Source organism: Vibrio anguillarum, assembly GCF_003390515.1.
Classification (GTDB): domain Bacteria; phylum Pseudomonadota; class Gammaproteobacteria; order Enterobacterales; family Vibrionaceae; genus Vibrio; species Vibrio anguillarum.
The window spans coordinates 364,405-422,075 of sequence record NZ_CP031478.1 but is presented as its reverse complement, the minus strand read 5'-3'; the positions used below and the strand labels follow the sequence as shown (position 1 = coordinate 422,075).

The window sequence follows — 57,671 nt, the reverse complement described above, 5'->3', positions numbered from 1 at the left end:
CAATCGGTGAAATCGCACCCAGAGTTTCGCTATTCCAGCGAGTGAGAATCTCAAAATAGTTCCACTGTTCTTGGTGACGACTGACGATCGGTTGCGCCACCACAAATAGCTCACTATTTTTACTGGTTAACTTATTGAGTTCACGGCGTAGAGCTTCTGTGATTTGGGTTTGACGATGGTATTGGTCACTCAGATGGGTATCATAGCAACGGATATTACTGCCGCGAGTTTGCTTACACTCTTTGAGTGCTAAACAGGCATTGAGTATCAGTTGATCGGCCGTGATTGTCTCTTGAGTTTTCCTTGAAATGCCAATGCTTAAGCTAATTTTAATGCGATGTGATGCATCGACATAACCTGTATTTAGCTTATCCAATATACAGCGGCAGATTTGCAACGGATCATTAGAGAAGGTGATAAACGCATATTCATCCCCAGCGATTCGAAATGCCAAATTCTCTTCCGGAACGCTTTGAATGATGGCATTAGCCACAAACTTAATGATTTGGTCGCCAATATAGTGCCCATATAAGTCATTGATCGATTTAAAATTATCGATGTCTAAATAAGCAAGAGTAAACGGTTCATTGGTTGTTTCAACTAAGCGTTCTAATTTGTCAGCTAGATAACTGCGGTTCATTAAATCGGTCAGGTTGTCGTGAGAAACTTCGTAACTAAGTTGATTAACCAAGCTGTCAGAGCGTTCGCTCAACCACTTATTGCGCAGACTGTGAACGACTATGTTCGCAATGATTCGGTGGTAGCCAATCACGAATTCCTCATCTTCGATGGGAGAATAGAAGGTAGACACGAGCATTCCGAGTATTTCGCCATTCTTGGCACGTAGGGGAATACCGATATAGGCATCAATCTTATTTTCAATTAGAAACTTGTCATCAGGAAAAATTTTGGTCACTTGTGATGGAAACAGACAGTATTCCTGTTTTGATTTCCACACTTGCTCACACGGTGTTCCCCTGAGCGGATAACCCGTGTCGTTGTTGTCTGGCGTCTCACCAGCATGAGATAAGGTGTGAGCTCTGTAATGCCATTTGTCTAACTCGACGATGCATGTACAGCAGGTTTGAAAATGTGTATGCAGCACCAATGTGGCTCGATCATGTAACTCAGAGCCATCGAGCAGCATGAGCTCGTTAATGGTGTTTAGACTAACTGCATCCCTAGCCAATGATGTTTTAGTCATATGTCGTACTCTGTTTTTTTAGAATATGCACTTAGTGACTATGGTCGACATTGCGCAGTTTTGCCACTCGCAATGATGGGTACTTGAGACGCAAAAAATAAAATATTGGTTATTCAGCGGCTTAGTTGCAGAGTTTTATGAGTACTTTTTTGTCTAGGATAAATTTGCTCTGGTGGACAATTGTGTGATGGAAATAGACGTAACCCCAATTTAGTTACCTAGCTTCATTCGTTAATTTTTCTTTTAAGTAGTTGAGAAATAAATGAGTTCGAGTGTGTTGATAATCAAGTTTAGGGTAATAAGCGTAAACCGTTGCTTGATCAACGGTGATATCGGGTAGCAAACGTACCAGATTGCCCAAACGTAGCTCTTCTTTGACCATCACGTCGTTGGTGACAATCACTCCCATGCCATTTTTGCCTGCATAGAAAAGTGCTTCTGGATTGGTTGTCGCGAAATTACCCGATAACGATAGGCGTTTGCCCGTTGAGGTTTTTAATTCGCGCGTTGTGTGTTCTCCCCAAATCAAGACATTGTGCTGTTGAAGCTGTTCGGCAGATTTGGGCATACCATATTTTTCAATATAGTTAGGAGAAGCATAAAAGCCGGCCCTATGTTCAAATAGGGGTGAGGCTTTAAAACTGAGGGAATTGAGTTGGTCAATTTCTCGGCTGATGAATAAATCAAGGTGAAGTTCGGGCAATTGCCCCGGAGTTGTTGTGGTCAGTTGGATTCGAATGTCAGGGTAGCGCTGTAGAAATTCATCTAAATACTGCACCAAAAATTTTGAGCCCACAGAGAGTGTCGCCCCAATTTTTAGCAGGCCAGCGGGAGTTTGGCTGACAGATCGTGTTTCATCAACCACTGATTGCCAACTTTCAAGTTGTGCTTTTGCTCGCTCATAAAAGAGAGCACCCGCTTCGGTTTGTGTCACCGTTCGTGTGGTGCGCTTAAGTAACTGCACGCCAATTTTCTCTTCCAGCCAATGTACTCGTTTACTGATGGCTGAGCTGGTGGTATTGAGCTTACGTGCCGCGCCGTTAAAGCTGCCTTCTTCAACCACTCGCATGTATGTTTTAACATTTTGTATCCAATCCATCGTTACCCTACTCATTCCTCATTGGAACTAATTCATTTCCTGAGTGCTTTATTATCAAATCTGAGTTGCCAATATATACTGAAAACGTATTTTGACACCACATCTACCGACGATAAGAGCTCACTTAGCAACCCATGAAAACTCTCGCTAGCACACCATTTAAAAAGACGCCGATGTTATTGGCGATGATGATCATTGCCACGGGCCAAGTTGGGGTGAGCATCTATTTACCTGCACTGCCGTTGATCAGCCGAGACTTAATGGTTGACCAAGCCAGTATTCAATGGCTCGTCACGCTCTTTTTAGTGGCGTTTGGAATGTCACAGCTTTTTTACGGGCCATTGTCTGATGCGGTTGGTAGACGCCCGACATTTTTACTCGGGCAGGGGATCTACTTGGCCGGTACAGTATTGTGTGTCTGTTTTTCGGATAATTTTCATGCGTTGGCTGCTGGTCGCCTACTGCAAGGGCTTGGCGCGGGAAGTGCTTCTGTTCTTGGCCGCAGTGTGCTGCGTGACAGTTATGATGGTCTGCAATTAACAAAGGCGCTTTCTTACATCGCCATCACTGCCTCAATTATGCCAATTATTGCCCCTGTGCTCGGTGGGTGGCTTGCCTTTCATTTAAGTTGGCAGTCCGTGTTTGTGTTCGTATTAGTGTATATCTGTACCATTTTTATTTTAGGTTGGTGGATATTGCCAGAAACGTTGCCATACGCGAAACATCGGTTTCAACCGAAGGCCGTATTGCATAACTACTTGCTACTCTTGAAAAATTCCCAAGTGCTGACCAGCGCCAGTTACAACTGGATCAGCTATTTATCTAGCTTAGTGACTCTGTCGGTGCTGCCTTTTCTTTTGCAAAACAAGTTGGGGTTAACGGCCGCCGATTATGGAACCGTAATGATCGTCCCTTCCGCGGGTTTGATGATAGGCAGTGTTGCCGTTAACTTACTCAATGATCGTTTTTCATCCCAACGTTTACTTGCTTTGGCGATTGTCATTATGGCTTTTGCCGGTGTTTGGTTACTGATAACACCGATGAGCGTGTTCAATTTAGTGTGGGGATTTACTTGGTTAACGATTGCGCAAGGTATCTCATTTCCATTATCCACCAGCATGCTGCTCGGGCCACACAAAACTCAAGCGGGCTCCGTTGCGGCTCTATCTGGCTCCATTCAAATGTGTTTAGCTGGATTTTTAGGGGGATACTTGGTGGAAAGATGGATCACGAGTCAGATGTCGCTAGGCTGGTTCTATTTAGCAACCAGTTGCGCTATGTTTTTGGTGTTGTGTTCTTCCTATCGCTTACGTCAAACCAAATTCGCTTAATGCTATTTATACCCTTCCGGTTTGAAGCGGTTTAGGTCTAGTGGTGCATTTACATCGTACATGTCGGCACAAGAGAAATAATTTGAGGTATAATCTCGGCGACATTAATTCGACGGAAAAATCAATGCAACAAGATGAATTTCAAGCATTAGTCAAAAGCTTGTGCGAGCAAAAAACACTTCCTCAAGCGTTAGATATGCTGAAAGTATTTGAAGATCAAGATATTGCTGAAGCAGCCTTATCGTTAGTGGGTCAGTTTGCTTTAGCCGAAGTGGATGGGGAGCAACGCATTTACCACGTCGTGTTGCAAGAAAATGAGCAAGGTGAAGAAGAAGAGTTTGTCGAACACATTATGAATGAAGGCGATGATGTTATTAAGTTTGTTGCTTGGTTTTTTGAAACCATGTTTGAAGTTAAGCAGAAAGAAACTTACTTGGCTGCTGGTAAAACCTATAAGCAGCCTAAACGCGGTTAACTGAAAATTAATTACTTTATTTTGTGACTCAAGTCTTGTTTTTGTTCTTTTTTGGACTAATATACACCTCGTTAGGTAAATAAATTACATGTTGAGGTGATTCATGGGTTATGAATTAGGTGGTGCTTACGTTGGTCAACTGATCGCAAAAAAAGCGATGTATGATGCAATGCATGGCAAACCACAAGCAAAGAAAAAGTCTTTCATTAAAACGCTAGTGAAGAAATTCAGCAAATAGTGAATGCCTAAGAATTAAAAAGCCCTAGCTTGGTAACAAGCTGGGGCTTTGCTTTATTTACTGGGGTAAAAATGACTGTGCAAATTCGTCCACCATTCGTCCACAAAGAGCCCGTATACCATTACTGACTAAAGAGTCGGCGGTTTCTGAGGCGTCAGTACTTTTTCTTCTAAAGTAACCAGATGCTCTGGGGCACTACTGACTTTTTTTGGTTAGCCAATCTTCCAATTTATCACACCCGCCGATATAGCGGCTTTCTAGCCAAATTTGTGGCACGGTGACGGGCGTTTTTTGACCAATGATGGCTTTAACTTCTGGGATCATCCGGTACAGCGCCGCACTTTCTTTGACGACATCATGATAGGTGTATTGAATTCCCGCTTCATCCAGCAATTTCTTTGCTTTGACGCAGTACGGGCAAGTGGCTTTTCCATACACAATATTGCCAGTTAACTCGTCACGTTGTGCCCACTCTTTGATCACCGATTGAACCAAAACACCTCGATTTAACGCTTCTCCTTGGCTGATCACTTTACCTTCAACGACCAATATTGGGGCGTGCCATGCGCCAAGTTTCAAGGGTTCCCACCAGTACGATAGCCAGTCTTTGACTTCTAACTCGATGGGAATGCCCTCCAGTTCATTATTGAAGGTGTCAGTCAAAATGTCCTTGGTGAGCGTACACTCGCCGCAAGGGATGGTGACTTTAAATGGACCCCAACTTCCAGCCCATCGGTATAGTGTGATTTTTATCGGTTTTGCCATCGTGTTTTCCTCAAGAAGCATTGCTTAGAGAATAGGAAAGAGTTGAGTGACTTTTTATTTCAACGCGAAGATTTTTTTGTTTCCCAATGAGTAATAAAGGCCACTGAAGCGATAATGATGGCAGCGCCAAGCCATAATCGCCCGGGTGGTGCCCAGCCAAACACTAACCAACCCGCCAAAACATTCAGTGGCAGCTTCGCGTGATCAAAAGGTTGCACAAAAGACGCATCTGCCACCGCATAGGCTTTAACGATCGCCCATTGAGCCAGTGCTGTCATCGCACCCGCAAAAAGCAATATGAGCCATAGAGTGCTCCCTTGAGGTGTTTGCCAATCTGGTAAAGCGAGCAGTAGATTGAACGGTGTGATCAGTACCAAAAGGTAGACCACCATAGTAGACGGTGAGTCATGGGCAGACAGTTTTTTCACCATCAAAGAGTAACAAGCCCAAAAAAATGCCGCGCCAACAGGCAGCAACGATGCCCAGTTGAAATCGTCAGCCCAAGGTTCAAGGATGATCATCGCTCCGACAAAGCCAGTTAATGTTGCTCCCCAGCGTGCTGTACCCACTTTCTCTTTTAAAAAAAGGCCTGAGCCAATCGTGGCAAACAGAGGAGAGATCATCAGCAGTGCAATACCTTGCCAAATGGGTACGGGATAGGCGAGTGCCCATAACCAGAGTTGTATGCCAATCACAGATAAAAACACACGGAAAATATGCATGCTTAAATGCTCGGTGCGCAGCGAGTAGCGGATCCCTAACGTTGATAAATACGGCAAAATAACGACTAACGCGATGGCATATTGAACCAGCGCCACCGTGGTAGATGACAGGCCATAATTGATACTGGCGACTTGAGCAAGGCTATTGACTATCGCAAAGGCGAGGCCTGCGATTAGCATCCAACTTGCCCCTTGGATTGGGTGGTGAAGTATTTTGGTCATAGAGAAGAGGGCTATAGAAAAAGTCGTTGAATCATACTGACTTATCAGCGTTAAACCAATCTCTGAAATGAATGGAGTGGTTCAATAAATTTGAGCAAGTGTTATCCCTGCTGATTTCCACTTGTCTGAAACGCCAAACATTTTGCGTATGGGCTGTGGTGATGGGATAAAAAAAGCCCCCTAAAAAGAGGGCGAAAGAACATGAACGGCCAGTGCTCTGCCTTAGCACTGAAAAGAAGCACAAACGCTGCCATGCATTTGTACTTATTACATAGCAGGTTGTGTGCCAAATTTAACTTATTGAAAAATAATGAAATTATATTATTTGCTCTATGAGGGATGGTCTAGCCTAGTGCAATGTGTTTCATTGTGGTGCAATGCCGTCAAATAAAAAAGCCAAGCGAGTGCTTGGCCAAAAGGATGATATCCTTAGGGAGTATATGCGTTCGTATGATTGAAATTAGAAGTTGTAACGTAGGCCTAGGCGAATAGAGTCTTTTGCATCATACGCAGTGCCGAGGTCTTTTTTATCTAGGTTGTTCATTTTGTAGGCAACGTAAGTGTAGATTGATTTATTGAAATCATAACGCCCTGTCAACTCAGCAAAATCACTTTTCGTCGTTGTGACGTTTGCAGTTTCATTTTCCGTTTTTTGATACACCCCAATCAAGCGGAAGTTACTTGTGATTTTGTATTGCGCAGCAAATTCAATCCCGTTGAATTCGCTCTTCGCTTTATCGTCCAAATCCCCTTGTGTATAGGTCAGGCCTAAGTACAAATCGTCCAACGTGTAATTTACACCGGCAATAATTTGATTCGCCGCACCTTGGCCTGTGCCATTATCGTTGCTTGCGTAGCCCAAGCCTAAACCAAGGCCGATAGGTAAGTTATAAATTGCAGAAAGACCAATGCCATCGGTGTCTTTTTCTTCGCCTGCAATAAAGCTTGCTTTCACATTGAGGGCATCAAATGTAGCTGCGTAGAGGAAGGTGTTGTTGATTTGCTCATTACCTGCGTTGATGAACTCTTTTTGAGCGCCAGTATAAGTACCGATGTCTGACATTTGAGAAATTTGCACGCCAGCCGTATCTTGGCGGCCGACAGAAATAGCACCAAAATCAGCTTGTAAACCTGCAAATAGGTAACGTTGGTTGAAATCAGAATTCTTATCGTTGCTGGCGGAGGAATTAACCGTTTGCTCTGCTTCATAGGTTGCAAAACCTTTCAAAGAGTCAGAGATTTCTGTTGAGCCTGTAATGTTCAAACGCGCCCGGCTTTTGTTTTTCATCGTGCCTTCAATTTCTTTGCCTTTGTCATCACCACCGAAATCGCCACGAAATTCTGCACGTCCACCAACTTTAAGCTCATTTCCATCCGCTTTGTAAACGGTCGCAGCAAAAGAAGAACCTGATACCAATGCTGTAAGAATTGCGGTTGCGATTGTTGCTTTTTTCATTTTATTTACCTTATCCATAATCAATGAGCTTCAGTGCTCGAACGGTTTGATGTGAGTAAAGTAGATGTTTTAAATGAATGTTTAATTACTGATTCATGATGTTTACATGTTGTTTTTATTGATGATTTATTAAAGAGAATGTTATGTAGTGATGTTCAAAATAGTCAAGGTGCCATGAATTTTGAGTCGAAGATCTTACTTTTATCTAATGAAGATGCAAATCCATTCACTCGCGCTGTAGATGAGGTAAACTCGACGATCTTAGTCATCTCAAGGAAGAGTATATGTATTCGGTTCGTTTGGATAAACAGAAGATAACCCCGTCTAAAGTGTTGTGTGTTGGACGGAACTATATTGAACATATTCAAGAGCTTAATAACACAATGCCAGAACAAATGGTGGTGTTTAATAAACCCAATACGAGCATCACAACCACTCTATCCTCGTTTCACCAAGAGACGCTTCACTATGAAGCTGAAATTTGTTTTTTGATCAAAAAAGGTCAATATAGCGCGGTTGGTTTGGGGTTAGATCTGACTAAGCGGGTACTGCAATCTCAGCTTAAAGCAAAAGGTTTACCTTGGGAGAGGGCGAAAGCATTTGATGGTTCGGCTGTACTTAGCCGATTTGTGCCACTGCATGGTATCGATATCAATAAGTTGCAGTTAGAGCTATTCATCAACTGTGTTCGGGTTCAGTGCGGCGGTGTAAACCAAATGATCTATTCACCCGCCATCATTTTAGAAGAGCTGAAATCTTACACATCACTGCGTGATGGTGACGTTGTGATGACCGGAACGCCACAAGGAGTTGGAGAAGTTCATTGTGGCGATCTCTTTTTAGGGCGTCTTAAATGTGGAGAGCAGACCTTAATCGAGATTGAATGGCTAGCGCAATAAAACTGATTTGCGCTATTCGGGCTGCGGTTATTATCAGTATTCACCGCAGCCTCTGTCTTTAATGGGCTAAGAGCGTTAAATTTAGCAAAAAGAAAGTCGCCATGCTGATGATCGTGGTCAGCAGGACATTCTTGGTTTTCCATGCAATCAGCCCCGCTAATGCTGCGGCCCACAAGTAGGGATTATGGCGATCAAGCCAAAGTGTTTGCTCTGGCAGGAACACAATCGGAGCCCAAATAGCAGTTAATACGGCAGGGCTAGAATAAGTGAGTAAGCGCTGGATAACTGGGTTGAGACGCAGCGGTAATTTAGGCTCTAAGAACAGATAACGGCTCATAAAGACCAAAGCGGTCATGGCGAGGATAGAAAGCAGAATCATCGTTGGTTCCTCCTGCTCGAACAGAGTAAAACTTCAGAAACATAACCTGCACACATTGCGCCAATGCTTGCTAGCATTAAGCTACCTTCAACTTGCCAAAGAGTCAGGCTTACCGATAACACTAGGGCAGTGATGACAGCAACGAGTATCGGTATGTTTTTAATGTTCGGAATGACAATGGCGATAAAAGTAGCCGCGACTGCAAATTCCAACCCCAACTCGTTTAAAGCGGGGATGTAGCTGCCTGCAATAATGCCGACCAGTGTGGCCAAATTCCAAACTAAATAGAAGCTTAAACCTGCACCAAGCGCGTACCAACGGTTAAACTGTTTTTCATTTTGTTGTCCGCAGACCGCAAACAGCTCATCAGTGAGCAGAAAACCCAGAATTAAACGCCAACGTGTCGGGAGTGGGCTGATTTTGCTGCGCATGGAAACGCTGTAGAGAAAATGGCGAGAAGTGATGAAAAATGTGGTGATCAGCAGAGTCAACAGCCCTGCACCTGTTTTAAACATCCCCGTGGCGACGAGTTGCGCTGAGCCTGCAAATAAAACCGCAGAGAGTGCTTGGCTCTCTAATACGGTCAGGCCACTTTCAATCGCAAATGATCCTGCCAATAAGCCCCATGGTAAAACGGCAATACTCAGCGGTAGCATGGCCAGTGCGCCTTGCCCAAAGAGGCGACCTCGAGGTTCTAAATGTATGTGGTTCAATAGTGTGCTATCCATAGTAATTCCTTTGCTGGAAGTGATGAATCTATCAAGCCACAAGGTTGGGTCAAGCGATTGTACAAAATTGCGCATACAACTGTCATCCACTGGAGGGAAAAGATCGTTGTAGTCGCAGGCATTGTTCACCTAAACAGATGAAATAAAAATGCCGCCAACAATGAATTGAAGACGGCCTGTTATTTCGTTGTGCTTGTCTGGCAATGAGCGCTACAAGCTGTGTTGGTGTTCTGCTATGAGCATCGCCATTTGCTCGTCGGCTTTTTTCTCGGCGCTGGCGAAATCTTCTTCTGCTTCGAAGGCTCCGATGACCTCGTAATAGCATTTCAATTTAGGCTCAGTGCCCGACGGGCGCACAATCACTCTCGCTCCGCCTTCCAAGTGATAGGTCAATACATCGCTAGCAGGAAGTTGAATCGCTTGCGTTGTTCCATCGGCAATATAACGTGTTAGTGATTTGAGATCGTCGGTCATGAGCACTTTTCTACCGGCGATTTCCGTTGGCGGTGTGGCGCGAAGCTTGTCACCGATCGGCGGTGAGTTAGGGTCTAACTTAATGCTGCGTTGTGCATTAATGTAAAAACCGTGCTGGCGGTAAATGGTTTCGAGTTGATCCCAAATAGTCTTACCTTGGCTGTATAATTCGGCCGCTAGTTGTGCAAATGCCACCATGGCCGAAAGGCCATCTTTATCCCAAACGGTTTGCCCTATGGTGTAACCCAATGCTTCTTCATAGGCGAATAAGAACTGCTGTTCATCGCTTTGTTGTTGCATCGCCACGTTGGTCAACCATTTAAAGCCAGTCAAGGTTTGGTAGTATTTTGCACCTTTTGCCTGCGCAATATTACCGAGTAAACTGGATGAGACGATGGTATTGCCAACCAACTGCTTTGAGGCATCGGTTTTGGAGAGCAAATAGTCCCCAAATAGTGTGCCAACTTGATCGCCAGTCAGCATTTGGTATTGACCATCCGCGCGTTGTACGGCAACGGCAAATCGGTCGGCATCTGGGTCATTGGCGCAGGCCAACTGGGCATTTTGGGCATGGGCTAGCGCGATGACCATATCCATCGCCCCAGGCTCTTCAGGGTTCGGGAAGTTGACGGTCGGGAAACGGCCATCTGGTTCGCGTTGTTCTTTCACACTGATGACATGGGTAAACCCAGCGTCATGCAGCAAAGTTTCAGCCATCTCAGCGCCGACACCATGCATCGCGGTATACGCAATGGTAAGGCATTGCGGAGCAGTGTTGTGGTTCAACAATGGGCTTTGATTGAGGGTACGACGGTAAGTTTGGTAATACTCTTCTGTTAGCCATTGCAAAAGGCCTTGTTGGTGCGCGTTGTCTAACGGCATCAGAGAAATAGCTCGCGTTGCCGCTAAGTCGATTTCTGCTGCAATACCTGAATCGTGAGGAGGAATAATTTGTGCGCCATTTTCCCAGTACACCTTAAAGCCATTGTATTCGGGTGGGTTGTGACTGGCGGTGACTACGACTGCGGCGGCGGCATTAAAGTGTTTTACCCCAAAAGCGACTACTGGGGTCGGTGCCACTTTATGCGTGAGATACACTTTGATCCCCAGCGCGGCGAGTACGGAGGCGGTATCATGTGCAAATTGCTGAGAATCTGGCCGGCCATCATAGCCAATCACCACCCCACGTGTTTTGGCATTGCTGACTTGTTGAATGAGGTAGTGCCCTAAACCCGTCGCCGTTTCTTGAATTACCAGGCGGTTCATACGATTAGGGCCGCATCCCACCATGCCGCGTAAACCTGCGGTGCCGAACTCAAGGCGTGATTGAAAGCGAGCTTTTATCTCATCTAACTGATGCTGATCGACTAGTGCTTGTAGTTCTTGGCGAGTTTTAGGATCGGGATCTTTTTCTAACCATTCGGAAACGTGTTGCATCATGGTTTCACCTTCTTACATTCATGTTAAATTGATTCTAACTGATATTCATTCTCAATAATGGGGGCGCAATCGCTAAACATCGTTCTTATTTTGTTTCTCATCACGTGTTGCTTCTCTTTGATTGGTTGCGCAACTGACGCTGACAAATTCCGTGTTATCTAGTTAGAGTGATGAAGCGAGAGATGACGTAAACTGCGTAGCTCGAGCCGCCTAAACAGTAAAGATAGGCTTAAACATAAACCTAAGTATGCAGCGCCCACTAACAACCATATTTCAAAAATAAGCCCAGAAGAGTTAGCGATTTCTGTGCCAACAAACGTCATTTCTTGAATTGAAATTAACGATACAATCGAAGAATCTTTGACCAAAGAAATCGCTTGCCCAGCTAAAGCCGGCGTGATCGCCGTCAATACTTGAGGGGCAATGATGTATCGGTATTTTACCCATCGAGACAGCCCTAAAGAGTGCGCTGCTTCCCATTGACCTTGAGCGATTCCGGCCAAACCTGAACGAACAACTTCAGCGATGTAGGCCGATGAAAGCATCCCAATACACACAATTCCAGAGAACAAATTTTCCCATAGATGAGAAGGACCAAACAGCCAATGCTGAATGACATTGGTTGGCTCATGGTGTTCCCGTAGTAGGTTTTCTAGGCCCAACAACGGGATCAGTTGATTGGAGACAAAAAAATAAAAAATGAACACGAAAACCAGCGGCGGAATGTTCCTAACTAATTGCACAAAAGCGTTAGCCGGAATTCTGAACCACGAAAAATGAGAGTGGCGTGCTACGCCAAGCAGTGTGCCTAACACAAGGGCCAGCACCATCGCCCAGACACTTAAGCGCAAAGTAGCAACTAACCCCTGAAAGAAATAAGGGATAGCACCATGGCTCGTTGGGGTGAAAATCAGAGCAAAAGCTTCTTGCCAACGCCAATTATAATTCACCCCAAGCTCGGCTCGGTGCGTTAACCAAATAACGAAGCCTAACAGTGCTACGAGTAACGCATAATCGAGCTTATTGAGCGATAATTGTAGCCATGGTTTAAGGCTCCGTTTTTCATACAGCACGTTTTTTGTTCTATTCACATCCGCCCCTCAGGCTATTGCCCTGAGACGATTTGGTTTTGCCAATCTAGCGTTGAGAACCAATATTCGTAGCGTTCACTTAACCAGCCGTCATTGGTTCGTTCAATAATCCATTGATCAAAAAAGGCTTTTTTGTCCTCTTCACCTAAGCGAACGGCAAACGCTTCGTTTCCTTTGGACAACCGTTCATTGAAAGGAATGAACAGTTTGTCACTGTGTTTCACTGTTTCATGTTCAGGTTTAGGGCTTGACGCAATCACGGCGTGTGCTTGGCCGTTTAATACTTCTTGAAAGGCTTGTGCATCGTCATCAAATTGCAGAATTTTGGCTTTGGGGAAGGTTTCACGAGCGACTTGAACGGTAAATGCTCCGCGTCGCGCAGCGATAGTCACTCGACGAGAGTTGAAGTCTTCAATGGTGGAGAATCCTTTAGCGAGTGACTGATTAGCGGCAAGTTGTACTCCTGAATGTGAATAGGGGGTGGTAAAGAGTACGCTTTTCGAGCGCTCAGGAGTGATGGACATGCCACCGATAATGACATCAAATTTCTGTGCTAAGAGTGCTGGAATAATGCCATCCCACGCGGTAGGTACAAATTCCACTTTCCAACCTGAATCTTCAGCAAGACGTTTGGCAACATCAATTTCAAAGCCAATTAGGTCGCCTTGCTTGTCGCGCATTGCCCAAGGCACAAACGTAGACATACCCACACGCAATGTGCCTCGTTCAGTTATTTTATCAAGGCTAGGCGTTTCACTGGCAAAGGCGGGTATGGAAATGGTTATCCCTAGTAACATGGTCAACCCGAGCGATAGAGCGGCGATAGCCTTCAACCCAGCGCGTTGCCACGCTTTTGGTGCAGATTGCTGCATGATGTTCTCCTTTTAAGGATGATTATTGAGCGCGCCATTGCGCCCCGAGTTTGTGTTCTAACCATGCTGAAAACCCTGATAAAGACAGAGTTAACAGTAAATAAATTGCAGCGACGGTAAACCATATTTCAAATGGCATCGCCGTTTCTGAGACAATATTTCTACCTTGAGTGGTTAAGTCAAAAATAGCCATCACACTGACGATAGACGAGTTTTTAATTAATGACACGACTTCATTGGTCAGTGGAGGTAATGTACGTTGGATAAGTTGCGGTAAGATCACATCAACATAGGTATAAAAACGAGAAAGCCCTAATGTTCGTGCCGCTTCAAACTGTCCCTTCGGAATGCTGTTTAAACCACCACGAAACACTTCGGCAGTATAAGCGCCTTGAAACAGTGCCAAAGCTAAAATGGCAGTAGAGAAGCGATCTAAGCCCAGCACTGGACCAAACACAAAATAGAGCAGGTATATCTGCACCAGTAGCGGCGTGTTGCGGATAAGCTCAATATAAATATTGGCCAACCAACGCCCTACCACAGAATTGGAAAGCTTCAACAAAGCGGTTGTTAAGCCAATGACCAGCGTAAAAAATAGGCTGACCGTTGAGATTTGCACCGTGACGGCTAACCCTTCGAGCAGTTCCGCGGGCCACCATTCCCCCTCGTCGTAAAAAGCGATGAAATCAGGCACACGATGCCATTGCCACTGGTAACCCATAGCATGTGCGCCAGAATCAAGTAGCCATATCATCCCCGCAAGCAATAGAACTATCTGTACTAGAGCGGAGAAGATCGGTTTTATCAGTACTTTTATCATCAATGGCTCAATATTTGGTTGAGAAACTGTTGAGTTCTTGGGTGTTTTGGCTGACGAAATATCTCTTCCGGCGTAGCGATCTCGAGAATTCTTCCTTCATCCATAAAAATGACGCGATCCGCTACTTTTCGGGCAAAACCCATTTCATGAGTGACGCACATCATGGTGATGCCATCTTGAGCAAGATCTACCATGACATCCAGTACCTCCTGGATGGTTTCAGGATCGAGAGCTGAAGTGGGTTCATCAAACAATAAAATTTCTGGTTGCATACAGAGTGAGCGTGCAATGGCAACACGCTGTTGCTGACCGCCAGATAATTGCACCGGATATTTGTCAGCTTGGTCAAGAATATTCACTCGCTGTAAAAAATGGCTCGCTCTTTGTCTTGCGGCTTGCTTACTCAATTTCAGTGTACGAATTGGAGCTAAAATAAGGTTTTCAATCACCGTCAAGTGAGGGAAAAGGTTGAAATGCTGGAAAACCATACCGATTTTTCCCGCAGGCTGTGTGATGTCGGAATGGTTAGAGTTCAGGGTGATCTTGCCCGCGGTGATAGCTTCTAACCCATTGACCGTTCGGATTAATGTTGATTTTCCTGAGCCTGAAGGGCCACAAACGACTAAGATTTCCCCTCGACGAACCTGAAGAGTAATGTCTTTCAAAGCGTGAAAATTATTGTACCACTTGTTTACTTTTTCAAACTCTATCGCATTCATGGTTGAATATCTTGTTGCTATTTTGTTATCACCTACCTTAGCAATATCAACGAGATAATGCACCTACGAAGCTCATATTAGCGTTAATTTTTGGGTTCCAGCACAAGAGTGTAACTATTTTTTTACGCAATGATTGTTTTGTAAAAAAGTAGCTAATATTGCCTTTTGTTGAAAATAATGATTGAAGTTGTGTTTTTTAGTAGATAAGTTACAGGGGAGAGCCGAAAGCAAGGCTGCGTATAGATCCAACCTGTCCGTTGTTCGGTAGGCAGTAGAAAAGAATAAGGAAGAAGTAAGCAATGTTTCAGACTGATGATGTAAAAATTAAACGAGTTAAAGAGTTATTACCCCCTGTTGCGGTTCTAGAGAAGTTTCCAGCAACAGAAGTTGCTTCTTCAACCACATTTCAGGCTCGTGAAGCCATTCACAATATTCTACAAGATAAAGATGACCGTTTGTTGGTGATCATTGGCCCATGTTCAATTCATGATCCTCAAGCGGCTGTTGAATATGGAAAACGTCTTAAAGTGTTACGTGATGAACTAGGTGATCGCCTTGAAATTGTCATGCGTGTCTATTTTGAAAAACCTCGTACGACCGTCGGATGGAAAGGGCTCATTAACGACCCTTATTTAAATGATACCTATAAAATTAACGATGGTTTACGCATGGCGCGTAAGTTACTGCTTGATTTGACCGATATGGGGATGCCAACAGCGAGCGAATTTTTGGATATGATCACACCGCAGTATGTGGCTGACCTTATCAGTTGGGGTGCTATTGGTGCTCGTACAACAGAATCTCAAGTTCACCGTGAGCTCGCATCGGGTCTATCTTGTCCGGTTGGGTTTAAAAATGGGACAGATGGCAATATCAAAATCGCTTCTGATGCGATTCGCTCTGCCAGTGCATCGCACCATTTCTTGTCGGTCACTAAGTATGGTCATTCGGCCATCATTCAAACGGCAGGCAACCCTGATTGCCATATCATTCTACGAGGTGGTAAAGAGCCAAACTACAACGCTCAACATGTCGCGGCTATCAAGCAGGAACTAGAAATCTCCGGTTTACCACAAAAAGTGATGATTGACTTTAGCCACGCAAACAGCTCTAAACAGTACCAGCGTCAACTTGTGGTATCACAAGATGTGAGCGAGCAGATTGCATCGGGTGAACATGCTATTTTTGGTGTGATGATTGAGTCTCATCTCGTTGAAGGACGTCAGGATCTCGTGGATGGTTGTGCGGCCACTTATGGTCAATCGATTACGGATGCATGTATTGGCTGGGATGACACTGAAGTGGTATTGCGTCAGTTGGCTGGTGCCGTAGAGGCGCGTCGCGCACGCTAAATATGGCGTCACTCTATAATATAAAGTATCAACAGAGCTCCCGATTTGGGGGCTTTTCTATTTAGGCTTAGACTCAGCTCTGATCGCGTCACTTTAAGCGCTATGGTTGTGCAAAATGCTCAGATAATGCTGAACGACGATTTTTACTTGGGTCGCCGTTTTCATCGTTTTCTACCGTGCTTTCATAGCCTTGTTTAATAAAGCGTTGTAAAGGCATGACAGGTTCAATACGCTTGAGTTGAGGGGAGTTTGTTGTCCCAGCAAGTTGGTAAATGGTCACGCCACTACCAGTGTTAATCACAATTTTATCCCCATCATATTCAAACTGAGTGCTGACTAAGCGATTATTTCGAAACACGCCATTTGAATTGAGAGTTAGAACCTCAGTGCTATAGCTGGGTGTACCGATTTCGATCCATGAACCATAGACATTTTTGGGGCTTGTATACTCTTGATAGCTCACTAAAAGTAAAGTGGCAAAACTAGCTGCGATAGTGAACAGCACTATCCAAAAAAGACTTTTTAATACCCACTTTTTTTTCATAGGGTGACCTGAAGAGGCTTTATTTGCATGCGTGAAACCCTTAACTGCCATTCCCACTCCATAACGTAAGCAATCAGCGACTAGTACCAGTAAGGCTAACCAATTAAAACAAGGTTAGAGAGTGGAATATGTCGTGTGGTTTAGCAAATGTCACACTGGAAAATATGATCTTTTTTCCAAAACTAGTACTAATGGATGACAAGATGAACATTGCATCATGAATTTTGTTGACTTACTGATCAGTATAGGTCGCGTTTCACTATTTGTTTAATCCCAATTGCCACTTGTGTATTTTTACGATTTCAGATAAAACGGCTTACAAACGTGTTATTCACCATATTTTGGTGGTTTATTTTACAAGGAAGAGAAATGATCAAAGAAAACACATACTTCGATGGGGCTGTTAAATCTTTAGGTTTTGCTCACCAAAGTGGTGACAGTTCGGTGGGCGTAATGGCTGCTGGCGAATACACCTTTGGCACGGCCGCTCCTGAGCGTATGACAGTCATCAAAGGTTCGTTAACGATAAAGCGTTTAGGGGATGAACATTGGTCTACATTTAAAGCGAATGAATCTTTTGAAGTCGCTGAGAATTCGTCCTTTGATTTGAAAGTTGCCGAAGCAACAGCTTATTTGTGCGAATATTTGTAGTTGAAATAGGGCTTAAAAGCCCTATTTCTTATCGAGCTGTTAAGCCAAATTTTGCATAGATAGCTTCGATCCTTCCACTTTTTACCATTTCAGACAGAGCGTTTTGTAATGCATCCGCTTGTGGATGGTTTTTAGGCATACCGTAATAGTTGCCGATAGTGTTTGGATAGTAGTAGGTTGCTACTTGGTAGTTACTAAAATTGATTGTTTTTAATTCCACTTCTAGCGCAGGTAAATCCAATACGATAACGGTATCTATTCTCTTTGCCTCTAGCATTCTTGCTAGGTTGAAGTCATCATTAACAACCGTTCTATTTATCTCTTTGTCTTGATCAAACGCTTCGAAATAAGCGGTACCTCTTTTCACACCGACATTTAGCTCTCGTAAATCTTGATAATTGTTGATTGCTGGCCCATCACTGCGAGTGACAAAAACAATATTCCGTGTTTGCTCACTTATAGGACCGATAAAGCGAACAAATGCTTCTCTGTCTGCTGTTCGTATGACACGTGGAACAATGTCAACAGTACCATTTTCTAAAGTAGCAAGGCTGCGAGGAAATGGAATGTTTCGCCACTCGATATCGAAGCCTATATTTTTTGCTGCTTCTTCAATGATTTCCTTTAATGGGCCGCTGATTTTTTGACCATCTGGACTGATCACCATTTCTGGTGGTCGATGCCTAAAATCAGCTTTAAGGGTGTTAGCAAAAAGCGTTGAGCTGATCAGCACTGCTGCCAATGAAATGAGAATATTTCTAGTCAATACCCACATATTTCGTGCCTCTCGTCAAATTTACTACTTGAGTATAGGCAAACTTTCTGAGAACCCCAAAATGACACTTAAGATCAGCCGGATGGCTACCCTATGATTAATACTGTTCAAACAGACCTGAGTTGTAGTCTTTAATTGCTTGTTCTATCTCAGAAAATGAGTTCATTACAAACGGCCCATAATGCACTACAGGTTCATCAATGGGTTGCCCCATTAGCAACAATACTCCGCTCGTATCATTGGCTTTTAATGTTAAGAACTCACCTTTTGAGAGCAACGCTAGCTCGCCTTGCTTCAACACTTTACTGCCTAGCTGTGCATTGCCTTTGTAGGTAAATGCCATGACATTAAAGTGATTTGGAGTGGCGATCTCTAATTGGCTACCCGGTGTTGCTTGCCAGTCGGCTACACTCAATTTAACGCCCGTTTTTGTTAATGGGCCAGTTACTATCTGGTTGCCACAAGTGACATCACCCGCAAGTACTCTCAGCAGGCCAGCCTCTTGGGAGTGGTATTCGGTAATGGTTTCGGGTTGAAAGTCGTGGTATTGCGCTGGCGCCATTTTTTGGCTAGCAGGCTGATTGATCCAAATCTGAAAACCGTGCAACTGACCTTCAGTCATGATTGGCATCTCGCTATGAATAACACCTCTTCCTGCGGCCATCCATTGGGCACCTCCAGAGCGTAATTCACCGACATTACCCATATGATCTTGATGTTGGAAATGCCCATTTAGCATATAAGTGAGAGTTTCGATTCCTCGGTGTGGATGAGGAGGGAATCCGCCAATATAATCGGCTTTTTGATCAGATTTAAATTCATCGAGCATTAAAAATGGTGAAAAATTAGCGTTATTAAAGCCAGCAACGCGGCTAATTTTTACGCCATCTCCATCCGAAGTGGGTTGTGCGGGGATTATCTGTTTTATTTCACGTTGCGTTAGCATAATGATTCTCCTTGTCGGTATAACATCAGTCTAAGACAATGTGCTGATAAAGAAGAGCGCTGTGTTTTGAAGGTCTTCGTCGAGAAATTCGAACATATCTTGAGGGGGGCTATAATTAGAGTAGGTTGGATCACGAGGAGGATGCCCAATGTCTATGTTGCCCAAACATGAAGATCAGAATCCGCATTATGATCCCAAAGAGGATTTTACGCTTGAGCAGATGCACCGATTTACCAAGGTGGCTAATCAAGCGCAGAAAAATCGCGATACGCTTGAACAGCTCAGTGATAAAGACGTTTCCATTGTTGAAGCAGCAAGGCGTGCGGCAATGAGGCCGGTGATTCACCCTAAACCAAATAAACCTAATACAGCACGCTACGCCGCATGGATGGTGGTGGTATGTGCAGTAGGTTTGTGGATTATGTATATGACTCGCTAGCTTTCTTTATTGGTGTCACTGTTGCTGAATGGGTTGCAGTATATGCGTCAGTATGGTCAAGTGAAATATGTTGGTAATACTGATATTGATTTTTGCCGTTGTGTTTTGCTGCGTACATCGCTTTGTCTGCGCACCGAGTCAGCTCGGCCAAGTTATCAGCATCAGAAGGAAACAAAGCAGCGCCGATGCTGACGGTGAGGTTATTGATCATTTCTGAGCCTTGATATTTATCCTCAAACAGATAACAAATCCGGTTGAGAACGCCATCCAAATCCTTAACCGTTTTGATATCGTAAAGTAGTAGCACGAACTCATCTCCGGCAAATCTCGCGATGGAGTAATCGTGTTTATCGGTCTTCCGGTCTTTATTTCGGACGTTGTTTTTTAAACGATTGGCGAAATATTGCAAGACTCGATCCCCGACCTCATGTCCGTAGCTGTCATTAATGGATTTGAAATTATCAATGTCTAGAAAGACGAGTGCGGTGATGGTCTTTTTATCAGTCTGCTGGGAGAGCTTTTCACGTGCCCAAGTTTCGAAACTCCAACGATTGGCGAGCCCAGTCAGTTGGTCGGTGTAGGCAAGGTCTTCAATTCCCTCTTGATAAAGATGCTGGATATAGCAAACCGCTTTGTTGTAGTAGTAAGAGGAAATATGACACATGCAACAGAGTGCGATGAGACTGAGAAAAAACCGATCTATGGGGAGATATTGAGGAAGAATATCGGCTCCGGAGAGTTGTACTGAGACACCAATCAGCATAAAGAAACTGCAGCTAAAAACTAAGCCTATACGAAAGTCATTAATGAAGATCACCGCCGCAATAATTGGAAACAACCACAGCACATTGCCGACCATATGCTGTCCATATAGTAGTAATATGACCCCTTTTGTTAACAAGATGGCACTGAGGAATAAATCGGCATAGGAGGTGTTATCAGAGTGATGGTAAAAATAAAGGTAATTAGAGGCAATGGCGATCAAGCATAATAAATTAAAAATGCTCAGGTAATATTGCTGTTCAAGAAAATGAAGAATGCCATAAAAGGCGAAAAGTAGCACAGACACAAATGAGCATAAGGCAACGACCCTACGCTTGCGTGACGCTCGCATATTGGCCATCTCTTCTAAATGTCTACCTACCAATTCAGTCATACTCGATCTCGATGCTATCCTAAAGTATTAGATACCGAGTTAAGTCTAGAATAAATAACAGAGTTTTGCGGACGAAGTGCATGGCGTCAGTTAAAAAATACAATGACTAATCATTTGGCGTTTTTGTTAAGTCATTAGGCTATTAATAATCGGTGATCAATGCTCTTATAACTTATTGTATTATCAGCATGTTTTGTCGATTATTTTAACGTTGTTCAAATAAGCCATTATTTAAGCCATTATTTTTTTATAAAAAAATGAATATAAGCAAATGTGGATATAGCAAAAAAATCTAAGCCGTCCTGTAGTTACATTACAAATTTAGTTACATCGCAAATTCTTTTTTGATCCAACTTCTTAACACTAAGATACTCTCTTGTTTCAGTTGCTCTTTGGCACAAACGAAGTAGTAGTCTTGATAGGGATTAGTCACTGCGGAACCGAGTTCTTGTAGTAGGCCTAACTTGATGTCATCTTTTACAAAGAGGCGATGGGTAACGAAAATACCTAATTGGCGGATAGTTGCTTGTACGGCTTGTGCTGAAGAGACAAATGATAGGTTTTTGCGACTTGCTGGCATGGTAAGTTGATAAGCATCGCACCAAATTTGCCAGTCTTTTTTGCGGCGCTCGTTCACAGCGATAATCGCTGGGTGGCATTTAAGTATGGATGAAAGCGTCTGCTTATCACCTTGCTTTATGAGGTCAGGTTTTATGAGTTCAGGGCTGCATACCAGCACCAATTCATCTTCGGCAAGTTTCTCACAATAGTAGTCTTGCCACTCATCTTGTTTACCATGAACAATCGCGATATCAACGTTCTCTGATGTTAGAGAAAAAGTGCCTGTTAAACTCGATATTCTCACGTCTATATGTGGTGCATGCTCTTGAAAGCGGTTAACTCGTGGTATCCACCAGTGCAGCGCTAATGAGTTGACCATGTTGAGTGTCAGTCGGTTATGGCGCTCATCTCTCATAAGCACTTCAGTTGCTTCAACGATTTGCTCCAAAGCAGGCGCAATTCTCCGATAGTATTTTTGACCAGCATTATTGAGTACGACGTGACGCCCAACGCGATTGAATAGCGGCTGGTTTAGCTGGTTCTCTAATGCTTTTATTGATTGACTGACGGCTGAATGACTAACATTAAGGTGCTTTGCTGCATCCGTCATGCTGCCTGTTTCTGCTACGGCAATAAATGAGTAGAGTGACTTGAGCGGAGGTAGTTTTCGCATTGGTAAGTTTCTCTTACAGGTTTGGTTAATATTACTCGTTATTTTTCCTTTCGTCATTGTTCTATGATGGCTGTACTAGAGGAGAGTTGTATGAACCCACGAATTTTGGCTCCATTATTTATGTTGTTCTCCACATTTAGCTTGTCATTGACAGGGCTACTGTCTAAGTTTCTTGCACATGAGATACCGCTACAAAGTCTCAGTTTTCTCCGATTTTTACTCCCCGCGCTTATATTGTTGGGAGTAATGAGCTTAACTCATTTCCGTTTTCCTCCCAAAGGTATGAAACGGGCTCTGTGGGTTCGCTCAGTATGTATTGCAGGCTGTCAGCTCTGTTTTATTTACTCACTTCAGCATCTTTCTTTGGTGGAAAGTGTTGTATTGTTTAGCACTGGTCCACTGTTTATTCCTTTGTTAGAAAAATTAATATTTGGTGTAGTGATGAAAGCAGGCACGGTTGTGAGCTTGGCCATTACATTTATCGGGGTGTTACTGCTGGCTGGCGATGTTTCGGGCATCCATTTACGGATGGAGTTATTGGTCGGTTTACTTGCGGGAGCGCTGAATGCGGGATCGCAGTTAAGCTTATATCGAGCGACGAAAAGTAATATGCGATCTATTGATATCAATGCTTGGACGTTTGTGTGTGCATCAATCTTATTACTACCTTTGTTATTTCTTCCTACCGTAGACGCGAATGTACTTCAACAAACCTGGGGCAGCTTGCAGCAGTTAGCTGTGGTTATTGCCTTGAGCGGAGTCTCTATATTAGTCATTAACACTCAAATTTTTCGAGCCAAAGCCTACCGTCTGGCACACTCTGGCTCGCAGCTCGCTCCGTTAATTTTTACCAATTTGCTTTTTACCGCATTATGGCAACAGTTGTTTTTTAATGTGCAGTACTTGCCAACACAAATGGTAGGATTGGGCTTGATTGTGATGGCAACTTTTACCGGAATTCTTATCCCGAAGCTATTTAAATCCTCAGTATCGTCAAACCAGCTTAAATCAGCTTAACCCGCTTATTGCTACTGTCTGATGAGCCCATAAGGCAGGCTAGAAAATACCTTAGGATTATTTTTCACTGTGGGCGCTTGGTTGGTTTTCTGCCAATCAAGTAACATAATGGCAAGTACATTGCGGTGCTCTCCGTCGGCAAGGTCAAACACACCTGAGGTAGAGGGGATCATCCCTTTCTTTTTATCAATCGCTTGTTGAATTGCGAGGCGAGTTTTTTCTACAACAGGATCCTTTTCTAAACCTGCGAGTAGAAAAGTGATCCCAACTTCAGCAACCACATCTTCCTTCGCTCTTAGTAAAATGGTATCGATATTATTGCGAAAGTAGTCGAAGATCCATTGATGCTGCTGCTCTTTAATGGGATTTTGATAGTATTCCGAATCGGCAAAAATAATGTGTGTCATACCATACAGCTTATTGCCATATTGTTGCGCGGAGAGTGCTTTATCAGCAGAATCTGGGTATGTTTTCCTAAAGCTATCAATGAATGGTTGTACGACATCTTGTTCACCTAACTGGCGTAACCAATAGACTTGGTTAGCAAGTTGTGCGGCCCACGCTTTAATCATTTCTTCATCAGTGGCGTACTTAGTAAAATCATAACGGCGGATCACTTGGCGCAAAAGCTGATCTTCTTTATGTTTCAAACCATATTCGTTGGCACGGGCCATAGAGCCTAATAGGTCGACGCCTAAGTAGAGGTATTCTGGCATATGTTTAGTGGCGATATAGCGTAATTGGCTGCGTTCATCTTCGTCATCGAGGTATACAGCCAAACGTTGCTCAGAGTAGAGAAAAACCTGTTCAGCAGTTGAAACTTCTGCGGAAAATTGATTAAGTCGGCTTGCTACGCGAGCAAGATCACTCCACACCGCTGCTGAATATTTAGGATCTAGAGTTTGGCGATACATCCGTAACCCATAGTGCCCCTCTTTGAATGCCGGCAATGTGAAAAGTTGCTCTTCATAGGTTTGACGAATAAGCTCCGCAGATTCAGAAAAAGTGTTATTCGTTGTTGACGCCGGCTCTGCATAGCCAGAGGCAGGCAACCACAATGTAATAGCTAATCCCAGAAATAGGCCACTCTTTTTTAATAACATGATGAAAATACACCTCTAAGCTAATATTCATAATAACATTAGCATTTAATGGATTTATTATTGTTGGTGATGTGTCAAGTGTGCGTAAAATGACCGCTTTGAGCCGTCGTTAGGATAATGCGTTTAGCTGATTGTGCTTTTTACGCTATGCAAATTGATGAATTAAAATCTTACTATATTAGCAAAAAGCTACGAGTTCATTTGGTTATATCAATAAATTTGTAATTAATTTGGGTATTCCCTCATTAATTACGTTAATCTTAAGTAAGAAGCACTATTCTAAATAGAGCAAGTAAAACCATACACATGTAGTGATCGCTACAGGCTAGTGAGGGAGAGTTGCATGAGACATATCTCAGGCAAACAGTGGTCTGTCAATTTGCTTCTCGTTGCCTTCATCATTTTTTGTGGAGGGTTGATCGAAATTATCAACTTCAATCAACGAAGTTTTATCCGAGATAATCTTCAAACCAGAGCAAAGGAAGAGCTTTCGATTATTCGAGCTCAGTTAGAAGCTGCCATTTTGTCTGACATCTATGTAGCAAATGGGCTAACCAGTTTAATTGCGATTAACGCCCATTCTCAGTTCGAAGATTGGGAAAAAATTGCGGCTAATATTTTACATGAAGGTAGACATTTGCGCGTGATTGGGCTGGCGCCTGATGATGTGATTCGTTACACCTATCCATTGAGCGGAAATCACAAAACAATAGGCTTAGATTACCGTACCGTTCCCAAACAATGGGCCACGATCTTAAAAGCAAGGGAGATCCAAGAGATCTTCATTGCAGGCCCTGTGAACCTGGTTCAAGGTGGGCGAGGCCTTGTTGCTCGGATTCCTATATTTACTGACCCTCCTGATAACCAACAATATTGGGGAGTATGCAGTGTCGTGATCGATTTAGATTCGCTATTACTTTCCACTGGCGTTGAACGTTTTACTCACCGCTTTAATTTGGCGATACGTGGGGTAGACAGTACTGGTTCGGAAGGCGAGGTATTTTTTGGTGAACAAGAGGTGTTCACGAAAGCTTTTGCAAAACAAAGTGTTCATTTTCCCTATGGCGGCTGGGAAATTGCTGTTGCACAGAAAAGCGATGTTTTAGGTCAAGTGCCTTGGTACCAGGTCCACATTGTACGGCTGTTAGGCTATCCGATCTTAATCTTGTTGGTTGCGGCGTTTATTACGATATATCGCTTGTACTCTATTGCTAATGAAAGAGCACTTCATGATGAATTAACTCAGCTTCCTAACCGTCGGTACTTCATGTATACGCTTGATCGATATTTTGAGCAGGCTATCAAAATGGACCAATCGGCTGGTTTTGTGATCCTCAACATTGATATTGATAAGTTCAAATCGATCAATGACACCTATGGGCATGCGGCGGGTGACAAGGTGTTGATTGCTTGTGCGGAGCGAGTGAAAAGCGTATTGCGTTCTTCGGATTTAGTTGCACGCATTGGCGGTGATGAGTTTCTGGTTTTGCTGTCTCGAGTATCGGATAACGATGATATTGAGCGGATCAGTCTCAAAATAAAAAGTGCGTTGTGTAATGCGCCAGTCATTTATGAGCAGCACTTAATTAACCTACATGTCAGTGTAGGCGCAGCCGCATTTAGCCCAGAATTTGATAATGTGGATGCGATGTTGAAACTGGCTGATGAGCGGATGTATCAAGAAAAGAGGCAGCAGTACTACTAAATCGTTTATTCAGATTTGCATTTTGAAATTTAATTGCAAAATGCAAATTTATTATGCGACACGTTGTAATGAAACCGCTCATAAAGTAGACAGATAAGGTGTTTTTTGGGAGTTTTAAAGTTGGCATGCATCCTGCTATATAGTAGGTGACCCTTCTAAGCCGAGGGTCACCTAGCCAACTGACGTTGTTAGTGAACCTTATTTTTGTTCACACTTATTAATAGCCAATCATACTTTTTGTGATTGGCTTTTTTTATTTTTACGCTCTGCAACTAGCCAGCGCATTTCTCATAGCAGCTTGGTTTTCTTGGACAGACAGCACCGCGTGAGCAGATTAAGCGCGCATTATTTTCAATTCCGCGTTCAATCCAATTAATATTAAGAATTTTAGCAATAGTCGTGAGATCTTTTTTAATATGTCTTGGAATAAGAGAGCTTCCGCCGTTGCTGACGCATAACGCTTTGAGCTCCTCAGCAATTGAGTGAGCATCCCCACCTTGTGCATTGATGGCTGGATTCAAATCTATTCCAGCGCATAGCACTCGATTATTGCCTGCTGGATCGGTCATATTGACGGATTCACAGCAATATATTCTCGGCTCATCACCTACATTCAAAATCGAAATTTGCGCAGAGCTGCCACTTTGCGGCTCTGAAAGACGTCTAAACACGGCCCAATGCTGGCAAGGGTCATTCACTTTACGCATATTCCCCCACGGTAGAGGGATCCCATTACCACGATAAACCGCTTTTAATTTGCCTTCACCATAAGCATCGAAATAGTGCCAATGCGGATAGGGTGACACGACCGTCATGCGCCTCATCGCAACGGAAGGAGAAACCCCTGCTTTCAAATGTACATCGATTTCGTAGCCGCTGCGATCAAGAAGTTGTCGATAAGGCACTTTGGGGCACAGTAGTGCGCCAGCAAAAAAACTCGATTCAAAATCTCGCCATGCCTGAAGGATATCTTGGGAATTTAATTCGCAGGTGGCGGTGGCATCAGGCGTTTCTTCCCAACTGTTTGTGTGTCCAACCGTTAAGACACTTTTTAGTCCCTCTTTGCTGTGCAGAATATTGTGGCCAATATACACCGCGAGGTCGTACTTTAGGCGAGTTGGGTACTCACGTAGAATTTCATTGAGGTAGATCGTGCATGGTGGTTCAAAAAAAGAGGTAATAAGTTGTTTGGCGCTAACACCAAGCTCATCAACAACATCTTGCGGGGTTCTCGTGACCCAGCGGATAACCAAACCAAGGCTTTTGGCGATGTCGATAAGATCTTCAACAGCTAAGTTTAAGCGTTTTAAACCCACTTCTTCTGCTGCTCGCTCAAGATCTGGGAAGTGGTTTTGTAAACTCTCTTGGTGAGCACGGATCAATAGATGAGCAAACTGTTTGCCAGTGATCCCGGTTTGGGAAAGCATCTCTGGGATCGCGATTTGTAAAATATCATTTGAGAATAAAAAGCTAGGTTCAAGAGCCATACCGCTGATCCCACCTCTGTTACCCTTGTCAGGAGTAATATCCGTTTGACCTGGTTCATCATCTAAAAACCAAGCGGGATCTTTTTGGAAAACTTGGGCAATGACCTCCAACATATCAACACTAGGCACTCGTTTTCCACGCTCAATCATCGAAAGGTATGAAACGGAGGGGGCGTATTCTGGGTTGATACGAATACAGCGTGCCGATAAATCTTCCATCGTTAGGTGATTACGCTTTCTTAAGTTTCTGACTTTTGTCCCTAAGAAATGTGACTGACGAACTAAGCTTTTTGATAAGGCCATTTTGTAAAATTCACACTGTAAAATTTTTGTTGTGAAATTGTAGTAAAAAATTGGTTAATCTACCAAGTAAGCAAGGTCACAAATTTGCACAAAGGCTAAACGCAAGTTTGGAATAATTGCTCTAGAACACAAAATGTTGAGTTACCTATAAGGAAAAGACGATGAATATGCTGACATTCGATAAAACAGAAATCCAAAAACTAGATAAACCCTTTATCGCTGAAGCCGTCTTCGCCGTCGAGACTATCAGTGCTAATCAACAAAATGAAAAGCAGAGTAGAGCGAAGCAACTACTCGATAGATTGTTCCCTTTGGCGACGGGCTCTCATCAAGATGTGACCAGTTATGTGATCGATTACCGCCATGTGTTGGCTTATTTCAAGGATGGGCGTCATAGTGGTTTGAAGCATCCAAAACATTTTGTTGCCTTCAATGGTGAAAAGGAGTCGCCATGTTCGATCTTATTCCGTGATGGAAGTGGTAGCCATGTTGAAGTGATGTTAGGCTGCACTAAAGGGACTGGGCGCGTTGAACTGATAGAGATTAATGATATTCAGTTAGAAACGTGTACCACATTTACCCAATCGGTGGAAGAAATACCCAGCGCCGCAATGCGCCACTGGGTAAGCCTAGTCAAAGGTGATGAAAAGGGTAAGCCTCAAGCTTGTAGCGAAGATAAGGAGTACACCGCAAAAGATGGTGAAGACTATTACTTAAACTACAGTTTTAACCTTGCTTAGGTTATAGATGCGTATTGGGATTAAATGGGGCGTGGCGCCCCTTTTACTTTTCTATCCATAAATTGAGGTTTATGGAACTTGTGATTGCTTTTCAGCTACCCATAAGCCATAAGAGGTTGAAGCGATTAAAGCGGCATAACACGGTTGCGGCCTAATTGTTTTGCTTCATAGAGCAGTTTATCGGTTCTTTCTATCAAAGACTCGGACGTATCACCTAGTTGTAATTCTGTCACACCAAAAGAGGCGGTAATATTACCAACTTGGTTTCCTGAACGGCGATCCTTCACGCTCATTTTTTCTATCGAACGGCGCAGTGATTCTGCAAACTGTCTGGCAATGCGCAGTGTTTTATTTGGAACAATTAAAACGAACTCTTCACCGCCAAATCGGTAGGCGGTAATACCATCTCGACAGCTACTCTGAAGCTTTTTAGCGATGCCTTTGATGACGGTGTCACCAAATAGGTGGCCATAATTGTCATTAAAAGATTTGAAGTGATCGATATCTAATAAGATCAGGCTTATTGGTTGCTGCGCGCTTATTAGGGTAAAGAGATCATCATTGAACGAACGGCGGTTATATAAACCGGACAATCCATCGAATAAAGCCTCTTTTTGCACCTCGGCAAGCTGCTCTTTCAGTCGATGAATTTCTTTACTGGCACTATTAAGTTGACCATTTAGAAACTGAGTTGAATGGCGAATATCTCGCGATTCAGTGACCAATTGGCGAACCACTTTCATCACCTCTTCGATCGATAAATCATCGTTTTCGACTCGTTCTAATTCACTAAAACTTTTATCAATCACTCTGGCAAATTCGCTGGTATCGGTTAGGGTATCTGACATTGAACTTGCGACTTCATTGACTAACACTTCAATGTTGTTGCGTAGCGTGCTTAAACTGGTTTCAGAGCGCGATGCGACATAGCTGTTATAGAGTTGAGAGCTTGCCGCGGGAGGACAAAGGCCAAAGTTTTCCAATACAGAATCGAGTTCTCGATTGAGTTGAGGTATGGCGTTGTCAACATAGGTATACCAAAGTGCATAGTTAGCAGGTGTCGCCGCCACATGATTTTTCATCATCAACGGTACTGCTTTTTTTAAATTGGCTGTAGATCTCTTAAAGTCGTCGCTGGTCATTATCGTAAAATTAATAGACAGTCACAGATATTCATACCGCTAAGATTAGCGGATATCCTAAAGTTATGCGCTAAAAAAATGCAACTAAAGTTTGAAGTTGAATTTTTATTTACGGTGAACAATCGATTCTTGATGTAGATCAAACACAACAGACAGACATAGTAGGGGGTTTTTTATATATTAAATCGCTGAATGATTAAAATAAGTTGGTTACTGAATCAAGGAGTAATAGATGGAGATGTATGATATTGAATCGTTTTTGGATATTTTACCTCAGGTAGAAAGTAGCTATCCGTTTGGTCCTGACGCGTTGGTTTTCAAAATTCGCGGTAAAATGTTTGCCTATACTTCTCAGTCGAGAGAAGAGCCGTTTGTGACATTGAAGTGCACTCCCGAAGATGGTGAAGTTCTGACCAGTGCCTTTTCCGCTATTCGTCCTGGTTATCATATGAATAAAAGACACTGGATCTCCGTTAAGTTAAACGGAGATGTTGACCAGATGATGTTAGAGGAATTATGTGAACGCTCTTATCAGCTTGTAGTGAGTAAACTGAAAAAATCAGATAGAGAAGCGCTTCAGGCTCTGTTTGTGCAAGCAAAACTTGATTAAGCGGTATCCTTACGTTGTTCCAGTTTTTTTGCGCCACGCAGCATCGCTTCTATTAATTCTGTTGCGTTAAATTTTTCCAAAGCTTCGTGGGCTCCGACTTGGTGAGCTCTATCCAAACAGATCTCACTGGAAAGCGAGGTGTGAAGAATACAATAAGCATGGCTCAGCATTGGATCATTTTGAACCTCAAAGGCCAGTTCATATCCATCGAGGCCCGGCATTTCAATATCACTGACCAGCAAATCGATCGCACGTTGATGTTGAGCGTCTTGACGCATCAGCTCAATGGCATCAAGCCCATTTTTACAGATTTGGTAAGGGATGTTGATACTGTCTAAGGCATCTGACAATTGTTTACGTGCAATAGATGAATCATCCACCAGTAAAATACGCAATGCTTTTAATCGCTCACGTTCAATATCAGTCAGCATCGGGATCTTAGTTGATTCATACTGTGGATAAATTTTTGAAAGTAATAATTCGACGTCAAGTAACTGCACAATCTGTTTTTGATAGCGGGTTATGCCAGTGATAAAAACGTCTTTTCCCGCCACTGCAGGTGAAGACTCGATTGTTCGCCAGTCACACTCGATGATTTTCTCAATGCTACGTACCATAAACGCAACTACAGTTCGCAGGCAGTCCGTCACGATTAAGTAGCATTGTTTATATTCGCTAGGTTGAATTGCTCTAAAGCCAATGGCGGCAGCCATATCAATGACAGGTACCGTCAAGTTACGGATAGTCACCGTTCCGATCACATGATGATGAGAATATGGGATTTGTGTCATTGGCATGTAAGGGACAATCTCTCGTACTTTCAGAGTCCCGATAGCAAAAAGCTGTTTCTGAGTGTTCAATGTGAACATCAACATGCCTTGGGATTGGTTTGCCTTACTGGGGGTTTTAGCCATAACACCTTACTCAACGTTGTTTCTTATGCTTAATACTAAACGATCTCTTACTGACGGCAATGCGTTAAATGCAAATAAACAGTATAACCGTATGTTTATTGATCTTTTGCACTCTTACATTGGGGTTGGACTCTTGAAAAGCATCCGTTACACTATTTGCAGTAGCAAATTTATTGAGAAAAATGATGGCAAGAACGGCAGCGGCTCTTCACATTTTAGTGAAGCATAAAGAACAAGCTGAAGATATTATCGCTCAGTTAAAAAAAGGAGCGAAATTTCAAACATTAGCCAGAAAATATTCTACCTGCCCTTCGGGTAAAAAAGGGGGCGATCTGGGTGAGTTTCGTCAGGGGCAGATGGTACCTCAATTTGATAAAATCTGTTTCACTGGAGAGGTACTGACACCCCATTTGGTGAAAACCAAGTTTGGTTGGCATGTTGTAAAAGTTCTATATCGGACCTAGCCTCAATAGGGTGATTTTCTCATCGACGTTGATTTTTAAAGTAATAGCCAATGAGCAGTGAGTGCCACGCTTTTTCTCAAAACCAGAAGTGCGTGGTGCTTTTCATTCGTTAGGAATGACACTCGATTCTTTATCTTTTTATTCCATTACCTTTTATAGAATGGCCTACTACACCAAAACTACTTCAAGTAGTAAGGTATATAAATAAAACAGTCATTTGTTCTCATAAATAAGAATGCACAATAACTTCATGAATTAAATGGATTTATTCATGAGGTTTTTTATTAAAATGAGAGCAGGTTATTTTGAGATATTGACTTATAGTCGCTTAACGTTAGTTTTATCAAGTGAGCGGTATGATCTAGGAGTTTAAAATGAGTGAAGAAAAAAAAATTAACGTTCGATTGCTTTCTGATGTTTGTATGCAGTCTCGCTTACTTAAAGATTCGCTAGAGTCAAAGTTGCCGATTAGTATTGATATCTCTCCGCTTTGCGATACGTGGATGAATGATAACAGTCTATCATCCTATAAAATTCAATTGGTTATCATCGACTATTCTCGCGTTGATGAAAATAATTTTGCTGATTACTCAGCATTTAAACGCTTATCCTGCCCTGATGCAAAAGAAGTGCTTATTAATTGCCCGCTAGATATTGAACCTAAAATGCTCTTTAAATGGCAGAATCTTGTGGGTGTATTTTATACCAATGATCAGCTTGAATCTTTAGTTAAGGGCATGGAAAAAGTGCTTGATGATGAAATGTGGTTTAATCGAAAATTGGCTCAGGAATATATACAGCATTATCGTGCAGGTAATTCATCTATTACCTCTCAAGCTTATGCTAAATTAACGAAAAGAGAGCAGCAAATAATTAAGCTACTTGGCTGCGGTGCATCTAATATGCAAATTGCAGATGAGTTGTTTGTAAGTGAAAATACAGTAAAAACACATTTACATAATGTATTTAAAAAGATAAATGCTAAAAATAGACTTCAGGCATTATTATGGGCAAAAGATAATATTGGTATTGAAGAGTTTAATTAAATTTTATTTATTTTTAAATAAGACAGCCCCTTTGATAGGGGCTGTCTTATTTTCTTAACTGAATTTCTTTTTATTCGGCTTCGATGCCTTTTTCTTTGTAAAGGCGGCGGCATGCACGTCCATCGCTGTGGAAGAGGTGGCAGCGATGCCCAGGAATACCAATTGTCAATGTATCACCTGTTTCAACGCCCAAAGTATCAGGCTGGCGGTAAATTACATCAGAATCAGAGCCTTTCAAGTTCATGTAGACTTGTGTTTCATTGCCGAGTTTCTCAACTATCATCACCTTGCCTTCAATTTTCGCGTCACCATCTTCAGCGCTCAGCAAGTGCTCTGGACGTACACCTAATGACATACGCTCGCCGCGAGTGATCGTGGTGCCATCGACCAAAATCCAAAATGAGGTTCCATTAGAGAGTTGAACTTTCACGCGTTCGGCTTCGACATCTTCGATGAATACGCTCATGAAGTTCATTTTAGGAGAACCGATGAAACCTGCGACGAAACGATTTTCTGGGTAATGATACAACTCAAGTGGTTTGCCTACTTGTGATACGAAACCAGCATCCAAGACCACGATTTTGTCAGCCATTGTCATTGCTTCGACTTGGTCATGGGTAACGTAAATCATAGTGCAGCCCAATTTGCGTTGCAGTTTGGTTATCTCTGAACGCATCTGTACGCGCAGCGCTGCATCTAGGTTAGACAGCGGCTCATCAAGCAAAAAGACATTCGGTTGTGAGACTAAAGTACGCCCAATCGCGACACGCTGACGTTGGCCACCTGAAAGAGACTTAGGTTGACGTTCAAGCAAATGGCTGAGCTGGAGAATATCGGCGGCGTGCTCAACACGTTGCTCGATCTCCTTTTTATCGGCTTTGGCCAACTTTAGGCCAAAAGACATGTTGTCGAAAAGATTAAGGTGCGGGTAGAGCGCATAGGATTGAAATACCATGCCGACGCCACGTTTAGAGGGTTCAACATCATTCATTCGCTTATCGCCAATAAACAAGTCACCCGAGGTGATATCTTCTAGGCCTGCGATGCAACGCAGTAGGGTGGATTTCCCACAACCTGACGGACCGACAAAGACGACAAATTCGCCTTCTTGAATTTCTAAGTCGACATTTTTAGAAATTAATACATCACCGTATGCTTTACATACATTTTTTAACGTGACACTCGCCATAGAGCTCGTCCTCGATCAATATTTTTTATAAATCACTGCCCATCATTATATGAGTTTTCTTGCAGGCAATGACAGCAGGAATTGGGTAAGGTGGTTAATAATGTAAGAAAAAGGGTGATGTCTTCAAATTAAGGGAGTTTGAAGAAAGCATCACCCATCCATGCCAATGATTTAGTTCACTTCCCCTGCACATTGAGCGTCTCCCCCGTTATAAAATCAATTACCACGAACGCTCATTTATGACAGCAAACCAATCTAGCGATGTAAGCCAGTAAACGATGAGTTACTGGAAAAGGCTCTTACTATCCACTCTGGGATGACTGTATTTTGTGTGATGTGTGTGTTTGATACATCCTCCTAATTGAGTTTTTTATAGGGGGGAGTAGCGATGGATGCGATGGAGGAGGGGTTTAAGGGCTGAGTTAGATCCAGTTCAAATAATTAATGGCTGTTAAGTGGAAGCATGTCACAAAAAGGTATTTTTTTGTGATTGAGCTCTCTAACCTTGAGCGATGATGATCACGAAAATAGTCCATAATATCGAGGGCGTAGGGCGTAGGAGGATGAGTCAAGTTAGGTTTTCTCTGATTATATATGACGAAATACGGCGAAACCTGTTGGTGAGCCCTACAACACAAAAATAAAAAGGATATGAACATGAAAAACGCCCTAAGCACAGTCGCGCTAAGTACTCTAGTTGCTCTTGGTTCGTTTGGTGCACATGCTGCTATTGAAGAAGGACAACTCACCATTTGGATTAATGGTGATAAAGGCTATAACGGTTTGGCTGAAGTGGGTAAGAAATTTGAGGCGGACACGGGTATCAAAGTGACCGTGGCTCACCCTGACGCACTTCAAGATAAATTCCCACAAACCGCAGCAACGGGTGATGGACCTGATATTGTGTTCTGGGCTCATGACCGTTTTGGTGGTTATGCAGAAGCTGGCTTGCTGGCTGAAATTAAACCTTCAAAAGCGATTCAAGAGGGTATCGTGGATTTTGCCTGGGATGCGGTGAAATACAACGGTAAAATCATCGGCTACCCAGTCGCGGTAGAATCCTTGTCTCTCATCTATAACAAAGATCTTGTGCCAAACCCACCGAAAAGCTGGGAAGAAGTGGAAGCGTTGAACGCCAAACTTAAGAAAGAGGGCAAAACGGCCATCATGTGGAACTTGAAAGAACCGTATTTCACATGGCCTCTTATGGCAGCTGATGGCGGTTACGCATTCAAATACACGATTGATGGTTATGATGTGAAAGATGCGGGTATCGCGAATAAAGGCGTAAAAGACGCGATGAACTTCGTGAAAGGCTTAGTGGACAAAGGCGTGATCTCTCCGGATATGGACTACTCTGTTTCTGAAGCTGCGTTTAACCAAGGTAAAACGGCAATGACGATCAACGGTCCGTGGGCTTGGGGCAACATTGAAAAATCAGGCATTAACTACGGTGTGACGACATTACCTAAATTTAACGGGCAATCTTCCAAGCCGTTCGTGGGCGTATTGACGGCTGGTATCAGCACCGCTTCTCCAAATAAAGATCTCGCGATTGAGTTTATCGAAAACTACTTACTTACCAATGATGGTCTGCGCATGGTCAATAATGACAAACCTCTTGGCGCGGTGGCTCTTAACTCTTTCCAACGTGAGCTTGATGCAGATACACGCATCGCCGCGACAATGGATAACGCAATGAATGGCGAAATTATGCCGAACATCCCTCAGATGAATGCATTTTGGGGCAGCGCGAAAAGTGCAATTATCAATATTGTAGATGGCCGCCAAACTGTCGATGCCGCACTGGCTGATGCAGAAAAACAAATGACTAAATAATTCGGTTTTGGTCAAGCCCTTAAGGAGAGGGTAACCTCTCCTTCATTTTACGTTTATATCGCTAGCAGGTTCTTCTATGCAGTCAGTTCAAGGTACAGATGTTTTGTCAGCACCCGAAACGGCACTTCCTTCCAGTAAAAATGTGCTCATTAAATGGGCATTATTAGGTACGGTTGGTATCGTTAACGGTTACGCCACTATTCTTATGTATTCTCGCGGTGAGCTCGCCTTTGCGCTGCTTACTCTCATTCTTACCGCTCTGGCCCTTTATATTTTCGGCAGTAAACATACTTACGCACACCGCTATATTTATCCGGGTATCGCGGGAATGATCTTATTCATCCTCTTTCCTTTGGCCTACACCGTTGGTCTGGCTTTTACTAACTACAGTGCTAAAAACCAACTCTCTTTAGAACGTGCACAAACCGTGCTGTTGGATCGAACTTATCAGGGCGGGGAAAGCTATCCTTTCACTCTATACAAAACGGAAAGTGGCTATCGAATTGCAATCGAAGATGGAGAGCAGACGCTCGCTACCGACGTATTTTCCTTAAATGGCTTATCGGTGACCGATATGGACCTTCAACCTATTGAGGGTATTGAGGGCACCAAAGAGCCGATTAAAACCATTATTAATCACCGTGCTACGTTGAGCTCAATTGATCTGCATTTCCCTAGTGGTGAAGATGTACGCATGAGTGGCTTGCGCAAGTTTGCCGCCGTATCGCCGCTTTACACCATGCAAGATGATGGCGAAACGCTGGTCAATAATCAAACAGGCGAAATACTACGGCCGAATATGGATGTTGGCTTTTATCAACCAGTGGACGAAAGTGGTCAATTTATCGGTGCGACAGTATCGCCTGGTTTTGTGGTGAAAATTGGCACACATAACTTTGAGCGTGTATGGAAAGATGACGGTATTAAAGAGCCTTTCATCAATATCTTTATCTGGACGGTCGTTTTCTCAACCTTAACCGTGATTTTCACTCTTATGATAGGGTTAGTGTTGGCTAGTGTTGTGCAATGGGAAGAGCTTAAAGGCCGCGCCGTTTACCGAGTGCTATTAATCCTGCCTTATGCTGTTCCTGCCTTTATTTCTATTTTGATCTTCAAAGGCTTGTTCAACCAAAGCTTTGGTGAGATCAATATGGTGCTCAACAGTATTTTTGGCATTAGTCCTAGCTGGTTCTCAGACCCCTTTCTCGCTAAAAGTATGGTGCTGATCGTCAATACTTGGCTTGGTTTTCCTTACATGATGATTTTGTGTATGGGTCTTTTGAAAGCGATTCCAGAGGATTTATATGAAGCATCGGCGATTGATGGTGCAGGTTTTTTACACAACTTCACCCGTATCACATTGCCGCTCATGATCAAACCAATGACTCCGTTACTTATTGCGAGCTTTGCGTTTAACTTTAACAACTTTGTGATGATTCAACTTCTGACACAAGGTGGCCCTAATATGATTGGTACTTCAGAGCCAGCCGGTTACACCGATTTACTCGTAAGCTATACCTATCGTATTGCGTTTGAAGGAGCTGGTGGTCAAGACTTCGGTTTGGCTAGTGCCATCGCAACCTTGATCTTCTTACTGGTTGGTGGGTTAGCACTACTCAACTTACGTTTTACGAAGCTGTCACAGAATTAAGGAGTAATCGTTATGGCGATGGTACAAGGTCAATCTCTCAAATATCGCTTATGGGCGACTCATGTTGCTCTGTGGGCATTTTTATCGCTGATCATTTTTCCACTATTGATGGTCATTGCGATTTCATTTCGTGAAGGGAACTTTGCCACGGGCAGCTTGATCCCAGATAACCCATCTTTAGAACACTGGAAATTGGCATTAGGTTTTGCTGTCACTAATGCTGATGGCTCTGTTACACCGCCGCCATTTCCGGTTCTGACTTGGTTATGGAATTCAGTGAAAGTAGCAGGCATTACTTCAGTGCTCATTGTGGCTCTATCGACAACGTCTGCTTATGCCTTTGCGCGCATGCGTTTTAAAGGTAAAGACACCATCCTAAAAGCGATGATGATTTTTCAAATGTTCCCAGCGGTACTGGCACTGGTTGCGATGTATGCACTGTTTGACAAATTAGGTCAATACATCCCATTTCTTGGCTTAAATACGCATGGTGGTTTAATTTTCTCCTACCTAGGTGGTATCGCACTGCACGTATGGACGATCAAAGGCTATTTTGAAACGATAGATAACTCATTAGAAGAAGCGGCTGCTTTAGATGGAGCTACACCATGGCAAGCCTTTAGACTGGTGCTGCTACCACTCTCTGTGCCGATTCTTGCGGTTGTGTTTATTCTCTCGTTTATTGGGGTGGTTGGTGAAGTACCAGTGGCATCTTTGCTACTTTCTGATGTAAACTCATATACATTAGCGGTGGGTATGCAGCAGTATCTTTATCCTCAGAACTATTTGTGGGGAGATTTTGCAGCAGCAGCAGTGTTGTCTGCTTTACCTATCACTGTCGTATTTTTGCTTGCACAGCGCTGGTTAGTCGGAGGACTTACGGCCGGTGGTGTGAAAGGATAATAACGATAGGGCGACCGTGAGGTCGCCCATATTGTATTAGCTTAACGTATTTGGTTTGGCCGCCGATCAGTTAAGTAATATGCAAATCTGGCGTTACGCATAGCTGGCTGTTAGCTTTATTCCTTACTATCCAACAAACTAACAGTTTTTGTAACCAAGACCCGAGCATTGCTTGGGTTTTTTTATACCTGTACTAAAGGGTGCTATTGGTAACGCGCATGCAGTATATGATGAATTGAATGTCTCAAAAGTGAAATGGTGTTTGGATGCGACCCACATCTGAAATCTTTGTGTAACGTCGTAAAGGAAGGCTAAAAAATTAGAACTCACGGCTAGAAGGGGCGCAGCCTAAGTATTGCAAAAGGACATACAAACTCTCTTGTTGCAACGCAACGCGGCGAAACAGATCGGCGAAGGTATCATCTCCGCCAAAGCAGGCACGGATATAGTGGTTAATTTCTTGGGGTTGGTAACCTTCAACGTAAAGCGTTCGGACCCAGTGATACTCAATTGATTTTGGGTCGACTAACGTCGATTCGCTCAAGGTAATCTCTCTGAGAGTCAAAGTTTTTTCCTATCATCGATGCAAAATGTCAGAGGGCTCGATTTAAGCAAATAAAGATGAAGAAAAAATGACAACTGAGCGCATCATGGGTGGTTATTTTAAGTACTTAACGTGAGCTTCCATCTCTTCCCCTATCTCTTTACGCATGTTCATTAAGCGTATCGCTGATTGGCGTAGGGCAATATCTTCTGCTGTTTGCGGCACCCATTCGGGTATAGGGGTGGGCTTGCCTTGCCCATCGACAGCCACCATGATGACAATACAATGGGTAGTCAGCTGGTTTTTCAACTCTTTTGGATCGCTCGCTTGCACATCAATGGCAATATGCATTGAGCTCGTTCCCGTATAAATGACTTTTGCGCTGACTTCAACGAGGTTCCCTACGTGGATAGGAGCGACAAAGCGGATCCCTCCAGCATAAGCGGTGATGCAATATTTACCACTCCAGCCTGCTGAGCACGCATAGGCCGCTAGATCTATCCATTTCATGACAGCACCACCGTGGACTTTACCACCAAAATTCACATCACCGGGCTCTGCTAAAAAACGCAAAGTTATTGCACGTTGGCCACTACTCATTGAGGAATCCTTGTTTTTTATTAACGGAATCATAAATAACAAAGCGTTAACCAAACTGCAATATTATTTTGAATGCAGCAGATATAAAAAATCCTCTTAGTTGCCTAAGAGGATTTTTAAAGCCGAGCGGTACGAGTTATTTACTTTATGTTGTACCTTATTGAGCCAACTGAGCGTTAGTTATTCAGTTGCGTTAATAATAGTTTAAACAGTATTTCGACGTAACTGTTCGATCGAACAGGTTCTATCTCTGATGAGATTGTTTAGCGTGATTTCTCCAATAACCTAAGGAGAAGTCACATGACTATTTCAATTTATTCACATACCTTTCAAAGTGTCCCTCAAGCTGATTATGTGTCATTGCTGAAGTTACGCTATAAGGTTTTTTCGCAACGCTTGCAGTGGGAGCTAAAAACAAATCGAGGAATGGAGACTGATGAGTACGACGTTCCAGAAGCACACTATTTGTATGCCAAAGAGGAACAGGGTCATTTAGTGGGGTGTTGGCGAATTTTGCCAACGACGTCGCGTTATATGCTTAAAGATACTTTTTCGGAATTACTCGGTGTGCAGCAAGCACCCAAAGCAAAGGAGATTTATGAGTTGAGTCGTTTTGCGGTCGATAAAGATCATTCGGCGCAATTGGGCGGCGTAAGTAATGTTACGCTGCAGATGTTTCAGTCGCTGTATCATCACGCCCAGCAATATCACATCAATGCTTATGTAACGGTCACATCGGCCAGTGTGGAAAAATTGATTAAGCGGATGGGGATCCCATGCGAAAGACTCGGTGATAAAAAAGTGCATCTTTTGGGAAGTACACGTTCTGTCGCTTTGCATATTCCAATGAATGAAGCATATCGTGCAAGTGTCAATGCATAAGCCTTATAAATAGGGATTGATATAGCCACCTAAAATAGCTTTAGTGATCGCTTGGTAGCGATTCGTCGCGCCAAGCTTTTTACAAGCATTACTGAAATGGAACTTCACGGTACGTTCTGACGTATTAATAATCGTGGCAATTTCCCAAGCGCTTTTGCCTTCGGCCGCCCAAGCTAAGCATTGTACTTCACGTGCGGTGAGCACCGCTCTCGGTTTTGCGTCTTTATGGTAACGGGTGATGTTGCCAATATTATGAGCCAGTAACGGTACAATGAGCTGTGAAGTATGGATACTTTGTTGATTCAAATCGTAAGACTTGGTATCTGAGGTTGCAAAACTTATCATGCCAAATTCCCCCCTAAGTCCATGGATTGGAATGCTAAATCCCGCTTTGAGTCCATTGCAACGCGCCTCTTCGAAAATGACTCGTCCATCATCATTGACCCGCTTAGCGTCATCCCAGCGAATGGGCAAAAAATTGGTAATGCTGTATTTGACAATCGGATCGATATGCATGAAGCCTGATTCATCATATTGCTGTCGCCAGCTATTGGGGTAATTGTCCGTGACAAGCGTTTCACTGGTTTTTAACGTGGGTTGAAAAGAGAGGCCAAAGAGGAAAAATTCATGACCAATTAAGTTATTGAGCCCATTGAGTACATTTTCCAAATCATCGTGGCTAGTGATTTGTTGGTTCTCTTGGATCAGTCTCAGAATTTTGTACATAAGCCGAAAGTTCTAAATTGCGTCGTACTATATTGGCATTTATATCAAAAAAAACCGTAACAGTACGAGCAAATAATGAAATAGTTTATCTATTTGGCGGGAAAATCTAGTTCAAATGTCGGTTTGGCCTCAATCTATCTATACCACCTGAATGGTTACTTCATTTTCACGAGCGAATGCATCAATTTCTTCTGGTGGTTGAGCATTGGTAATGATCAAATCTACGTCGGCAATTGTGCCTAGCTTAACCATGGCATTACGTCCGAATTTGCTGTGGTCGACACCGAGATAAACACAGCGACTATTTTCGATGATCGCCCGTTTGACTCTCACTTCGTGATAATCGAAATCTAAAAGTGAGCCATCATAGTCAATGCCGCTAATCCCTAAAATACCGAAATCGAGACGAAATTGTGAAATGAAATCCAAAGTGGCTTCACCCGTCACGCCACCGTCTTTATTGCGCACTTCACCGCCCGCTAAGATGACATTGAAATCCGGTTTGGCCATTAAAATCGTCGCCACGTTAATGTTGTTGGTGACAATGCGCAGATTTTCGTGATTGAGCATTAATGCCCGAGCGATAGCTTCAGGTGTCGTACCTATGTCGATAAAGAGCGTTGCGCCATCGGGAATGTGTTTGACTAGCTCGGCAGCCACTTTCTCTTTTTCTTGCTGATAAGTTACTTGGCGAGTGTGGTAAGAGGAGTTTTCAGAACTAGACGCGATGGTGGCGCCGCCGTGATTGCGTCGTAACTTATTGGCATCTGCAAGTTCGTTGAGATCTCGGCGGATGGTTTGTGGACTGACATTGAATCGCTCGACTAAATCATCAGTACTCACAAATCCGTGTGTTTGAACTAATTCGATAATTTCTTGATGGCGTTTAACTGCTTTCACCTTAAATATCCTTATTCATTGAAGCTTAAATAGGCCAATACCTTGAATGCTTATTGTGCGTAAGGCACTACGACTTTGTGAGTGTACGGTTTAATCGACCAAATTCAATCATTAGTGAATGGGATACGCGAGTATTTGCTCGTTTTAAGTGATAATTCACATTAAACGAACATTATAGGCCCTTTATGGAACATAGTTATGTTTCTTGGAATGTGGCACATTGATTCCGTCCAGCGAGCTTGGCTTTATAAAGTGCTTTGTCTGAGCGGCGATAAATTTCGAAAAAATCGGCATCGTTGCCCGCAATTTCAGAGATACCGCAACTGATACTAAAGTGTGCGCCGTTGTCAAAAAATGCGTATGCATAAAATTCTTTACGTAAACGATCTGCCACTTGAAAGGCCTCATGCGCATTCGCCTTATGCAGAACAATCAGAAACTCTTCACCACCAATTCTACCGCAGGCATCGCCATGGCGTGTGTGCTTTCTCGCTATCTCTGCTAACTGCCAAATCACATCATCTCCTCGCTGGTGGCCATAGGTATCGTTTACTAACTTGAAGTTGTCGATATCAATCGCGATACAACTTATCGGATAATGATCACGCTGAGCCAACGTAAATTCATTACACGCTTCTCGCCACAACTTGCGGCGATTGTAGAGCTGCGTTAAGTCATCGGTATTGGCTAGAGTGTGAAGCTGTTCTCGCAGTTCGACAATATCGGTAATCTCAGTAGAAACACCGATAAGGCCAATCACTTCACCCGTTTGTGTACTTAGAATAGGTTTCTTTATTGCGCGGTAGACGCGTACTTTGGTATCAAATTTTGCTTGTGCACGTTCTTCACTGATGAAAGGCTGTTTGGTATCAAATACCATTTGATCGCTGTGTAAAATATCGGCGAGTAGGTCATCTTGAAAAAAATCGTGATCAGTTTTGCCTCTGAGTTCTTCCAAAGTTGTGCCAAACAGTTTAAGTGTTAGCTGATTTGCATACAGATACTCACCTTGACGGTTTTTTACGAATACGTATGAACCGAGCTCGTTGAGAACAAGCTCATGCAAGGCAAACAAATTATTGCTATACACATCTTCGATGTTATCAAGAATCATTATCTGGCCACCAAATTTGCTAGGTTGCCTAACGGATCTGACGTAAAGGATCCCTCAATACATTTCATTTTTGTTTATTTTTATTCTTCTTCCATAAACATAGCTCGAATCGATGCTAGATGCTCAATTTTATGGTTGTATTGCGCCCTCGATAGCTGTTGTACGGCTTTTTGTCAGTTTTATTTGGGATAAAATAACCCCGGAAATTACCATCGTTCCACCTAAAAGATGGTAGTTTTGCACTGTTTCACCTAACAGGGTTGTGGCAAGCGAAACCGCCACCACAGGTAACAAATTCATAAACATCGCACTAGAGTCTGCACCAATTAAGTCGATCGCTTTTACCCACATCCATGGAGCCAATAAGGATGCAGCGACAGAAGCGTAAGCGATTAGGGGCAGCGAGCCTTCCGTGGGTAGGAGATGTTCACTGGTCAACCATAATGGTGTCAGCATTAAGACAGCAAACAACCCTTGCATATAAATAAGCGTCCAATTGCTTAGCGGCATTTTCCACCGTTTAAGTAACACACAATAAAGTGCGTAAACGGTTGCAGCCACCACCATTAATGCATCACCATGTGTAATATCTTGATGCAAGAAGAAGCTCATATCGCCTTGACCTAGCATAAAAGCAAGCCCCGCGAGAGAGAGGACTCCTCCGACAACACTCAAAGCTGAAATGCGCTTATGGAGCAGAGGAACGCTGATGAACACACTGAGCAGTGGTACCAGCGAAGTGATCAACGACATATTTGATGCAGTAGTCGTTAGCCCTGCGTAATAGCCAAGAGACTGATTCAGTACCATGCCTAACATGGCTAAAAAAGCCAGTTTAGTTAAATGGGGTTTGATGATTACCCATTGACGGATCACGGTAGGTAAGCAAAAGGGGGTTAGCAACAGCATCGCGACAAACCAGCGATAAAAACTCATCGCACTTGGTTCAATGGTTTCTGCGGCGAGCTTGTTGATGATAGAGTTACCACCCCAAATTAGAACCGTGAATAGTGGAAGAAGATATACCATGTGAGCCTCGTCGCAAATTGTGCTGTGAAGTATAGTGTGGCAGGTCTCTATAATTATATATATCTCCAAAACGACATTGCGAGCGATAGGAAGACAAGTTTGAAAAAAGCGCCCAGAAATCTTCACCCTTCATTATCGATTGACAGTGCGCCATCGGATGTCTTTATGAATTTCGATGCGTTTTTGTCAAACACAGAAACGCGAACTCATAGCCATCCATGGGGACAAGTGCAGCTAATTTCCGGCGGGATTTTGGAAATGGAAGCGCAAGAAACGCGATTTCTCGCACCGCCTCATCTCGCGATTTGGGTTCCTGCGGGGGTGAAACACTGCAGCTATAATCGTAAGCCAATTGAATATTGTTCGCTCAATATTGATCGGGCTCTCACCCATGGTTTTCCCAAGCACACCAGTTTGATAAAAGTGACGCCCATCGTTTCTGCCATCATTGAGGATTTTCGATCGCGTGAAATCAGTGTGGCTCAAAACGCGCAAGATAAACGTTTAGTTCAAGTATTGCTCGATCAATTGGCAACGCAAGAAACGCAGCATCATTTTTTGCCTTCCACTAATCACAAATATTTAGCCCCGATTTTAGCGGCGGTAGAAGAAAACCCGACCGATGATACGACATTGGCTTTGTGGGCTGAAAAAGTACATACCACAGAGCGAACATTAGCGCGTCATTGCCAAACGGAACTCGGGATGAGTTTTACCGAATGGCGATTAAGAGTACGCTATCTCTATTCCATGGATTTACTGCGCACAGGACATTCAGTGAAAGAGGTAGCATTAACTCTTGGCTACAACCAAGCCAGTCCTTTTATTACTATGTTTAAAAAATACTCCGGCCAAACGCCGGAACAGTATAAAAATCGTTTGTTATAATATTGCTTAAGCGTATGTAAGCACTTTGTCGCTGATCAAACCATAAAGAAGAGCCTTAGACTTGATGTGGTGACTTTTTACAACGTTAAGGGAAAAATTATGTGCGTTCGATCTCTTACAGACAATCTTAATTTATCAGTTGGTGAAGTTATTAAAGCAGTATTGCGTTTTATTGGATAGGTTGTACTAATACATCTTTAGATGCGCAGATTAATTAGCACTCATGATTTGATGTGAAAAGTTATGAATATTGTTGAAAGATTGAGTGGCACATGATATATAGCTGATATTTTTTAATATATACAGGTGTTCGTTGAATATGATTGATTGTCGATAAAGTCAGGCTCATGTTATGTATATTAAAGCGTGCTATGTATGCTAAAAAATAGTATTGCCGTATCAAAAAAATCAGAAATAAGTCTTATCAAAATCGTGCGGCTTGAATTAACTATAGATTAATGCAACTTTTTTCATATATAATCACAAAAAAAAAGATGACAATATAAATCACTTTGTTATTTTTCCGTCAATGTTTGTTTAAACAGGATGATAGCATAAATAACCCCATCTCCATACAGTGTTGGTTCATTTCTTCTAAATTCCTTTTTATTCTGATATTCCCAAGTCTAAATATCGTTATATATCCATTAATTTATAAGAGTTGATAATAGATGCCTTCCATACCAAAACCAACGTCATTAGAACGAATAGATTCAACATCAAATCTAGCCAGTAGTGGCACAACCATACATCCTCATGTCAAAGTTATATCTGTTCAGCATGTTAATAAACCTAAAAGTAATTCACAAACAAAAAATAGGTCAGAGAAAATTTTAAAAAAATTAGATTCGGAAATAGAAAACAGTAAAGGTAATACGAATAATGAACGTAAGCATAAAGAAGATCTACAACGTATCAAGTATTGGGTAGAGAGGGCGCAAGTTGGAGAAGTATCTGATGAAAGCCATTATGAGGAAGTATTTATTAACGAAGTGGATAGGTGTTTAGGTCAAGGTAGGAAAACATACATTGAGCAAAAAGCCCGTGAGTTAATACTTCAAATTAAAGCATACGATGTCGAAGGCGGTATAAGGCCAAACCGATTAAACACCAGTGCAGGCGGCGTAGCCTTAAGAATTCTTTCCGTGTTCAGTGGCCACTTATTTCCAGAGCCTATGGTTTTGGACTCTGCTAGGAACGGTTCAGTATCGACTAGCCCATCCTTGCCTTTTGGGGGGCAGCCAAGGATACAACCTTCGCCACAAAACGCTATGAAAATGAAAACAATAAAGGTTGAAAGCTCGGTTTCGCCTGTTGAACAGGACGTTAATGTAGTGGCAAGCCGCCAAAATTCAAGCCCCGCTCTTGGAAAAAGCACGGCTGCTCCTTTGTCGGGATACAAGTATGGAAAAGAGATAACAACGCACTTAATGGCTACTGAAAACAACATGCATGGTCATCAGGGAAATCTAGAGCTTATCAAAGAGACTCTCGAAAACTACACAGAAAATTTGATGACGTTTGAGGGGGGGGAGATTGTTGAAAATACCGAGGTGAGAGAAAAAATACAAAATTTATTCTCTTCCATATCAATTGAAGACATCGAAGAACTTGAAAATCAAGCTGTTGAAACCGCTATTGATGAAGACACTGATGATGAGAGTGTCATTGATAGTCATACTCGGCAAAAAAGGTCGCTTCCTTCTGGCAGGAAGCGAAAAGATTACGGTGGAATAGAAGAACACTTTGTCAAAAGAATCAATGAAAAAATGGAGCGTAAAGATATTTCCATACATCGAAAACGCATATTTGTTAAGAAAAAACTTGCACAGATTAAGATCAATGTATTGCGTTTAAATACACTTCAAGAAAAAGGCATTAAAGTATCCAAGCCACGGATTATACATCTAAACTTCAAGCAAAAATTTTTGCAGTCAAAATTAGATCAATTGGTCGCTTTTAAAAAATCCAAATCGACATTTAGCAATCTACTTGATTTATGGAATGGAGAATTGGATAAAAATGCGTTGAATGAGCTATCAACAGAATTGTCTGAATTAAGAGCTAATTTTATAAATCAGTTGTCAATATTGAGTGTTTCCTCCACTGATAGAGAAAATGATCCACTCCCATTCAACAATACCATTTTAGTACTGAATGAAAACATCGCAATACTAAGTAACCTATTACAGTTAGTCTCTAAATTACCCTATTTTAATGATGCTAAATCACTGAAAATTTTAAATGAACGCAGTATTGAATGGCAATCTTTAGATAACAATTTTAGAAAGCTGATAAAAAAAATATCTAAGAGCGGAATAGATTCAATCAATACAACTAGCGCAATACGAAAACTGAAGAGTCTGAACTACTTCATTGACGAGCAAATTCAAGAAACTAAAAACTATGTAAATACCTGTACTGATGCCTTATTTGTCGGGTGGCTAGGAGAGAAAAATCGGCAAGGTGCGACGCCACTTTATTTCAACCGAGAGTCGCTTTATCGAGATATTATTGAATTCAAATCTAAAATGGCCGTTCAAGATAGCATCGATGAACGTACTAGAAATTCCTTAGAAATTGAATCACTTGTAATGAAGTCATTGCCTAGCACCGAGCTAACTGAAGTAGAACTATCAAATACAGCCGCCGCTCTATATTTAACCTCAAGAATTTACGATATAAAAAAAACTGATCCCCATGCAGTAGAGAATATTGATATCGATAAATTTATTTTTTCAGACCTTATATACAGCTTCTCAGACCATTTAGGTCGAATTAAATACGATGTAATTTCAGTCGTCGACTACCTGTGCAGTGAGGCAACAAACCATCCAATATTAAAACGTAAGCAAGTCAGTGTTTCTTGGCCTAGTGAAGTTCATGACAATTTACTAATATTTCTTAATGAAGAGAAAGTGAATGTTACTAAGTTTTTAAGATTTATGGAGAAGCAATCTAGTGTAGAAGCGAATAAAGATAAATTGCTGAGTAGCATTGAAACTCCGATGAGTTATTTCCAACACACATTAGATAGACTTGCCGTGAATGAACCCGGTGTTGAACTGTCAAATACAGTAACATACCGCTATACAGTATTCAGTCATCATCCTGAAGCGCACTCTGTAGCGATGCGTGAAAACCCTCCGGTAAAAAAAAGCTTTTCTATTGCAGATATTCTAACGGGTAGGGAACGAGCATGGCGAGCAGAGAATACGGCTTATAATGAACGAGAGATCATTAACACATCAGGGATTTCTAATTCTTTGCTCCACAGTCTTGAAAATACTGACACACAAGCTGAATTTTTGCGTTCAATGAACGCATTAAGGTCTGATTTACAAGTAAAAGAGCGTTTTTATGATTACGCTAAGTCGGCACTTGAACTACACCAATTGGACATTAATCATTCATATTCAATCCGTGAGGCTCCTATGCTTCTCATCTATCCATCGCCTGAAGATGGGCCACATTTTTCTAAAAAATGGTCATATGATTTAAACCCAGAGTATAGCCCTATAAAATTATTCTCTTTATTAACGAATAAAGTCCTCATATTTGCATCAATTAATGATTTTAAAAGACAAATAAGAGTAAATACAGAATTACGAGAATGGGTTCAGCTTCATTTTCCGGCCGAATTTCATGGGAATTATGACCAAATGACGATTGATAAAAAAGGCATGGATTATTCTAATCTTTTTGAACGTACAATTGATAAATATTCAAATGATATGGATGTATTAGTTAGTTCGCACTTAGAATCGGCAGCTTTGGGTATGTTGAATAGAATCGAAAAAATATCACATATATTAGCACTTCCAGCAGTGGGGATGGGGACTGTTGCTGGGTTTTTATACGGTACTACAATGTCAATTGGTCCATTACTTGGGAAAGCCGCAATTAGCGATACTGAAGAAGAGCGAAATAAATACTTAAAAGAAGTAGCGATCTCTGTAGCGATAGAGTTGGTATTTGAAGGTGGTGGCAAGCTAATAGGGACGGCCACAAAAGCCGTAAAAGCGACAAAAGATGCCATTGATACTGTTGCAAATAACTTTTTCAAGCATCAATGGCAACGAAAAGCGATATTTCAGTCGCTCGATATGCCGAGTGACATCGTAGATGTAGGCCGTTTGTTGACCAATAATGAGCTAGAAAATGCGCTCTGTTCACGCGTGAAGCGAGCTCCTGGTGCGTTATGTACGCTATTGAGAAAAAGGTTACTTGATACATCGCGGGAGGTTATGAGTAAAAAGTCATTCGAAGCATTTGCTCACATTGCTCATGAGCAGGGGGTTGATCTCTCAGGGATTAAAACTATGACTGTAGGTTATAGAAAAGCGAACAATGAAATAGGCTTTGGGGCGATAGGTAAGGTATACCAGCTTGATGACAATTTTGTTGTGAAAGATTATAGCGGAAACATTCGCTTGGATGAGAATCCTGCTCGCTCATCGCTGTGTAGACTTTACGCTGCCAGAAACACTGAAGCCGCATTCAACAGATTGTATGGGGAAGGTTCTGCTGAGGTGATACTTCATGACACTACCGATCCCATGGTAAAAACTGTCTCGGTCAAAATGAAAAAAATTCATGGGGATTCGTTGAGTAACATCATTAGAAATGCTCGACCAGAGCTGTCAGATGTCGTTCGAAAGTTCAAAGAAGAGGGTATAGTTAATGAACTTGTGGAATATCTAAGATCTAATGGGATCGACCATAATGATATAAATTTGGGTAATATTTTATACGATCCTCATACAGGTAAGTTTGCGCTTATCGATTTTGATAGTGCCCAGATAATTCCAGTGGTTGGGGAAAGCCTTTCAGCAGGAAAAGTTAAAACTATCAGGCAGAATCTAAACCATGTATTTAATGAAGCTGAAAGAGCATTAAAAAGCAGTCAAAGCTCGGTATTATCTGACTTAGATGAAGTAAGTGGAAATTCATGGGGTTCTATGCTTGAGCGTATACCCATTATTGGAAACATAATACAAGTACGAAATATTAAAAGAAGTTTAGCTAATGCTCTGCCTATCGCTAAAAGTAAGCTTGATAATACCTTATCTGCTATGGATAACACGGCACTAAATGATGATGTTAGGCTTGCTCAGGATGTATTTTTTGGTAAAGATTTTTATGATGACCCTAGTAGTCAAGAGAGACTGAGATCCATTATCGAAGCAATGCGTTCCGATACTGAACGGTTGTCTGTAGTGAATTTTGATATAGGTAACCAGATTGAGGGTAGCTCAGTCATAGTCGCTGCGTTGTCGCGCTCTGAATACGCTAAGTTTGGATTAGATCAACGAGTAAAATTTATTAAAGTCAACAAAAGAGGATTTAATCAGTACTACCAAAAAATGGGGAAAAGTGACAGAGCTGTGGCGGATGTATTAATCCACGAACTCTCTCATGGTGCGCCGAATAGTTTGGATTTTGTCTATGTTGGTACTAAAAAACAGGCAACAGGATATGTTGATATTTATGAATTAGCAAACCTTGCAAATGACAAAATAGAATATCGTAGTGATTCCATCGGGCTCAACCCAACTAGCAGTTTAGGTGGTCCACATCTTAGATCCATAAACAGTATTTCAGGAAAAAAAGGTATTAGGAATGCAGACTCTATTGCTCAGTATGTTTCCTTGCTTGATAAGTTTCGTAGCAATTTTGGTGGATTTGATGTAGATATGAAAACATTGAGAACGTTGCAATTAGAAACAAATGATTTTTCTCAAAGAGCTCACGAAGGCGTACGTGTTAACCGGATGCAACGTTCTATAGTCGAAAAACACTCTCGCATTTTGGTTGCTATTGATAGGGATAGTGGGGATTTTGATCTCTATGTCCCAGTAAGTGAAGGGGCCCTCAACTAAATTCTACGTGTTAAAAATGCATGAGGATAAGTTTCTCTCTCATGCATAATAACAAGTTCTGCATACACGCTAACCTAGAATTGTTAGTTTATGTTGACAGCGAGTCAATAGGTCATATTTATTTTTTCAAGTATAGACGTGTATATTTCATCTGGTCTATAAAATATTATTCCTATGTACGAAAAGAATAAGGTTAGACATTGAAGTACAACCTAATTTGTCCATTAGTCTTTTTTTATACGTGCTAACGGTTTTCTCGCTTAGAATCAATAAATTTGCAATTTCTTTATTTCTATAACCTTGAGCCAAATATTTTAGAACTAGAATTTCTCTAGCAGATAGACTGTTAACTAATTCATTTGCATCTGATGAAGTATCAACATATATATCACAATGGCTATTAATATATGATTCTAATTTTGTTTTTATATTAGAGATATCATCTTGTTTTGATATATATGCTTTTATATTGATTTTTTCCAAATGCTCTTTTATTAAACTATGTGGCATAGAGGAAAAAATAATATAATTTTGATCAGTATGAGGGGGGCATCGTTTGATCACTTCAAAACCGTCGAGATGAGGTATCCCAATATCAAGAATGATGAACTTAGGATTTAAAGTGTTTATTTTCTTAACAGCTTCAATACCACTTTTTGCTTCTCCTATCACCTCATGCCCTATTGAGGTGATAACATTTTTTAAACATTCTAGTACAACGGAATGATCATCGACTAAAAGAAAACTTGCCATAAAATTAAGCCTTATCTTTATTTTTAATAATAGAACTAATGCTTGTTATTAATAACGTCACTCTTTCCGCTATTTTAGCTAGTGTGACTGTTTGATTGTCTTTTTCAAATAGTTCACATTTCTCCAATAAATCAAGGTCGCCTATAATTCGCGTAATACCCTTCAATTTATGCACAATAGACTGAAATTCTTCATTACAATTGGTTTCTGACAATTGACTTTCAATTTCCTTCAATGCGGTATGCAATAAATGGGTCAGCTCTTGGAATGATTGACCTGTCTCGTAAGAAAAACGGCGAACATTAACGATATCAATATGTTCATCTGCCAGTGTTAGATTCCTGTAAATAGTGTCCTGCAAGTCTTTAAGATTTATTGGTTTAAATATGCAATCGTTCATGCCTGATTTCAAACACAATTCGAAAACCTCAGTTTGGGAATTGGCTGTAAATCCTATAATTGGCATTGATTTTGTCCTATTTTTTATTTCCCATGAGCGAATCACTTCTGTTAGTTCAAAGCCCGTCATGTCGGGCATGTAACAGTCAGTGATCAACATATCAAACTGGGTTTCAGATTGGTTGATCAGCCGCCAAGCTTCTAATGCACTATGACAAGTTACAACATCGATATCTAATATACTTAGTTGTTTCTCTACTAGACGACGGTTAATATCATAATCATCAACGACTAATATATTTTTTCCGCTTAATTTAGCCTTATAAGTATTTTTATCTATTGAATGAAGATTATTGTTGTGACTATGTTCACATACACTGTTCAATGTCGATGTTTTGGGAATGGCTAATTTGATTTCCGTTCCCAAGTTAATGCCACTTTTTATATTTATATCTATATTTAGTATAGAGCATAATTTGTGTGCAATAGCTGAGCCTAAGCCATAACTATCAGTATCTTCAGAATCTGTCACGAATGGAAGTGCCATATCGTTAAGTTGACTATCGCTCATACCTACACCTGTGTCAGAAATAATTATAATTACATTCTCTTGTTCAAGATGGCATGCTATCGAAACTGAGCCAGAATCTGTGTACTTTATGGCATTACTAAGTAAATTATTAAATATTTGACGAATATAAACTTGATCAGTATAAATATATGTATCTTCATCCACATCAACACTAATAATGAAGTCCAGATTTTTTTGATTACACAGAGCAGTAAATATACTGGAGACGCTATTTATTAATGTGGTTACATTGATGTATTCTATGTTTAGATTGCTGTTTACCACCTCCATCTTTGATATTTCAAGGATGTTATTAACTATGTCAATTAATCCTAATGAGGCATCATATGCTTGCCTAATATATTTTTCTTTTTCCTCAATAAATGAAACTTCTAACGATCCAATAATGGCATTTAATGGGGTTCTAATTTCATGGCTCATGACGGCTATAAAATTAGATTTATCTCTGTTAGCTTTTATAGCTTCATCTCTAGAAATTATTAATTGAGAATTAAGATGGTTGATTTCAGTCAAATCTATCCAACCAGTAATAAGTCCTTTAGTTTTTCCATCTACATGATAGGGAACTGACCATTCTTTCAGTACCATCTCCTCATCATCTCGTATGAATTTAATGGTATTGTGAGTTGGTTCAGGTGATTTAAGCATTTCAAAAAATCGTACTTCTTCATTATCCAAAAAGTCTTTACCTAAATGTTTATTCGGATACTCGGAAGTTTTTTTTCCAAGAATACAGAAATCACTTGTATCCTTAGAACTGAACTCAGAAAATGACTTATTGAAATGAACAAACCTAGATTCAGTATCTCTAACAACAATAGGAATAGGAATGCCGTCAATGAGGTTTGCTTTAAATTTCCATTCTGATAATACTTTCTTTCTTCGTATTTCTCTCAGAGAGAAGATAATTAAGTATATAAATATTAAAAACAAAATGACTAATATAATATAGAAATATTGATTAACCTTATCTTCTTTTTCTACCCAAACAGATTCCGAATTTACAAGATAAGAATCCCATTTTTCATTTGATTTATCAATGTAACTGAATCCTAGGCTTGCAATGGATTTATCGAGTATGCTTTTGAGCATCTCATGATGTTCATATTTTTTGCTAATCACAAACCTGAGGTCGCCTTGATATTTTGTTGATATGACTTTATAAGTAAGCTCCTTTTGAAAGTATACATTGACTAAAAAATTCATGACTTCACTGTAACCATAGGCGGAATCAGCACTTCCTTTCGCAACGAGTTCCACTGCCGTTAATGTATTGTCTGTAAAAATTATTTTTGAATTGGGGTAGGTATTTTCTAAATATTTTTTTAAGTTGTAAGTACCAGAAACAGCAATTGTGTTATTTGTATTTTCATTTTTCTTTTTACTGGTAACCACTGAAATTTCGGTTGATGCATAAGGGATGGTGTAAGATAAATAGTCGTCCACTTCCTTTGAATAAGATGCTGATGGGCTCATGTTAACACGATTACTCATTATGTTACTCACGATGTCAGGAAGTTTCGTAATTCTTACCCACTGAAACTTCAGCCCCGTTTTTACACCAATTGTTGAAAGGAAATCTGAAATTATACCAGCTTCATTTCCTTTTGAATCGTAGAAAGTATAGGGTGGCAAAGAACTATTGAATGCGACAGAAATAATGGGTTTTTCTTCGGCTATCCATTTTTTTTCAGCTTGTGTTAATTCAATGGGATAGCTATGACTAGCATCGATGTGCCATATAGATTTAATCAGTTGGCTTTTATATCTTAAGTGTTTTAAATTAACCATATTTTTATATTCTGGGTTTTTGTAAATAAGGTATCGTTCAAAATTTTTGTCGAAATACTTAAATATATTTACAGCCTTACTATCAATTTTGTTCATTAAATATATGGCAGAAAAATAATTTATTATGGCGAAATCAATATCACCGTTGATCATGGAAATATAAGCATCATTGGCACTATCGAAATGAACACATTGGAAACTATCATACCCAGAGTCTTGTAGCTCGTTACTAAAGCAATGATTGACATAACCAATCGAAAGGTTGCTATCAAGTTCAGGTCTATCATTAACAGTTAATGCGACATACTTTTCTGAAATGACGGTTGTCTTTTTATAATCGCCCTCATCAAAACCGGATCCTGCAATTGAAAATTGAATCAATCCATCGTCCATAGCTCGCTTTAGTTCATCCATCGAAGCGTAAGAAATGTAACGGATGTTATCTTTTTCACAGGGGAAAATCGTCATAAGGTAATCTGACTCGATTCCAGAAATGTAATTGTCAAATTTTATTCTAAATGGTTCATCCAAGTCATCAATAATACCTATATTGATATTTTCACTACTCTTCTGGCAGGATCTGTCAAGTGAAGAATAAAGCCCACTACTTGGATAAATTTTGCTTATTGAAGATTGTGATTCTAATTCAGAAAAAGCAGATATTGAAAACATGGTGGAAAGTATAATCAATGCTGATTTTAATATGTTGCCCATAGCCTATACACCACTTAATAGCTCTGACTATTGAGTGTAATCTTTCATTAGGAATTATCAAGCTTATCCCTTGTGAGTTCGTGTAAAGCTCGTGAAGAAAGTCTCATATTTTTATGGTGTGGAAGTTTTTTTATGGTGTGGGAATTTTCTTAAGTCATGAGCTGGCTATGGTCTGCTTTGACTGATGCTCATATTATGATGTCACCGAAGGATATGTGTGAATGCATGTGAAATTATGTGAAATTCTCAACCTTGAGATTATTGATGTGGGTGCATGGGTGCATAAGCAGTTTGGTTATAGCTCAATTGACTGAAACTGAAGTGTTTTAAAGCACTAGAATAGTATGGCTCTGTCTGTATTAAAAGCTAAGACTGAACACGGTCATGCTGTATGTACGAATGAATATCTCTGCTGTTTATTTCCTTAATTGATGCTAGTAAGTGATTTCTTCTTTGTAATTGATGGAATCACTTTTTTATTGTAACTAAAGTGTTAATGATATTTTTAAATATAATTATCCATATGTTGGTTTCGATGCATGATTATTGATGTGCATAAATACGGGAGAGTATTATTTGTGAAAAAAGATAAAAGAGTAAGCATATATACGGTCGCTATATTAGCTGTAATAGCAAGTCAATATGCGCAATATGCGTTTGCTGCCGATGAATGGCAGGCAAAATCCTATGTAACTCATTCCCAAGTTTGTTATCAAAATGGGTTATTTAAAGCCAAATGGTCAGCAAGCCCACATAATGTACCTGACCTTGATGGCCCTACGTCCTCTTCAGAACTAGGATGGGGTATACAGCCTTGGTTGTTACTTGAACGAGAATCAGGGCAATGTTTAGGTGGTGAACCGCAGAACCAACCCCCATTAGCTAATGCTGGTCAAGATGGCTCTCATGAAGCACCTACACAAGTATTATTACAAGGTAATCAGTCCAGTGATCCTGATGGTGACGCCTTGACGTTTCTCTGGGAGCAGGTCAGCGGCCCGACAGTAACGATTGAGAATGCAGCTAACGATGTGGCTATTTTCCGCCCTGGTGATGTTACTTCATCGACAAGCTATGTCTTTAAGCTAACCGTGAATGACGGCAAAGCCGCAAGTAGTGATACGGTGACTCATATCGTTAATCCCAAGCCCATCATTGATCAAAATAAACCACCTAAAGCGAATGCGGGGTTGGATCATACGCATGAAGGCTCAAGTGAAGTCTGGTTATGGGGACAAAATTCGAGTGATCCAGATGGCGATGAATTGAGTTTTAGCTGGCGTCAAATTGGTGGGCCGTCGATAAATATCGAGGATGCAACGAGCGATGTAGCAAAAATTCGCCCAAGAACGCCCGGTACAACGCAATATGAATTTGAACTGACTGTTGACGATGGCCGTGGTGGTATCGATAAAGATACGGTAGTACATACGGTCGTTCGCCCCGAAGAAGTTGATGACTCAAATCTTATTGTTCGTGCACCTCAAAAACCTGTGGATGCGAGTGAACATTTGCGCGCACTTAATTTAGTATCAGGAAGCGAGACAGTACCCGCAGATTTTATTTGGGGTATTGAAACGGGGTTAAATATTCCGCAAGGAACCTATTCGGTTAAATTTCCATTTACACTACGCAGCATTCCAGAGCCATATAATCAAACAGAAATTGTGGTTGATTCAGCGCAAAATGCCCCAAAAGTTGCATGGACGTATAAAACGTTTTCTAGCATACAGGGTTATGGTGAGCATTTGCTCGCGACGACTTGCGCTAAATGTCACGGTCCGGGGAAAAATTTAGAAATCAGTGCGGATAGATCACCATCAACCCAATTGATTGAAGCGTTCCAGTTTGACGATAAAGCCATTGAGAAAAAAATCGCCAGCATGACGACAAAATCAGGTGTTTTTTGTGATGAAAATTGCCAAATCACTATGTCTGACTACCTTGAAGAACTATGGGCTGATTATTGGTTAGAACCGGAAGTTGCGTCGGGGTATGGCCAGAGAAACATGCTGCTGCTTTCACGTCAAGAATATATCAATACAGTCAAAGATTTACTGAATGTTTCGATTGATAGTGATCTCTTACCCCTTGATGACCGCAGTACCATGGTGGAGTATTTTTACTCTAACCCTGCCAATATGGGTTATATGACCAATGATAAGTTTGATAGTTACCTTAATGCGGCTTTAGCCGTAGGCGAGCAGTTGGATATTGCCAGCGCGAGTGGTTGCGCTGTGGGTGGAAATAGTGTTGAGGCCTGGAATGCCAGCACTATTTATGAAGGGCATACCAAAACACAGGTCCACTACAAGGCGAAGGAATACTTAGCGGTAACTTGGAGTCGTGGATCTGAACCAGATCAAAACTACGTGACTTCCGGGTCAGCGAAGCCGTGGCTTCTGATCGGTGATTATGAAGGTAGCGATGAAAACTGCCTTGATTCTTGGCTGACCAGTATTGGCGAACGTTTATTCCATCGCCCACTCACTGAACAAGAGCGAGATAAATACCTTATTTCAGATGCCAAAGGTTCAATATTAAACATGTTAGTTTCACCGGCATTTTTATACAGAACTGAGTTTGGTACGCCAAATGATCAAGGTAAATATAACCTAAACGCTTACGAAGTTGCTTCGATGGTGGCTTACCGCTTATGGGGTTCGGCGCCAGACCAACCACTGTGGGATAAAGCAAAAAATGGAACCTTGTT

General features: G+C 41.7%; 50 protein-coding genes (2 of these 50 only partly in view). 20 read left to right on the top strand and 30 right to left on the bottom strand.

The window, feature by feature from the left end; translation table 11 throughout:
* Window positions 1-1,204, bottom strand: the 5' portion of a protein-coding gene (locus DD616_RS01800) for a putative bifunctional diguanylate cyclase/phosphodiesterase (RefSeq protein ID WP_105976710.1). 629 nt of this gene lie to the left of the window's left edge; the window shows 1,204 of its 1,833 coding nt (coding positions 1-1,204); the start codon lies at window positions 1,202-1,204; its stop codon lies beyond the left edge, outside the window.
* 214 nt (window positions 1,205-1,418) lie between these two features.
* A complete protein-coding gene (locus DD616_RS01795) occupies window positions 1,419-2,303 on the bottom strand; it encodes a LysR family transcriptional regulator (protein WP_026027569.1) in 885 nt (294 codons plus the stop codon).
* Between the two features lie 134 nt (window positions 2,304-2,437).
* Here DD616_RS01795 and DD616_RS01790 point away from each other — a divergent pair, with 134 nt between their 5' ends.
* The 3 genes from DD616_RS01790 (at window position 2,438) to DD616_RS17425 (ending at window position 4,347) form a co-directional block, all read left to right on the top strand.
* Complete coding sequence (locus DD616_RS01790; protein WP_013868102.1) at window positions 2,438-3,634, top strand: multidrug effflux MFS transporter; 1,197 nt, start codon at window positions 2,438-2,440, stop codon at window positions 3,632-3,634.
* 124 nt (window positions 3,635-3,758) lie between these two features.
* Window positions 3,759-4,109, top strand: coding sequence for a hypothetical protein (locus tag DD616_RS01785; protein ID WP_026027570.1), 351 nt, complete (start codon window positions 3,759-3,761; stop codon window positions 4,107-4,109).
* A gap of 103 nt (window positions 4,110-4,212) precedes the next feature.
* Complete coding sequence (locus DD616_RS17425) at window positions 4,213-4,347, top strand: hypothetical protein (RefSeq protein ID WP_013868100.1); 135 nt, start codon at window positions 4,213-4,215, stop codon at window positions 4,345-4,347.
* A 195-nt stretch (window positions 4,348-4,542) separates the two neighbouring features.
* On the opposite strand, the gene DD616_RS01780 is transcribed toward DD616_RS17425, so the two are convergent.
* From DD616_RS01780 to DD616_RS01770, 3 genes are all read right to left on the bottom strand, one after another.
* Complete coding sequence (locus DD616_RS01780; RefSeq protein ID WP_010320515.1) at window positions 4,543-5,112, bottom strand: glutaredoxin domain-containing protein; 570 nt, start codon at window positions 5,110-5,112, stop codon at window positions 4,543-4,545.
* 59 nt (window positions 5,113-5,171) lie between these two features.
* Window positions 5,172-6,056, bottom strand: a complete 885-nt coding sequence (locus tag DD616_RS01775) for a DMT family transporter (RefSeq protein ID WP_094163311.1) — start codon at window positions 6,054-6,056, stop codon at window positions 5,172-5,174.
* A gap of 460 nt (window positions 6,057-6,516) precedes the next feature.
* Window positions 6,517-7,512 (bottom strand): porin, encoded by a 996-nt coding sequence (locus DD616_RS01770; protein WP_208871607.1) that lies wholly within the window; start codon window positions 7,510-7,512, stop codon window positions 6,517-6,519.
* 284 nt (window positions 7,513-7,796) lie between these two features.
* On the opposite strand from DD616_RS01770, the gene DD616_RS01765 reads away from it, so the two are divergent.
* Window positions 7,797-8,411: a fumarylacetoacetate hydrolase family protein gene (locus tag DD616_RS01765; protein WP_017047416.1), complete on the top strand. Its 615-nt coding sequence runs from the start codon at window positions 7,797-7,799 to the stop codon at window positions 8,409-8,411.
* A 58-nt stretch (window positions 8,412-8,469) separates the two neighbouring features.
* On the opposite strand, the gene DD616_RS01760 is transcribed toward DD616_RS01765, so the two are convergent.
* From DD616_RS01760 to DD616_RS01730, 7 genes are all read right to left on the bottom strand, one after another.
* Window positions 8,470-8,790 carry an AzlD domain-containing protein gene (locus DD616_RS01760; RefSeq protein ID WP_013868095.1) on the bottom strand — a complete coding sequence of 107 codons (321 nt, stop codon included), beginning with the start codon at window positions 8,788-8,790 and terminating at the stop codon, window positions 8,470-8,472.
* Window positions 8,787-9,518, bottom strand: coding sequence for an AzlC family ABC transporter permease (locus DD616_RS01755; RefSeq protein WP_208871671.1), 732 nt, complete (start codon window positions 9,516-9,518; stop codon window positions 8,787-8,789). The genes DD616_RS01760 and DD616_RS01755 overlap by 4 nt, the downstream gene beginning before the upstream one ends.
* Window positions 9,519-9,728: 210 nt before the next feature.
* Window positions 9,729-11,432 carry a phospho-sugar mutase gene (locus DD616_RS01750; protein ID WP_208871606.1) on the bottom strand — a complete coding sequence of 568 codons (1,704 nt, stop codon included), beginning with the start codon at window positions 11,430-11,432 and terminating at the stop codon, window positions 9,729-9,731.
* A 158-nt stretch (window positions 11,433-11,590) separates the two neighbouring features.
* Window positions 11,591-12,505 carry an amino acid ABC transporter permease gene (locus tag DD616_RS01745; protein WP_370685850.1) on the bottom strand — a complete coding sequence of 305 codons (915 nt, stop codon included), beginning with the start codon at window positions 12,503-12,505 and terminating at the stop codon, window positions 11,591-11,593.
* Window positions 12,506-12,537: 32 nt separating this feature from the next.
* A complete protein-coding gene (locus DD616_RS01740) occupies window positions 12,538-13,320 on the bottom strand; it encodes a transporter substrate-binding domain-containing protein (protein ID WP_208871670.1) in 783 nt (260 codons plus the stop codon).
* A gap of 97 nt (window positions 13,321-13,417) precedes the next feature.
* Window positions 13,418-14,215: an amino acid ABC transporter permease gene (locus tag DD616_RS01735; protein WP_094165293.1), complete on the bottom strand. Its 798-nt coding sequence runs from the start codon at window positions 14,213-14,215 to the stop codon at window positions 13,418-13,420.
* On the bottom strand, window positions 14,215-14,934 hold the full coding sequence (locus DD616_RS01730) for an amino acid ABC transporter ATP-binding protein (RefSeq protein ID WP_047687789.1): 720 nt from the start codon (window positions 14,932-14,934) through the stop codon (window positions 14,215-14,217). Before DD616_RS01730 ends, DD616_RS01735 begins: the two co-directional genes overlap by 1 nt.
* A 299-nt stretch (window positions 14,935-15,233) precedes the next feature.
* Between DD616_RS01730 and aroG the strand changes: the two genes are divergently transcribed.
* Window positions 15,234-16,286: a 3-deoxy-7-phosphoheptulonate synthase AroG gene (aroG, locus tag DD616_RS01725; protein ID WP_013868087.1), complete on the top strand. Its 1,053-nt coding sequence runs from the start codon at window positions 15,234-15,236 to the stop codon at window positions 16,284-16,286.
* Window positions 16,287-16,386: 100 nt separating this feature from the next.
* On the opposite strand, the gene DD616_RS01720 is transcribed toward aroG, so the two are convergent.
* Entirely contained in the window at window positions 16,387-16,830 is a 444-nt protein-coding gene (locus DD616_RS01720; protein WP_026027337.1) for a DUF2850 domain-containing protein, read from the bottom strand.
* A 369-nt stretch (window positions 16,831-17,199) separates the two neighbouring features.
* On the opposite strand from DD616_RS01720, the gene ppnP reads away from it, so the two are divergent.
* Window positions 17,200-17,481, top strand: a complete 282-nt coding sequence (ppnP, locus tag DD616_RS01715) for a pyrimidine/purine nucleoside phosphorylase (protein ID WP_029388163.1) — start codon at window positions 17,200-17,202, stop codon at window positions 17,479-17,481.
* A 28-nt stretch (window positions 17,482-17,509) separates the two neighbouring features.
* On the opposite strand, the gene DD616_RS01710 is transcribed toward ppnP, so the two are convergent.
* Entirely contained in the window at window positions 17,510-18,256 is a 747-nt protein-coding gene (locus DD616_RS01710; protein WP_208871604.1) for a substrate-binding periplasmic protein, read from the bottom strand.
* A 97-nt stretch (window positions 18,257-18,353) separates the two neighbouring features.
* Complete coding sequence (locus DD616_RS01705; protein ID WP_170900332.1) at window positions 18,354-19,202, bottom strand: pirin family protein; 849 nt, start codon at window positions 19,200-19,202, stop codon at window positions 18,354-18,356.
* 148 nt (window positions 19,203-19,350) lie between these two features.
* Between DD616_RS01705 and DD616_RS01700 the strand changes: the two genes are divergently transcribed.
* Entirely contained in the window at window positions 19,351-19,641 is a 291-nt protein-coding gene (locus DD616_RS01700; RefSeq protein WP_013868082.1) for a hypothetical protein, read from the top strand.
* Here DD616_RS01700 and DD616_RS01695 read toward each other — a convergent pair.
* Both DD616_RS01695 and DD616_RS01690 read right to left on the bottom strand, forming a co-directional pair.
* Window positions 19,622-20,797, bottom strand: coding sequence for a GGDEF domain-containing protein (locus DD616_RS01695; protein WP_208871603.1), 1,176 nt, complete (start codon window positions 20,795-20,797; stop codon window positions 19,622-19,624). The two genes, DD616_RS01700 and DD616_RS01695, sit on opposite strands and share 20 nt — an antisense overlap.
* A 325-nt stretch (window positions 20,798-21,122) precedes the next feature.
* Window positions 21,123-22,031: a LysR substrate-binding domain-containing protein gene (locus DD616_RS01690; protein ID WP_096036909.1), complete on the bottom strand. Its 909-nt coding sequence runs from the start codon at window positions 22,029-22,031 to the stop codon at window positions 21,123-21,125.
* Window positions 22,032-22,121: 90 nt separating this feature from the next.
* On the opposite strand from DD616_RS01690, the gene DD616_RS01685 reads away from it, so the two are divergent.
* Complete coding sequence (locus DD616_RS01685) at window positions 22,122-23,048, top strand: DMT family transporter (protein WP_208871602.1); 927 nt, start codon at window positions 22,122-22,124, stop codon at window positions 23,046-23,048.
* Window positions 23,049-23,059: 11 nt separating this feature from the next.
* Here DD616_RS01685 and DD616_RS01680 read toward each other — a convergent pair whose 3' ends face one another.
* A complete protein-coding gene (locus tag DD616_RS01680) occupies window positions 23,060-24,151 on the bottom strand; it encodes a DUF3541 domain-containing protein (protein WP_208871601.1) in 1,092 nt (363 codons plus the stop codon).
* A gap of 328 nt (window positions 24,152-24,479) precedes the next feature.
* On the opposite strand from DD616_RS01680, the gene DD616_RS01675 reads away from it, so the two are divergent.
* A complete protein-coding gene (locus DD616_RS01675; protein WP_017045991.1) occupies window positions 24,480-25,856 on the top strand; it encodes a diguanylate cyclase in 1,377 nt (458 codons plus the stop codon).
* A 272-nt stretch (window positions 25,857-26,128) separates the two neighbouring features.
* On the opposite strand, the gene DD616_RS01670 is transcribed toward DD616_RS01675, so the two are convergent.
* Entirely contained in the window at window positions 26,129-27,646 is a 1,518-nt protein-coding gene (locus DD616_RS01670; protein WP_161437802.1) for a DUF3612 domain-containing protein, read from the bottom strand.
* A gap of 161 nt (window positions 27,647-27,807) precedes the next feature.
* On the opposite strand from DD616_RS01670, the gene DD616_RS01665 reads away from it, so the two are divergent.
* Window positions 27,808-28,386 (top strand): aldolase/citrate lyase/malate synthase family protein, encoded by a 579-nt coding sequence (locus tag DD616_RS01665; RefSeq protein ID WP_208871600.1) that lies wholly within the window; start codon window positions 27,808-27,810, stop codon window positions 28,384-28,386.
* 125 nt (window positions 28,387-28,511) lie between these two features.
* Here the strand turns inward: DD616_RS01665 and DD616_RS01660 are convergent, their stop codons facing one another.
* A complete protein-coding gene (locus tag DD616_RS01660) occupies window positions 28,512-29,528 on the bottom strand; it encodes a GGDEF domain-containing protein (RefSeq protein ID WP_017045993.1) in 1,017 nt (338 codons plus the stop codon).
* A gap of 232 nt (window positions 29,529-29,760) precedes the next feature.
* Between DD616_RS01660 and DD616_RS01655 the strand changes: the two genes are divergently transcribed.
* The gene (locus tag DD616_RS01655) at window positions 29,761-30,138 is read left to right on the top strand and encodes an MmcQ/YjbR family DNA-binding protein (RefSeq protein WP_017045994.1); all 378 of its coding nucleotides are present in this window, start codon (window positions 29,761-29,763) and stop codon (window positions 30,136-30,138) included.
* On the opposite strand, the gene DD616_RS01650 is transcribed toward DD616_RS01655, so the two are convergent.
* Complete coding sequence (locus DD616_RS01650) at window positions 30,135-31,052, bottom strand: chemotaxis protein (RefSeq protein ID WP_019281245.1); 918 nt, start codon at window positions 31,050-31,052, stop codon at window positions 30,135-30,137. The genes DD616_RS01655 and DD616_RS01650 overlap by 4 nt on opposite strands.
* 185 nt (window positions 31,053-31,237) lie before the next feature.
* On the opposite strand from DD616_RS01650, the gene ppiC reads away from it, so the two are divergent.
* Together ppiC and DD616_RS01640 are read left to right on the top strand one after the other, a co-directional pair.
* Window positions 31,238-31,516 (top strand): peptidylprolyl isomerase PpiC, encoded by a 279-nt coding sequence (gene ppiC, locus DD616_RS01645; protein WP_026027858.1) that lies wholly within the window; start codon window positions 31,238-31,240, stop codon window positions 31,514-31,516.
* A gap of 374 nt (window positions 31,517-31,890) precedes the next feature.
* Window positions 31,891-32,562 (top strand): LuxR C-terminal-related transcriptional regulator, encoded by a 672-nt coding sequence (locus DD616_RS01640; protein WP_013868071.1) that lies wholly within the window; start codon window positions 31,891-31,893, stop codon window positions 32,560-32,562.
* Window positions 32,563-32,632: 70 nt separating this feature from the next.
* Here DD616_RS01640 and malK read toward each other — a convergent pair whose 3' ends face one another.
* A complete protein-coding gene (gene malK / locus DD616_RS01635; protein WP_013868070.1) occupies window positions 32,633-33,751 on the bottom strand; it encodes a maltose/maltodextrin ABC transporter ATP-binding protein MalK in 1,119 nt (372 codons plus the stop codon).
* Window positions 33,752-34,408: 657 nt separating this feature from the next.
* On the opposite strand from malK, the gene malE reads away from it, so the two are divergent.
* The 3 genes from malE to malG all read left to right on the top strand — a co-directional run bounded on the left by malE (window position 34,409) and on the right by malG (window position 38,144).
* Complete coding sequence (gene malE, locus DD616_RS01630) at window positions 34,409-35,590, top strand: maltose/maltodextrin ABC transporter substrate-binding protein MalE (protein WP_026027705.1); 1,182 nt, start codon at window positions 34,409-34,411, stop codon at window positions 35,588-35,590.
* 76 nt (window positions 35,591-35,666) lie between these two features.
* The gene (gene malF, locus DD616_RS01625; RefSeq protein WP_088733512.1) at window positions 35,667-37,241 is read left to right on the top strand and encodes a maltose ABC transporter permease MalF; all 1,575 of its coding nucleotides are present in this window, start codon (window positions 35,667-35,669) and stop codon (window positions 37,239-37,241) included.
* Between the two features lie 12 nt (window positions 37,242-37,253).
* On the top strand, window positions 37,254-38,144 hold the full coding sequence (malG, locus tag DD616_RS01620) for a maltose ABC transporter permease MalG (protein WP_010317575.1): 891 nt from the start codon (window positions 37,254-37,256) through the stop codon (window positions 38,142-38,144).
* A 319-nt stretch (window positions 38,145-38,463) separates the two neighbouring features.
* Here malG and DD616_RS01615 read toward each other — a convergent pair whose 3' ends face one another.
* A complete protein-coding gene (locus tag DD616_RS01615; RefSeq protein ID WP_017047197.1) occupies window positions 38,464-38,709 on the bottom strand; it encodes a hypothetical protein in 246 nt (81 codons plus the stop codon).
* Window positions 38,710-38,802: 93 nt separating this feature from the next.
* Entirely contained in the window at window positions 38,803-39,288 is a 486-nt protein-coding gene (locus DD616_RS01610; RefSeq protein WP_026027856.1) for an acyl-CoA thioesterase, read from the bottom strand.
* A 300-nt stretch (window positions 39,289-39,588) separates the two neighbouring features.
* Here DD616_RS01610 and DD616_RS01605 point away from each other — a divergent pair, with 300 nt between their 5' ends.
* A complete protein-coding gene (locus DD616_RS01605; protein ID WP_013868065.1) occupies window positions 39,589-40,170 on the top strand; it encodes an acyl-homoserine-lactone synthase in 582 nt (193 codons plus the stop codon).
* 3 nt (window positions 40,171-40,173) lie between these two features.
* On the opposite strand, the gene DD616_RS01600 is transcribed toward DD616_RS01605, so the two are convergent.
* The 4 genes from DD616_RS01600 to DD616_RS01585 form a co-directional block, all read right to left on the bottom strand.
* Entirely contained in the window at window positions 40,174-40,896 is a 723-nt protein-coding gene (locus DD616_RS01600) for a helix-turn-helix transcriptional regulator (protein WP_017050309.1), read from the bottom strand.
* Between the two features lie 138 nt (window positions 40,897-41,034).
* Window positions 41,035-41,796 (bottom strand): DeoR/GlpR family transcriptional regulator, encoded by a 762-nt coding sequence (locus DD616_RS01595; RefSeq protein WP_013868063.1) that lies wholly within the window; start codon window positions 41,794-41,796, stop codon window positions 41,035-41,037.
* Between the two features lie 196 nt (window positions 41,797-41,992).
* Window positions 41,993-42,910 carry a GGDEF domain-containing protein gene (locus DD616_RS01590; protein ID WP_017047195.1) on the bottom strand — a complete coding sequence of 306 codons (918 nt, stop codon included), beginning with the start codon at window positions 42,908-42,910 and terminating at the stop codon, window positions 41,993-41,995.
* A gap of 129 nt (window positions 42,911-43,039) precedes the next feature.
* Window positions 43,040-43,939 (bottom strand): DMT family transporter, encoded by a 900-nt coding sequence (locus DD616_RS01585; protein ID WP_013868061.1) that lies wholly within the window; start codon window positions 43,937-43,939, stop codon window positions 43,040-43,042.
* A gap of 99 nt (window positions 43,940-44,038) precedes the next feature.
* Here DD616_RS01585 and DD616_RS01580 point away from each other — a divergent pair, with 99 nt between their 5' ends.
* A complete protein-coding gene (locus tag DD616_RS01580) occupies window positions 44,039-44,827 on the top strand; it encodes an AraC family transcriptional regulator (RefSeq protein ID WP_026028665.1) in 789 nt (262 codons plus the stop codon).
* A 671-nt stretch (window positions 44,828-45,498) separates the two neighbouring features.
* Window positions 45,499-50,709 carry a protein kinase family protein gene (locus DD616_RS01575; RefSeq protein WP_208871599.1) on the top strand — a complete coding sequence of 1,737 codons (5,211 nt, stop codon included), beginning with the start codon at window positions 45,499-45,501 and terminating at the stop codon, window positions 50,707-50,709.
* Window positions 50,710-50,865: 156 nt separating this feature from the next.
* Here DD616_RS01575 and DD616_RS01570 read toward each other — a convergent pair whose 3' ends face one another.
* A complete protein-coding gene (locus DD616_RS01570; RefSeq protein ID WP_013868058.1) occupies window positions 50,866-51,462 on the bottom strand; it encodes a response regulator transcription factor in 597 nt (198 codons plus the stop codon).
* A 4-nt stretch (window positions 51,463-51,466) separates the two neighbouring features.
* Complete coding sequence (locus DD616_RS01565; protein ID WP_208871598.1) at window positions 51,467-54,958, bottom strand: response regulator; 3,492 nt, start codon at window positions 54,956-54,958, stop codon at window positions 51,467-51,469.
* A gap of 578 nt (window positions 54,959-55,536) precedes the next feature.
* Here DD616_RS01565 and DD616_RS01560 point away from each other — a divergent pair.
* Window positions 55,537-57,671, top strand: the 5' portion of a protein-coding gene (locus DD616_RS01560; RefSeq protein WP_231140452.1) for a DUF1592 domain-containing protein. The gene runs 919 nt beyond the window's last position; the window shows 2,135 of its 3,054 coding nt (coding positions 1-2,135); it begins with the start codon at window positions 55,537-55,539; its stop codon lies beyond the right edge, outside the window.

Bases quoted from the DNA above. Each gene is read 5' to 3' on its own strand.
- DD616_RS01720 (WP_026027337.1), bottom strand. From the start codon at position 16,830: ATGAAAAAAAAGTGGGTATTAAAAAGTCTTTTTTGGATAGTGCTGTTC.
- DD616_RS01740 (WP_208871670.1), bottom strand. From the start codon at position 13,320: ATGTTACTAGGGATAACCATTTCCATACCCGCCTTTGCCAGTGAAACG.
- aroG (WP_013868087.1), top strand. From the start codon at position 15,234: ATGTTTCAGACTGATGATGTAAAAATTAAACGAGTTAAAGAGTTATTA.
- DD616_RS01735 (WP_094165293.1), bottom strand. From the start codon at position 14,215: ATGATAAAAGTACTGATAAAACCGATCTTCTCCGCTCTAGTACAGATA.
- DD616_RS17425 (WP_013868100.1), top strand. From the start codon at position 4,213: ATGGGTTATGAATTAGGTGGTGCTTACGTTGGTCAACTGATCGCAAAA.
- DD616_RS01775 (WP_094163311.1), bottom strand. From the start codon at position 6,056: ATGACCAAAATACTTCACCACCCAATCCAAGGGGCAAGTTGGATGCTA.
- DD616_RS01565 (WP_208871598.1), bottom strand. From the start codon at position 54,958: ATGGGCAACATATTAAAATCAGCATTGATTATACTTTCCACCATGTTT.
- malK (WP_013868070.1), bottom strand. From the start codon at position 33,751: ATGGCGAGTGTCACGTTAAAAAATGTATGTAAAGCATACGGTGATGTA.
- DD616_RS01600 (WP_017050309.1), bottom strand. From the start codon at position 40,896: ATGTACAAAATTCTGAGACTGATCCAAGAGAACCAACAAATCACTAGC.
- DD616_RS01765 (WP_017047416.1), top strand. From the start codon at position 7,797: ATGTATTCGGTTCGTTTGGATAAACAGAAGATAACCCCGTCTAAAGTG.
- DD616_RS01730 (WP_047687789.1), bottom strand. From the start codon at position 14,934: ATGAATGCGATAGAGTTTGAAAAAGTAAACAAGTGGTACAATAATTTT.
- DD616_RS01570 (WP_013868058.1), bottom strand. From the start codon at position 51,462: ATGGCAAGTTTTCTTTTAGTCGATGATCATTCCGTTGTACTAGAATGT.
- DD616_RS01655 (WP_017045994.1), top strand. From the start codon at position 29,761: ATGGAGATGTATGATATTGAATCGTTTTTGGATATTTTACCTCAGGTA.
- DD616_RS01755 (WP_208871671.1), bottom strand. From the start codon at position 9,518: ATGGATAGCACACTATTGAACCACATACATTTAGAACCTCGAGGTCGC.
- DD616_RS01780 (WP_010320515.1), bottom strand. From the start codon at position 5,112: ATGGCAAAACCGATAAAAATCACACTATACCGATGGGCTGGAAGTTGG.
- DD616_RS01685 (WP_208871602.1), top strand. From the start codon at position 22,122: ATGAACCCACGAATTTTGGCTCCATTATTTATGTTGTTCTCCACATTT.
- DD616_RS01640 (WP_013868071.1), top strand. From the start codon at position 31,891: ATGAGTGAAGAAAAAAAAATTAACGTTCGATTGCTTTCTGATGTTTGT.
- DD616_RS01610 (WP_026027856.1), bottom strand. From the start codon at position 39,288: ATGAGTAGTGGCCAACGTGCAATAACTTTGCGTTTTTTAGCAGAGCCC.
- DD616_RS01760 (WP_013868095.1), bottom strand. From the start codon at position 8,790: ATGATTCTGCTTTCTATCCTCGCCATGACCGCTTTGGTCTTTATGAGC.
- DD616_RS01795 (WP_026027569.1), bottom strand. From the start codon at position 2,303: ATGGATTGGATACAAAATGTTAAAACATACATGCGAGTGGTTGAAGAA.
- DD616_RS01705 (WP_170900332.1), bottom strand. From the start codon at position 19,202: ATGCTAACGCAACGTGAAATAAAACAGATAATCCCCGCACAACCCACT.
- DD616_RS01790 (WP_013868102.1), top strand. From the start codon at position 2,438: ATGAAAACTCTCGCTAGCACACCATTTAAAAAGACGCCGATGTTATTG.
- DD616_RS01710 (WP_208871604.1), bottom strand. From the start codon at position 18,256: ATGTGGGTATTGACTAGAAATATTCTCATTTCATTGGCAGCAGTGCTG.
- DD616_RS01750 (WP_208871606.1), bottom strand. From the start codon at position 11,432: ATGATGCAACACGTTTCCGAATGGTTAGAAAAAGATCCCGATCCTAAA.
- DD616_RS01585 (WP_013868061.1), bottom strand. From the start codon at position 43,939: ATGGTATATCTTCTTCCACTATTCACGGTTCTAATTTGGGGTGGTAAC.
- ppiC (WP_026027858.1), top strand. From the start codon at position 31,238: ATGGCAAGAACGGCAGCGGCTCTTCACATTTTAGTGAAGCATAAAGAA.
- DD616_RS01680 (WP_208871601.1), bottom strand. From the start codon at position 24,151: ATGTTATTAAAAAAGAGTGGCCTATTTCTGGGATTAGCTATTACATTG.
- DD616_RS01670 (WP_161437802.1), bottom strand. From the start codon at position 27,646: ATGGCCTTATCAAAAAGCTTAGTTCGTCAGTCACATTTCTTAGGGACA.
- DD616_RS01660 (WP_017045993.1), bottom strand. From the start codon at position 29,528: ATGACCAGCGACGACTTTAAGAGATCTACAGCCAATTTAAAAAAAGCA.
- DD616_RS01785 (WP_026027570.1), top strand. From the start codon at position 3,759: ATGCAACAAGATGAATTTCAAGCATTAGTCAAAAGCTTGTGCGAGCAA.
- DD616_RS01690 (WP_096036909.1), bottom strand. From the start codon at position 22,031: ATGCGAAAACTACCTCCGCTCAAGTCACTCTACTCATTTATTGCCGTA.
- DD616_RS01575 (WP_208871599.1), top strand. From the start codon at position 45,499: ATGCCTTCCATACCAAAACCAACGTCATTAGAACGAATAGATTCAACA.
- DD616_RS01700 (WP_013868082.1), top strand. From the start codon at position 19,351: ATGTCTATGTTGCCCAAACATGAAGATCAGAATCCGCATTATGATCCC.
- malE (WP_026027705.1), top strand. From the start codon at position 34,409: ATGAAAAACGCCCTAAGCACAGTCGCGCTAAGTACTCTAGTTGCTCTT.
- DD616_RS01665 (WP_208871600.1), top strand. From the start codon at position 27,808: ATGAATATGCTGACATTCGATAAAACAGAAATCCAAAAACTAGATAAA.
- malF (WP_088733512.1), top strand. From the start codon at position 35,667: ATGCAGTCAGTTCAAGGTACAGATGTTTTGTCAGCACCCGAAACGGCA.
- DD616_RS01590 (WP_017047195.1), bottom strand. From the start codon at position 42,910: ATGATTCTTGATAACATCGAAGATGTGTATAGCAATAATTTGTTTGCC.
- ppnP (WP_029388163.1), top strand. From the start codon at position 17,200: ATGATCAAAGAAAACACATACTTCGATGGGGCTGTTAAATCTTTAGGT.
- DD616_RS01650 (WP_019281245.1), bottom strand. From the start codon at position 31,052: ATGGCTAAAACCCCCAGTAAGGCAAACCAATCCCAAGGCATGTTGATG.
- DD616_RS01605 (WP_013868065.1), top strand. From the start codon at position 39,589: ATGACTATTTCAATTTATTCACATACCTTTCAAAGTGTCCCTCAAGCT.
- DD616_RS01770 (WP_208871607.1), bottom strand. From the start codon at position 7,512: ATGAAAAAAGCAACAATCGCAACCGCAATTCTTACAGCATTGGTATCA.
- malG (WP_010317575.1), top strand. From the start codon at position 37,254: ATGGCGATGGTACAAGGTCAATCTCTCAAATATCGCTTATGGGCGACT.
- DD616_RS01695 (WP_208871603.1), bottom strand. From the start codon at position 20,797: ATGACTGAATTGGTAGGTAGACATTTAGAAGAGATGGCCAATATGCGA.